Here is a 46,164-nt window from a genome sequence, read left to right as displayed (position 1 = left end):
CCCATGAAACACCTCCTCCCGAAAGTGAATCATAGAATACCGCTTTTGGGAATCCCGAAACCGATTCAGATCAAAAGAAAAACGCTTTAGTATTCCTCCCTGAGTGCATTTTTCATCTTCTCGGGGTAAAGGCGCTGAAGCACAGGTCCCCTCCTTGAAAAATCATGTTTAAGGTTCGCCCGAAGAGGGGAAGAACTGCCGGATGAAGCGGGTGGATCTCTGGATCGGGTCAAGCCCCTTCAAAATTCTGACGGGGTGCCGGAATCGCCTTTGCCACTGTGGAGACGTGTTGAGGTTGGCTTTCTCTCGGGGGAATAGATCTCAACACCCTGTTTTTTATAATTTATTTCTGCGGATATCGATGTTGATTTTTGCGGTGCAACTATAAATGGGTTTTGTCATCCTGCCGGAAAGCCACAAAATTGTGTAAAACTTTACCGGGCAACAGTTTTTTTCTTGAGAACATGGGATGTTTGGCGTACCTTCAGCGGCGAACAAATGTGTTTTTCGTGTTACAGCTGTGATGCTCGTGTCTTCTCAACTTGAGGCGTGTCGTGTTGTATCGGGGGAAATGCGACTGTGATTTTTTTGCAACAGATGTGCCTTAATTGGTTGTGGTCCTATCGGATTGTTGACAGTTTGAGGTGCAAGACGTAGAAATATTGCAGTATTCTATTAGGTGGTTGTGAATAGTCATTTATTTGGACGTAGACACAGACGCTGTCACGAACAAGCATTCGGGGGAAAAGTACCAATGCGCCAACTTGGTAAAACCTTGGTTTCGAACTTTAAAACAGCGCTGCTCGCCAGTGCTATTGTTCTGCCATCCGTATCAGCCGCACAGGCTGTAACACTTCAAGAAGCAATTACGCAGGCTCTCGCGACAAACCCGGATATCGGTGTTGTTGCCCACAACCGTGAAGCGGTTGATGAGGAGCTTCGTCAGGCTCGTGGTCTCTACCTTCCACAGATTGATCTTTCTGCTGGTGCCGGTATTGAAAGCAATGACGATTCCACTTCCCGAGCCGGCGGCGGTACTGGTAAGCATGATGTGATTAACCCCACAGACGCTTCCATTACGCTCCAGCAGCGCATTTTTGACGGTTTTGAAGCCGGCAGCACCGTTGATCGTGAAAAGGCGCGTGTCGAATCCGCTGCCAATCGCGTAAACGAAAACGCCGAGTTCCTGACACTTGATGCGATCGGTGCATATCTTGAAGTTCTGCGCCAGCGTGAACTTGTTGCTTTGGCAACAGAGAACCTGCAGATCCACCTCGACATTGTTGCGAACCTGCAAGAGCGTCTTTCCGGTGGTGGCGGCAGCCGCGCTGATGTGTCCCAGGCTGAAGCCCGTTCTGCCCGGTCACGTAACACGCTGACGACATCCTACAATGATTTGCGTGATGCGGAAGCCAACTATACCCGTATCGTTGGTCACTTCCCGGAAGAGCTCGAGACACCAGAAGGTTTCTCTGCGCCACTTCCTGCCGGTCTTGATGAAGCTGTGGATCTCGCTGTAAGCGATAACCCCACAATCCGTATTTTTGAAGCCGATGTGCGTACAGCAGAAGCTGAAGTGGGACTTTCCGAAGTGCCTTTCTATCCTTCTGTTAATCTGGAAGCATCCACCGAGCACCGTGACGAGTTCGATGCGACACCAGGCAGCTATGAGCAGAACAACTCTGTAATGCTCCGCCTGCGCTGGAACCTGTTCCGCGGCGGTATCGACCGTGCAGCCCGTCAGGAAGCTCTGGCCCGTCTCTCTGAAAGCAAAAACCAGCGCTATAGCTCTGTTGTTGATGCCCAGCGCGAAATGCGCCAGTCCTGGTTTGCGCTGGATGCGTCCCGCCAGTCCGTGACTGATCTTGCTTCTTCCGTTCAGTACAACACCGAAACCCGCGATGCTTATCGTGAGCAGTTCGATGTTGCGCAGCGGACACTGCTGGACGTTCTTGATGCTGAAAACGAACTCTTCACTTCTCGTGGACAGCTGATTTCTGCAATGACAAACGAGCAGCTCGCTTCTTATCGTATCCTTGCTCTGAGTGGCCAGCTGATGGCAACACTTGGTGTTGAGGCTCCTGAGCAGGCGCTTGTTGATCATAAATCTTGGGCAGAAGGTCTGATCGACTGATCAAGCTTCTGTAATAGACGTAAAAAAGGGCGCCTCGGCGCCCTTTTTTGTTAGGTGGTCTGTTGTGTGTTTTATAAAAACTACTTCACGTTTAAATTGAAATGCGGTTATTTTGCACTTCCTTTATTAGTCGTTGAACGATTATTAGGCAGACAAAATTATTTTATGCTACGATTACATGGTGTAATCTTGTGTTCACAAGGAACTGGCCATTATCTTTTGTTGTCAGTTTGGAAAATGCGCTTGTTATTTGATCGGGATGTTGTATTTCTTAGTCCAAGATGTACTGCGGCCTCGCTGCATGAAGAGATGAAGTATGAAAACTGGTCTGGATTCTGAAATGGTAAAAGAGGGAGTTGTTAAAGATCCTCGGCAACAAGATGCTGATGATTTCTTTTTCACGCCTTTTGAAGCTGTTTTTGATGATGAAGACGAAGTTGTGGCGCTTCACCTTGATGACCTTCTGCCGGATGATTCCGGCGCGGTCGTGCTCTTCGCCGGTGAAGGGCAGCCTGTGTATCTCGAAACCCTGGATATGATTGTGCATAGCGGAATTTCCCATGAGCATATCACCGCCTCTGGTGTAGATGTGACGGGGCTTCATGTTTACAATTTTGCTAGTGGTCTTACGCTTTATAGCGAGAGCGAAGTTATCATACAGACGGAACGCTAGGCGGGTTCTGTCTCATAATTCCCGGTTCATTCTGTTTTCCTGGCCGTAATCTTCGGCAACCGGGGTGTTGTCTGCGCTGTTGCGGCAGTTTCCAGAAATACAGACCCGAAGATCAGCTGGCTGCTGTACTTTCCTCTGGGAGAGAGACTTCTTCCTCTGGCCTTTTTGCGATGGGCTTTCTGCTGATTGCCATACGCGGTGTGCTCGCGACCCAGATCACCATATACTGTTTCTTGTGATTGAGAATGCTTGCCTTGACCAGTCGGGCCTGCGCCGTGATCACCTTGCCGGGGATCATCCTGATGATGCGGGCATCAAGGTTGCGAAGCCGGGATTCCTGCAGGTCCTTGACATTTTCGAGAAAGGGACCTTTGCTGCGCAACTGGAAAAGGCGGGTGATGTTCGCACCTTCGATACCGATATTGGTTTCCCCGAGCCAGTTGTAAAAGGCATTGTTGCAGGAAATGATTGTCAGGTCTTCTGAAAGCAGGGCCGCCGGACTGGGACTGGCGTCAAGAAGGGACAGGATGATGCTCTTGTTGGGGGCTATATCGGCACCGGCCAGCCGCCGTTCGCTTGAGATCATGCAGAAAACACGCAGAAACGACGAAAAATTTGGTCCTTGATAAACCAGTTCGAGCTTTCCGATGAATTTCCCGAGTTTAAGCCCGTGTTCCATCGCTGCATGTTCCAGCGCGCGCCAGAAAACCGGCTCGAGACGGATCGAGTAACGCTTCTTGTTGTATTGCACAACGCGGGCTTTGGGGGCCTGGTCGGCAAAGTTTACGGGAAGTATTGATCTGGGCATAGCTTGTTCGGTCTTTGCGGAAGCTCCGGGGGTGCTGGGTGTTGCTTTTTAGTATTATGATATATCAAAAGTAAGAACTCGATTTCTTTTTTTGCCCGGGGGGGAATGTCATCCAGGGGCCCGTCTCTAACTTCTGCTTGTACTTCTCTGCTGCTTTTTTGACAGATCACGCTGTGACAAAGGGGCTTATGGCAAGAGAATTTCGTCATTATCACCGACGATGTTCCCGAGATCGGTAAGCTTGCTTCTGAGGGAGTAGCGGGTGGCCAGTTTGCGCTGGGCAGCTTTGGGCAGGTCGGTCATCATTATCACGCGTTTGTCGATCAATGTGGCAATCAGATCCTCAAGAACACGGATCATTTCCATGTCACTTTGAGCAAGCTCCTGCTGGATAACCTCGCTGTGCTCTTCTATTTGCTCTCCGACATTCTGGATGAACTCGACCACTTCGGGGGCATCGGCATCGATAAATTCACGGGCACCTTCTTTTGTGTCTTCAAACAGGCCGGTGATCTTTCCGTCAGCAGATCGTGATACATATGGCATGATATCTCCTTCGAGGCTGGCTTGCACAAGTCAGTTAGTGAGCCTGTTTACAATAAACTGGAACAGCAACGTTGCTCACTGGCTGATGGCTACAGCCCGTGGACACTTTAAAATCTACGGACAATTGGTTAATGAGAAGTAAGTTATACTTTTAAAGGTTGAATTTATAGCGATTTTTCTGACCGGATCTATTGTAGTCTTGAAGTTGGAGTAAGTGAAGGCGCAGAAACTCCGAAAGACAGCAGAAGATATCGGATTATCTCTTTTGAGCTGTCATGTTCGGGTCATATTTAACAGGCAGAGTGGCTGCCGGAGTTATCAACAGACTTGCCCGGAGGGCAATGCGGGTTGTTGCAGCAGTATCGTTGAATAATCCGATAACCAGAAGGGTAACAGGGGAGGAATTAATGAAGAAAAAATATTACTGGCGGGCGGCTATCGGACTGGGCCTGGCCCTGATTACGGGAGGTATATCAGCGGCATCTGCGGGGGCTCTGACGAATGTCCGGGATGTAAAACTCAATGTATCTGGATTGAATTATTACAGCGAGCAGTGTGGACTGAGTCGTGAGGTCTTTGAGCGCGCCCTGTTTGGAGCCTTTAACGAGGGTGAGCTTCGCCTGACCCGTTCATCGGCCTACTGGTTGCATACCAAGGTAACGACAATAATTTTCGACAAGGTCAACTGTGTCAGTAATGTCGAAGTCGTGCTCTATGCGAACACCCGTTATTTCAATCCGGCGACAGCGAGTGAAATGATTGGCCGGGTTGAGGTCTGGAACAACGGTGGCCTGTACAGTTCGGAAGCTGAAACGCATCAGGTCCAGGTCAATAATGCATTGCATAAGATGGGTACATCGCTACGCGATGCCTGGGCAAAAGATCAGCAATAATAAAAACTCCGGATCTCCTGCCAGCAATGCCGGATGTTCTGCCTGTCGAGGAGGTCTAGGTTTAGAGGTAAAATTTACATTTTTTCAGGTGTAAAAACCTGCTGTTAATATCTGAGATAGGAATTTTGGTCTAATATATCAGGTGTGTAACCTGCTGTGGTCCCGCACTGACCTGTTTGTTCTGATCGTATTTTTGGATCTTGGGGCAGTTGGGTGGGCCCAGGTTGCAGGACAAGTCAATTTGAAAGGCAGTATATGGTAATCAGTTCAAGCGACATTCCCAAGTTTTATCACGATCCAGACTTTATGAACTCGCCTGATGCCAGGGCGCTCAGGATTCTATCCGAGTATTTCGGGCCGCAGACGCGTTTTGAAGAGTTTAACGTGGATGACACCATTGTGTTTTTTGGGTCTGCCCGCATTCAGTCGGAAGAGACGGCTCAAAAGGCAGTAGCGGAAGCCAAGAGGACTGGTGAAGGGCTTGAGAAGGCCGAAAAGATGATGAAGATGTCGCGCTATTACGAGGAAACTCGTGAACTGGCGCGCCGTTTCACACGCTGGTCCAAGGAACTTGGAGATGAAGAGCGTCGTTTTGTGGTCTGTACCGGAGGTGGTCCCGGTATTATGGAGGCGGCAAACCGGGGTGCCTCGGAAGAGAAGGGGGTTAACGTTGGCCTCAATATCTCTCTTCCATTCGAGCAAAATGAAAATCCCTATATCACAAGGGAACTGGCGCTTGAGTTTCATTATTTCTTCATGCGTAAATTCTGGTTTATCTATCTGGCCAAAGCAGTCTTGGTCATGCCCGGAGGCTTTGGAACTCTCGACGAATTCTGTGAGTTGCTGACGTTGATCCAGACACAGAAAATCAGAAAGAAGATGCCGATTGTTCTCTATGGTTCGGATTACTGGAACAAGGTAATCAATTTTGAAGCTCTTTGTGAATTTGGCACCATCAGTGAAGAGGATCTTGATCTGTATCTTGTGACCGATTCTATGGACGAGGCATTTGACTATGTGACCAAGGGGTTGTTGAAGCACGCTCTGAAGGCCCCCGGGCCAAGTCTGTAGCTTTTGCAGCAAGGCGGACCTTTGAACGGGCCTTGTGGTTTACAAGGCCCGTCATGATGTGAAGTATCGATTGAGGTGGAGAGGTTCCTGCGGAGCTGTCATGCTGGTGCACCACGATTTCAATCTGTCTGGATGACCGCCTGTGGCGAGGGCTTTCAAGGATATAAATAGATAATATCTATGTATATCATGTGAATTATCGATTTGAAGTATATTATTTCTCGGTTCACAATGTAAATATAAAGAAATATGTGAAGAGGAATTTCGCTGAAATACTAATTTCTCAGAGAAAATGTTTGTAAAATATGTGATAATATCAAAAATGTGTTGATTTGTTGCGTTTAATGTCACAAATTCTTCGTGACATAAATGTTTTATAAATATGACAGTTTTATGAACCGTTTCTTGTGTCGGTATGATGAATCGGGTAACAAATTCTGGTGTCTTGTTTATCTCGTGGATTTTGTCATCAGGATAAGTAAGGCAGACAAAGTGGCATAAAAAAGAATAGCAGGGCGAGGTTAGTAAACAATCGTGTCGGGTTTCGAGCTTTTATTGAAAATTGCGGGTGGTGTGGCGCTGTTACTGTGGGCGACACGTATGGTGCGTACAGGAGTAATGCGCGCTTATGGTAGCCATCTTCGCCGTTTTCTTGGCTCGGCAACACGAAATACCGTGACGGCATTTGGCATGGGGATCGGTATGGCCGGTATCCTGCAGAGCTCAACTGCAACGGCGTTGTTGACAGTGGCGTTTGCCGGTAAGGGCCTGATTGCCATTGCTCCGGCTCTGGCGGTTATGCTCGGGGCCGATGTCGGGTCTACGCTCGTTGTGCAGGTTCTTTCCCTTGATATTTCCTGGCTCTCACCGGTCTTGATCTTGCTCGGGTTTGTCCTGTTTACTACCCGTCCCAGTATGACCTTGCGCCACATGGGGCGTGTGTTAATTGGCTTGGGGTTGATGTTGCTGTCGTTGAAGCTGGTTGTTGCAGCTTCTGAACCCATGCGGGATAGTGTCACCCTGCAGAATATCCTGATCCCGCTCTCTGAAGAGCCTGTTATCGCGGTGATCCTAGCAGCTCTGATTACCTGGGTAACCCATTCTTCCGTTGCGATGGTCCTTTTGATCATGTCTCTGACCCTTGCGGGTGTTGTGCCTCCAGCACTGGGGCTGACCCTTGTTCTTGGGGCAAACGTCGGGGCAGGGATTGTACCAATGGCTCTGACCATGGCCGAAGTGCCCGCAGCCCGTCGCATTCCTGTGGGGAACTTTCTGTTCCGCTTGCTCGGTGTGTTGATGATCCTGCCGTTTATGAAACTGATCGGCCCTTATGTTGCTGAAATCAGTGGCCCGGATCTTGGTCGCCAGATTGCCAATTTCCATACGGCCTTTAATCTTGCTTTGGCTCTTGTCTTCCTGCCTTTTATTGGTCTTATGACCCACTTTATGGCCCGGGTGTTGCCGGACAAACCTGGGTCTGCGGATGACCTGCGGCCCAAATATCTGGATGTGACAGTGATAAAATCCCCAACCGTGGCTGTTGCCTGTGCCACGCGTGAGGTTCTGCGACTGGCAGATGTTGTCGAGAATATGCTTCGCCGGGTTATTGAGGTTTTTTCCGGGAACGACCCTGTTCTGCTGGAGGAAGTGAGCAAGTCGGATGACCTGGTTGATGATCTGCATGAGGCCATCAAGCTTTACCTGACCCAGGTGAGCAAGAACGAGCTGGATGAAGAAACCAGCTCGCGTTGTGTCGAGTTGATTGCTTTCACCACAAACCTTGAACACATCGGCGATATCATTGACAAAAACCTGTTGGAAATCGCCAATCAGAAGATCAAGAAACGGCTGGAATTCTCTGAACAGGGCTGGAAGGAACTGGTAGAGCTTCACCGCCGTACACTGGATCAGATGCAGCTGGCCATGACCGCTTTTGTCTCGGGTGATGTTGATATCGCGCGCCAGTTGATCGCGGGGAAGGAACAGTTTCGTACGATGGAACAAGCCGCAGGAGAAAAGCATCTTCAGCGGTTGCGGGATGGCCGGATTGAATCGATCGAGTCCTCGGCCCTGCACATTGATATGATCCGTGATCTGAAAAGAATTAACTCTCACCTGACTTCCGTCGCCTATCCCATTCTGGATGCGAGTGGGGAGTTGCGTGAAAGCCGTTTGCGTGTGCGTCCAAAAAGTGAAGGAACCACTGTCGCGGAAGCGAATGGCTAGGAGATGAAATTCCGGCTTGCCGGATATGTCAGGGGCTGTCGGCAGGACAGCCTCGGCAGGGAAAGGGTTCCTTTCCTGTCCGTTGGAGGCAGCGGAGGAAGGGAATGATTTCGGAACCGGGCGCAAGCTCGGGAAGGTTTTTGGATGCGAAGTAATTGCGTAACAAAGACTTAGCAAGTTTGTAACAAAGTGCCGCTATAGACGGCACGGGTAATAAACCGAATAGGGATGCTCGGGGGGAAATCCTCCGCGGGCGATCATCATGAGGAGCGTGAAAGAATGACCAAATCCTACAACAGAAAACTGCTCGGCGGTGTTGCTGCAACAATTGCAGCTCTTGGCTTTATGGCGGGGAGTGCTGCTGCAGAAGAACTGACCGTTTATACAGCAGTTGAAGCCGAAGATCTCAAGCGTTATGCCGCGGCCTTCAATGAAGTACACCCCGATATCACCATCAACTGGGTGCGTGATTCCACGGGTGTTGTTACAGCGAAACTTCTGGCTGAAAAAGACAATCCACAGGCTGACGTGGTCTGGGGTCTTGCTGGCTCCAGTCTTCTGCTGATGAAAAAGGAAAACATGTTCGAAACCTATGCCCCAGTCGGCGTAGAAAAGCTGGACAGCCGTTTCCGTGATAACTCTGACAATCCGGTATGGGCCGGGATGGACGCCTGGGTTGCTGCTGTTTGCGTAAATACGATTGAAGCTGAGGCCAATAACCTGCCAATGCCGACATCCTGGGCTGATCTGACCAAACCTGTCTACAAAGGTCACATCGCTATGCCAAACCCCGGATCTTCCGGCACTGGCTTCCTGGATGTTGCCAGCTGGCTGCAGATGTTCGGTGAAGAAGACGGTTGGGCCTATATGGACGACTTGCATGAAAACATCGGTGCCTACACGCACTCCGGTTCCAAGCCTTGTAAACAGGCTGCTGCCGGTGAAGTCGCGATTGGGATCTCCTTTGCTTTCCGTGCTGCAAAATCCAAGGCACAGGGGGCTCCTCTGGAGATCGTGATTCCAACTGAAGGTGTTGGTTGGGAAATGGAAGCAGCTGCTATCGTCAAGGGAACTGACAGCCTTGATGCTGCGAAAAAGCTGATGGACTTCATCGTATCCAAACCTGCTATGGAACATTACAACCAGGGTTATGCTGTCGTGGCGATGCCTGGTGTTTCCAAGCCGATCGAATTCTATCCTGAGAACATCACGGATAGCATGATTGCGATGGATTTTGAGTGGTCAGCCAACAACCGTGATGCCATTCTGGCAGAATGGACAAACCGGTATGATTCAAAATCAGAGCCAAAAGAATAAGTTTCTGATTTCGGGTCTATAAGACCATGGACCTGCTCTCTGGCTACGGCCAGAGAGCAGTGTTCAAATCCGGAGCTGTTCTGTTGATACAGGATGTATCGTCTTTTACAGCCTGATTTTTCCGGGAATATCCTTGGAAAACCAGAGTTCCGGAACAGTAATTTTCAGCGATTGTTTATGTGGTAGACTTCTGTCCGGCTTAAGCTTTGGATAATCGGTTTTTGGTGTCTGGTTATCCGGCTCTTTCACAAGAGATCGCTGAGACGAAAAACAGAGAGACTGTTAAAGAATCGCTGCCTGAAGGTTGAGCACAGAAAAACTGTGCCACTGGGCCGCTTGAGAGGAATGGCAATGAGCGCAAATACTGTCGGTAGTGATACCGGGCGAAAACCTTATCTGACAACGACTGACCTGACCAAAAACTTTGGTTCCTTTACGGCCTTGTCAGATATCACTCTGGAAATTTATGAAGGCGAGTTTGTGTGTTTCCTCGGCCCATCCGGCTGCGGCAAAACCACCTTGTTGCGTGCGATTGCAGGTCTTGATATCCAGACCTTTGGCAAGGTAACCCAGGCCGGGAAAGACGTTTCCAATCTGCCACCAAGCGAGCGGGATTTTGGTATTGTCTTCCAGTCCTATGCCCTGTTCCCGAACCTGACCATCCGCAGAAATATTGCCTATGGCCTGGAAAATCGTGGACATAGCAAAGCAGAGATCAACAAGCGGGTTGATGAACTGCTGGCACTGGTTGGCCTGGCCTCGCAGGCTGATAAGTATCCGGCTCAGCTTTCTGGCGGGCAACAGCAACGAATTGCCTTGGCGCGCGCCATCGCGACAAATCCCGGCCTTTTGCTGCTTGATGAGCCTCTTTCTGCGTTAGATGCCAAGGTGCGGGCACATCTGCGCCATGAAATCAAGGAACTGCAACGGACACTTGGCGTGACGACCGTTATGGTGACCCATGATCAGGAAGAAGCCCTGACGATGGCGGACCGTATTGTTGTTATGAACAATGGAGTGATTGAACAAGTTGGAACACCGATAGAGATTTACCGTGATCCGGCCACTGCTTTTGTCGCTGACTTTATCGGTACCATGAACTTCATTCCTGGCGAATTCAATGGTGGCACCAAGCTTAAAATGGGCGAAGTCGAGCTGCAGTGTGAAGTGCAAGGGACCGGGCCCAAAGGGAATATTCTTGTCGCTTTCCGCCCGGAAAACATGCTGGTTCAGGAAGATGCCACCGAGCTGCCGAACTCCTTTGAGGCGGAAATCAAGTATATGGAATTTATGGGGTCGTTTTTCCGTGTTGACCTCATGAGCAAATCGGCAAGCGCTGATGCACATATCAAAGGGGATTTTTCCATCAACATGGTTCGCCGTACTGGTGTGAAAGAAGGCGATACAATTCGTGTTTCTATCCCCAAGGACCGTTTGACGATCTATCCGGGGGCAAGCAACAATGGCTAATGTCACTCTTCCCAACACCCGGCGGGAGGTGAAGGCCAAGGCCAGTCGCGATGACTGGACCATGCGCGCCTTCATGCTGATGATCGGAACCTATCTGGTTGTTGCTCTGGCATTTCCGCTCTACGCCATGCTGTCCAAATCCTTCGAAGACAAGGACGGTGCCTTTATCGGCCTGGACAACTATATCAATTACTTCTCGACCCCTGCGCTGTTCAACTCTATCGAGAACTCGGTCTTTATCTCGATCGTGACAATGGTGATAACGGTCACCCTGGCCTTCTTTTATGCCTATGCATTGACGCGCAGCTGTATGCGTTTCAAGGGGTTCTTCAAGATTATGGCCATGGTGCCCATTCTGGTGCCTTCCCTGCTGCCGGGGATCGGTCTGATCTATATGTTCGGCAAACAGGGATATCTCAAGTGGATGCTGTTTGGCCACGAGATCTATGGTCCCCTGGGGATTATTATTGCCGAGGTTTTCTTTACCTTTCCCCATGCGCTGCTGATCATTATGACTGCGCTGGCGATTTCTGACGGACGCCTTTATGAAGCTGCAACGGTCTTGCGGGCCTCGAAATGGAAAATTTTCTGGACGGTGACATTGCCGGGGGCACGATATGGCCTGATCTCTGCTGCCTTTGTGGTTTTCACGCTTGTGATCACAGACTTCGGGGTGCCGAAGGTGATCGGTGGACAGTACAACGTGCTGGCCGTGGATATCTACAAGCAGGTGATCGGGCAGCAGAACTTCTCAATGGGGGCGGTTGTCTCTGTGGTCCTGCTGATCCCGGCGATCTTCGCGTTTTATGTGGACAGACAGGTCCAGAAAAAACAGGTGGCCCAGCTTTCTGCACGGGCTGTTCCCTACGAACCCAAACCTGACATTCGCTTTGATGCCCTGATGATGAGTTACAGCAGTATAATTGTCCTGATCATCGTGACCATTCTGGCGACCTGTCAGTTTGCAGCGCTTGTAAAATTCTGGCCTTATAATCTGGACATCGGTTTGCAACATTATAACTTTGACCTGATGGATGGGGGCGGCTGGGATGCCTATTATAACTCGATCAAGATGGCGCTATGGACTGCTGCTGTAGGGACGATTGTTGTCTTTACCGGGGCTTACATGGTTGAAAAAGGCCGTGGTGTTGAAAAAGGGCGGACCCTGTTCCAGTTCCTGGCAATGATGCCGATGGCTGTTCCGGGGATGGTGTTGGGACTTTCCTATATCTTCTTCTTTAACAACCCGGATAATCCTTTCAACTTCATCTATGGCACCATGGCCATTCTGGTTGTCTCGACGGTGACCCACTTCTATACGGTGGCACACTTGACGGCGATGACGGCCTTGAAGCAGATGGACAAGGAATTTGAATCGGTTTCTCAATCCCTGCAGCAACCTTTTTACAAGATGTTCCTGCGGGTGACGGTCCCGGTTTGTACGCCTGCTGTACTGGAAATCGCGATTTATCTTTTCGTTAATGCGATGACAACAGTATCTGCAGTGGTATTTATCTATTCAACCCATACCCAACTGGCTTCGGTTGCGGTTCTTAACATGGATGATGCTGGGGATATCGCCCCGGCGGCTGCCATGGGGATGATGATTTTCTATACCAACGCCATTGCGCGAGTGCTGCATATGTTTGTGGCGAAAGCACTGGAAAAAAGAACCCAAGCCTGGCGTCAACGTTAAAGAAGACGTTGTGCAACAGGAACTGCAGTAAAACAACAGGGTGGGATTTTTCCCGCCCTGTTGTCGTTTCTGTCGGTATATCATTGGTTGTTGTCGCCGCCGATTTGTCATGCCAAGATCCCGTATCAAGAATAGCCGTCAGGCGACTTTTGGCGGTCAGTTTTGGAAATTTCTTCTTTTCTCTGGAACAGGGATGTGATGATGACGCCAGTCGAAGTCGTTAAAAAACAGCTTGCTGCGTACAATGCGCGGGATCTTGATGCTTTCTGCGCCTGCTATAGCCCCAAAATTGTTGTTGAACTTCTGGTTGGAAACAAGCTCCTCTTTCGCGGGATGGAAGCCTTTCGGAAAAATTACGCCGATCGTTTCAGCAATCCGGAATTACACGCGAAGCTGATTAATCGTATTGCTCTTGGGCAGGTTGTGATTGACCAGGAAGAAATCGTCGGCTTTCCCGGACATAATGTTTTACACGCTGTTGCGATTTACGAAATCGAAAACGGGCTTATCCGCAAGGTGCGGTTTGAACGCAGTGCGCATCACGAAAATGTGCCTGATTTGATGGCAGAAAATCAATAAGGTTCTTGTCCCGCTTGGGAGCCTTTGTACGTCTGTGGGGCAGAATCAGGAAAGATTGGCTTTTGTCTCTTAAGGGGCAAGCGTGAGGTATTTTTTTGATTTTTGTGCCGGGATAGTCCGGAAGATAAAAGAACTGGGACCTGTCATGGCAGAAAGGCCCCGTTTTAACAAAAGATCTTCACTTTGACGTAAAGGGCAGGATTGATCCAAAGGGTTCGCTTTGAGCGGGGACAGAGAGAGACGGGGTAGAGCCCTTTGAGGTTAATAAAACAGTTTCTGGCCTGCTGTAGGGCTCAGGCAAGCCAGAAACTGCTGTTTGTTATCTCTATCCGTTTTGCAGGCTGCGATAGAGCTCCGTGCCTTCCTTGGCATAGGCATTTGCGTCTTTCACTGCACGGGAAATTGAATCCAGACTGCTGTTGACTTCACTGACAGCCGAGGCCGCGGATTGCATATTTACGGTGATTTCCCGGGTCGTTGCGGTTTGTTCCTCGACAGCTCCAGCAACAGCAGTAACACTTGATTCGACCGATCCGACAGCATTGCGGATACTTTTCAGACCGCCAACAACCTCTTCACAGACGTTTTGCATGTTGGAGATTTCCGAGGAAATCTGCTCTGTTGCCTGGGCAACCTGATTGGCCAGTGTTTTTACCTCTGATGCGACAACGGCGAAGCCTTTCCCTGCTTCCCCCGCCCGGGCAGATTCAATTGTCGCATTCAGGGCCAGCAGATTAATCTGTCCGGCAATTTCCTGAATAACAACGACAACATTGTTCATCGCCTGGGCAGCCGTGGTCAGCTGCTGTGTCGCCTGATCTGCACTGGTCGTTTCCTGCATGGCCTTATCGACATCCTGTTTGGATGTTCCCATGCTTCTTGCGATTTCATGGGCTGAAGATTCAAATTGTTCAGCCGCCGCAGCGACGGACTGCACTGTTTGCAGGGTTCGGTCGGAGGCAGAAACCGCGGTTGACGATTGTGAATTGGCGTCCGTGACCGACTGCAGAATTCGGTCAAGGTTTTCATCTACCAGCTTGCCGACCCGTTGTGCTTCCTGGCGGAGACGAATTTGTTCTGTGATATCTGTGGCGTATTTAACCACCTTCAAGGGTTTGCCCGTTGGGTCAAAAATCGGGTTATAGGAGGCCTGGATCCAGACTTCCTTGCCGCCTTTGCCGATACGTTTGTATTCAGCCGCCTGGTATTTCCCCTGACGCAGGTCTTCCCAGAATGCCTTGTATTCAGGGCTTTGAGCTTCTTCTGTCTCGACAAACATGCTGTGATGTTTGCCCTGGATTTCCGGCAGGCTATAGCCAATTGCGCCAAGGAAATTGTCATTGGCATCAATAATTGTACCATCAAGGTTAAAAGAGATTACCGCCTGGGATTTGTTGACTGCAGAGATTTGGCCTTTGAAGTCTGCGTTTTGTAACACCTGGGCTGTAATATCTGTGGCGTATTTGACAACAGAGGTTACTTTCCCTGTTCTTCCCATAATGGGGTTATATGAGGCCTGGATCCAGACTTCCTTGCCACCTTTTCCAATGCGTCGATACTCGGCAGCCTGATATTTACCCTGGCGAAGACTATCCCAGAATGCCCGGTACTCAGGGCTGTTGGCGTCTTCCGGGGTGACAAACATGCTGTGATGTTTGCCTTGAATTTCTTCAAGACTGTACCCGATCGCCGCGAGAAAATTTTCATTCGCACTGATAATAGTGCCATCAGGTTTGAACTGGATTACGGCCTGCGACTTATCAAGGGCAGCAAGCATGGACTGCATTTCATTTTTGCTGAGCTTGTTCTGTCGGTGGGCAGTTGGTTTTGTGTCGTTACGAGCTGCATTTGATCTGGAGAAAATAGTGTTTAACATACAGAGCGCCCTTGTTGCTTGCTGTTCTTTAAAGGGGGGAAGAATCTTCATTTCGTACATTGTTACGCTTAAAGTTATTCCGTTACAGTTTATCGCGAGACTACCGCTTTCCCAGTGGTTTATTCTGAGTGATTTACTCGGGTATTGTGCCGTAAAAACAGCCGTGAATCGTTGATTTGTATTCAACAAATTACATACGATTGTGTGCAATTTGTCCTAATCAAAGTTTAACAAGAAGCGTTTTACTAAATGTTGTGTTCCTGGGACAAGGAACGGAAATAGAGGGTAAGTGATTTAATGCAATAATTTTTATGTTCTAAGACTTTGCTTTGTAAATGGTTTTTAAAAATAACTGAAGTGGTTTTTTTTAAGAAGTCTGGGTGTTTTTCTCCTGGATTGGTGTCCCTCTATTCTCGCTTCGGGAGAGGAGAAAATCGATAAAGGCCCTGACCCGTCTGGGAATTTGCGAACGCGAAGGCAGAACGATATAAACTGGCAGTTCTGGTGTTGCCCCAATTTCAGGGATCAGGTTGCGATGATCCAGTTTCATGAGTTTGCCTGAAGCAACATCTTCTGAACAAAGTGAGTCTGGTAAAAATGCCGCCAGCTTGCAATTGTTATCATCTGCTTCAAGAACCAGGGTTTTTGTTAATTCGAAACTGTCGGTTACAATATGATGGCTTTTTGTGACCGCCTGCAGGTGTGGAGGCAGAATTTTTGCCGGGTCTAAAATTGTGAAGTCTTCGAGCTTGGCTGTTTGTGACGGAACGGCCAAAGAGGGCAGGCCATAGAGAGATAGCATCCCCACGCCTAACCGGCGGGCTGTCAATCCTGGCGATCCTGGATGCCGTCCACGGAGGGCAAGGTCAAAGTTATCCGAGATAAAATCAACAGTTTGATCGCTGACCTCGATAAAGATCTGCACGCCGGGATGTTGTGTTGTGAAGGCATGGAGAAATCGTGCCAGTTCCGGTTTTGGATAGTCGATCGGTACAGAGAGACGGATGGGGCCTGTCAGCTTTTCCTTTTGTGACATTTCTTCTTCTGCCTGCACCAATGCTTCGAGGGCATCCTCACAGGAGCTGAAATAACTTTGTCCCTCGTTGGTCAGGGAAACCTGTCTTGTGGTCCGGTGAAACAGCCGTACAGCAAGCCTCTCTTCAAGGGCTTTAATTCTTGCGGTTACAGTGGATCGGGGCAGCGACAACCGCCGCGCGGCCTGCGCAAAGCTGTTGCAGCGGGCGACTTCGATGAAGGTCTGGATTTGTGTCAGATTTGCCATTGGCTGAATTTATCAGTTAATAAGTTTAATATTATATGTCTATTTACTACAATTCTCATCTTTATAGTGCTCCTGTACCCACGGCAACAGGAGGTTTTATGCAACGTCGGGAATTTTTGAAAGCGTCGCTCGGGGGCACTGCCGCTTCTGTGCTTTTCTCATTACCCAGCAACTCTGCAAGGGCGGCCAAGCCAGCCTCACCTGGTCTGGAGATATGCTGGCTGGGTGGTGCAACGATGCTGATCTGCTTTGACGGTTTGACTCTTTTGAGTGATCCGGCATTCGGTGAAGGACACAATGCCTTTCGAATGGGAGATCCTAACGAAATGTTTGATCTTGCCAGAGGGCCAAATATCAAAGATCACCTGCGAAAAACGCAATTTCCAGGAATAGATCTGGCTTGGATAGATCACCTGCTGATCAGTCACCTGCACGAAGATCATTTTGACCAGAAAGCCGAAGCCGTTCTTGATCGTGGTCTTCCGGTGATTGCTCCGGTTGCAGATACCCCCGCACTTAAAGAAAAGGGGTTTTCTTCTGTGCGCTCATTGGCTTGGGGAGAAAGCGTGGTTCTGCCGAGTGAAAATGGTGAAATTGTGGTCACAGGCATTCCCGCGGAACATTCAGAGAATCAGGAAATCGCCGCAATCCTGGGGCAGGGGAATGGTTACTGGTTCGAATTCAGATCGGGGGAATGGCGCAAGAGCTTGTATTGGACCGGAGACAGCTTTGCCACAGAAACGGTGAAGACAGCGCTGAACCCGCTGGGTTCTCCTGATATTCTTGTGCCCCATCTCGGGGCGGTTGGCACGACAGGTCCACTGGGACAGATAAGTATGGGGGCAGAAAATTTACGAAAGATGATTGATCTGCTCAAACCCGGAAAAATCCTGCCGATCCATCATTCTTCTTATGAACTCTATCTGGAGCCGATCTGGAAAGTGGCCGAAGCCTGCAACGATCTGCAGGGACTTGATCTTGTCTCGGAAGGAACCTGGGTAAAATATCTGTAAATTCGTCTCTGCCGGATATTGTTGTATTGTAACGTAAAACGGGGCCTGTCATGGCAGACAGGCCCCGTTTTAACAAAAGATCTTCACCTTGTCGTAAAGCTCAGGATTACTCTTCGAGCCAGACAACTTCGGCAGCACGGTCACCGCTGAGGTAACCGGTCTTGCGAGGCTCATAGCCTTTGACGCTGCTCAGGCCGGCATCGATAAAGTCAACAAACATCGGGATCATTGCCCCGCCATCATCGCTGACCAACATCTGCAGGTCGTGATACATGCCCCGACGCTTGGTGTCGTCCAGCTCGCTACGTGCGGCAACCAGCAACTGGTCAAACTGTTCGTTCTTCCAGTAAGTGTCGTTCCATTCGGCTTTTGAATGGTAAGCAACAGAAAGCATCAGATCAGCCGTAGGGCGACCGGACCAATAGGAAACCGCGAAAGGCTTTTTCATCCAGACGTTGGACCAGTAACCATCAGCTGGCTCGCGCGCAACATCAACCGTGATACCCGCTTTTGCCGCAGATTCCTTGAGAAGTACTGCAGAATCAACCGCGCCAGAGAACGCAGCTTCAGAGGTGTGCAGGGTCAGGGCCTGACCGTCCATACCGGCTTTCTTGAAGTGGAAAGCCGCCTTGTCCGGATCATAGGCACGCTGTGGCAGGTCAGCAGCGTGGAAGAAATCACTCTGCGGGATCGGGTGGTCGTTACCAACAGTTCCATACCCACGCAGAACGGTTTTGACCATCTGTTCACGATCAACCGCATACTTGACGGCCAGACGCAGATCAAGATTGCTGTAAGGCTCTGCACTGGTGTTCATCAGGAATGGATAGTGCTGACCACCTTTGGTGAGGAGCAGCTGCAGTTCCTTGTTGCGTTTCAGCAGGCCAACAGTTTTTGGATCAATTTTGTTGATCAGGTGAACCTGTTTGGTCAGCAGCGCGGAAATACGGGCCTGAACGTCGTTGATGACAAGCATTTCAACAGCGTCAACGTGGGCGCGGCCTTCTTTCCAGTAATTCGGGTTTTTGCGTACCCGGGAACTGGTGCCAGGAACAAACTCTTCCAGAATAAACGGACCTGTTCCGATGCCTTCGTCCCAGTTTGTTGTCCCGGCAGGCGCAATCATAAAGTGGTAATCAGACAGCAGGAATGGCAGGTCGGCGTTGCCGTCGTGCAGTTTGATCAGGATTTCATGGGAGCCGGTTTTGACAATGTCAGCCATCTGGTCACCATAGGTTTTGGCGCCGGATTCCGATTTCTCACCACGGTGATGGTTGAGAGAGAAGATCACATCGTCTGCATCGAGGGTTTTGCCGTTGTGGAATTCAACTCCCTGACGGATCTTGAAAGTCCATTCCTTGGCATCAGCACTGGCTTCCCAGCTTTCTGCCAGCTCAGGGATGGCTGCGCCGTGTGTGTCGACTTCGACCAGCAGGTTACGCAGCTGATAGCCAAGCGTTACCGGAAAATGGTCGGTAAACTTTGCTGGATCAAGCGTATCAGAAGACGCACCACCGGCAAGACCCATACGCAGGGTGCCACCTTTTTTGGGTGTTTCAGCTTTGGCAGCAGTTGGCAGCAGCAGTCCGGCCGCGCCAAGGGCAGCTGCGCCCTTCAGGGCTGAGCGACGGCTCAGCTGAAAATCGTTGATCTGTTTCATTGGGTATCTCCAGTTAAAGCACGTAGGCGCCCATTATTGGGGTAATCCAGTGGAAAAGTTGTCTTCAATTACCGAGTTTATGCACTTGATTGCCATTCGGGCTGACCATGGCGGAAATACTGGCCTGCTGACGTTAAAAATATCCGGGTGAAATAAAAAAATAACAATTTATTTCAAGCAGATGATCGGTAAAACTAGAGAGAGAAAAGCCGCTAGGGCAGACTTTATTCAGGGGATTCAGATATGAAACTGGTGAGCTACAATATTCAGTATGGGACCGGGCAGGATGGGGTTTATGATCTGGAGCGGATTATTGCCAGTCTGGCTGGTGCCGATATTATTATGTTGCAGGAGGTTGAACGCCATTGGGAACGAACGAACCACGATGATCAGGTCAGTCGTATCGCAGCGGCTTTTCCGGATCATTATTCTGCGTTTGGCGGGCATTGCGATCTTGATGGCAGTTACCGGGATGAAACCGGCAAGCTGATTCAAAGGCGCCGTCAGCACGGCACCATGATTTTGTCGCGCGTGCCGCTGCTTTCTCTGCGAACATTTCTGTTGCCGGGCACAGCAGTTGTCTCTCCACAGTTCAGCCTGCAACGCGGGTTACAGGAAGCCCTGATTGAATGGGAAGGACGCCGGATACGACTGTATAACACCCATCTAAATCATATCTGCCCCGAATTGCAGGCACCACAGATCGAAAAGGTCATGGAGATTATCAATGATGCACCCGCCACCGGACTGGCTTGGAGTGGTGGTGACCCCAAAAACGGGAACTGGGGCGTGGGGGGAGAACCGGCAGTACCCGAAGATGTCATCCTGACCGGGGATATGAATCTTTGTCACTATGATCCCGGATATAGCGATTTTGTCGGCCCGAAAAGTCGCTGGTACGGCCGGGTTGCTACCCGACGTCACCTGATGGATAGCTGGACTCTTGCAGGACATGCAGAAGAAGAGGGGGATAGCTGCCCGCCCTATGGCCGACTGGATTATTGCTTTGTTTCGCCAAGCCTGGGCAAGGCCGTGGCAGCCAGCAAGATTGATACAGATAACAAGTCATCGGATCATTACCCCTATTGGGTAGATTTTGATTTCTCGAAACTCTAGACCCCGTCACATCTTTTGATTCCAGATGGATTTGAAAACCGGAGCAGCGTAGAAACTGCTCCGGTTATTTTTGGGGGGAGGATTAAGGAGAGCAGACAGGGGAAAGTGGTTGTCAGTCCTTTAGGATAAATCCTTCTTTTTCTAAAGTGGCTTTATCAATTTACTCAAACTGGAGCTATCGTTTTTTTCATCGACTGTGTGACACTTGTCGATAATAAGAGACCCGTCTGAGATTAGCCAGTTTGGTCTTCTTCTTGTTGTTGACGTCGTTTGTCTGACACCTCAAAACCGCGACAGCGGAATCTCTGGAACAAAGGTTACTGTTCTACCGTTCCGGGATGCGGTGTCAGGGACAAACCTGCAGTAGTGGATTGAAATATGACTTTATCTGAACAGACGAACGATTTTAGCGAAGTTATCGAAAACGATCGTGCCCACGTATGGCACCACCTAAGCCAGCATAAAAAATACGAAACTGTTGACCCGATGATCATGATCGAGGGCAAGGGCATTCATGTCTGGGATGCCAAGGGTAACAAATACCTCGACGCGGTTTCTGGCGGTGTATGGACGGTCAATGTGGGCTATGGCCGTGAGACCATTGCCAATGCCGTGCGTGATCAGCTGGTCAAGATGAACTACTTTGCCCAGTCCGCCGGATCAATACCGGGTTCCCAGTTTTCGAAAAAACTGATCGAGAAAATGCCCGGCATGAGCCGGGTCTATTTCTCGAACTCGGGTTCTGAGGCCAACGAGAAGGCCTACAAGATTGTTCGCCAGATCGCGCATAACAAATATGGCGGCAAGAAGCACAAGATCCTCTATCGCGACCGCGATTACCACGGAACGACCATTACCGCGCTGAGCTCTTCCGGCCAGGCGCAACGCAAGGACCAGTACGGTCCTTTCACGCCCGGTTTTGTCGAGGTTCCGCACTGTTGTGAATACCGTTCCCAGTATGGCGAGTGCGATGACTATGGTATCAAGGCGGCGCTGGCAATCGAAGAAGTGATCCTGCGTGAAGGTCCCGATACTGTGGGGGCCATCGTGCTGGAGCCGGTAACGGCTGGCGGTGGTGTGATCACCCCACCGGAAGGCTATTGGCAGAAGGTACAGGAGATCTGCAAAAAGTACGACATCCTGCTGCACATTGACGAGGTCGTTTGTGGTCTGGGTCGCACCGGTAAATGGTTCGGTTATCAGCACTATGATATCAAGCCTGATATCGTGACCATGGCCAAGGGCGTTGCCTCGGGCTATGCAGCGATTTCCTGTACCGTAACCACCGAAGCGGTGTTCAACGAGTTCAAGAACAACCCCAGTGATCCGATGAGCTATTTCCGCGATATCTCGACCTTTGGCGGCTGTGCTGCAGGTCCTGCTGCAGCGCTGGAAAATATGCGGATCATCGAAGAGGAAAACCTGCTTGATAACGTCACCAGAATGGGAGCGTATCTGATGGACCGCCTGCACGGTCTGAAGGACAAACACCAGATTGTTGGCGATGTGCGTGGCAAGGGTCTTTTCTGTGGGCTTGAGCTTGTGGTCGACCGGAAAACCAAACAGCCTGTGGATGAAAGCGTGGCCCAGGCCGTTGTCGCAGACTGCTTTGCCCAGGGTGTGATTATCGGAGCAACCAACCGCAGCTTGCACGGGCATAACAATACCCTGTGCCTCAGCCCAGCCCTGATCTGTACCAAGGCCAATCTGGATGAAATTGTTGGCGCGATTGACAAGGCGCTGACCAAGGTTACGGCGGGATAACTTTTCGCCATAGATCTTAAAAATAAAAAGCAGGCTGTCTCGAGGCAGCCTGCTTTTTATTTGGCAGGAAACACAACCTTTGCGGGTTTGCAGATTGACAGAGCCAGATCAAAGGGGATGATGCTCTTCCTGTTCCTTTATTTTCACGAGTCTGGACCATGCATATTCTTCTTGCTATTCTGGGTGCCCTTGGCGGGTTGGCTTATTTTATCTGGCGGGTGCGGGCAACGACCACAGCGGCACGCGATGTGATCGAGGCGGCGGATGATATCCGCTCGGCAGCGCGTCGGGTTGGCTATAGCCGGAAGTTAAAAGCCAACCCGTTGGATCAGGTAGACGACAACAGACTGGCCGCTGCCGGAATTATGGCGGCTTTTGCCCGGATGGACGGTGACTATACCAGGGATCAACTGGACGCGATCCGCGCGGAGTGTGAAAGAACCTTTGCAGCAAACGCAAAAGAGGCAGCAGAGATCGCCGGGCATGCCCGCTGGTTGATGGAGCAGTCAAGCAATCGGGATGAAGCAATCCGTCGTTTGAGTAAAAACCTGCGCAGCAGTCTGACTGTGACTGAAAAGCGGGATCTTCTCTCCATGGTCGAACGGATTGCCCGGATAGAAGGGAATACACTCAGTGATTTGCAAACTGAAGCTTTGGCCCGGCTGAAAAAATCACTTTTCTGATCTGTCCCTACTTTAATCTGAAGGCAATCATGGGAGGTCTTGATGAGCGCTGATATCACCCCCTGCCCCTGTGGGGGTGACGCTTCCTATGAAAGCTGCTGCGCCCGTTTTATTTCCGGCACAGTTCTGCCGGAAACGGCTGAGCAGCTGATGCGCTCGCGGTATTCCGCTTATGTGAAGGAAGAGGTCACCTACCTTAAGGAGACGCTCTGGCCTGCCTATCAGAAACAGTTCGATCCCATCGGTACGTTGCTGCGTGCGCGGGACAGCCGTTGGCTTGGTCTGGAGATCCTGGCGACAGGCGCGGGGCAAAAGAAAGACAAGGAAGGCTTTGTACTTTTTGTCGCCCGCTCGGTGGTCAATGGTCTGGTCAATGAGCAGCGCGAAAAAAGCCTGTTCCGGCAAAAGGGCGGACGCTGGTATTACCTGCGGGCGTTGCCTGAACGTTAGTCGTTAATTGACTGCGACAATTTGCCAATAAGAATTATTCGCAATGCATCTTTAACTTTGCTAGCGTAGTTTCATCGCTTCATCAGAGGCGTGATCAACTTGATATCAGAGGTAAAGATGATGAACGGCCTTTCCATGGGTGCGGCAGCTTTTGTCGTGGCAACTTTTCTGGCAACTCCTTTTGCGCAAGCCAAAGAATACCCGATAGGTATGCCGCAAGAAGCCGGAGGACTGGAAGTCGCGGCAGTTTATCTGCAGCCGATCACGATGGAACCTGCAGGTATGATGCGCCCCGCGGTGGACTCGGATATCCATCTTGAAGCAGATATCCATGCCCTGGCAAACAATCCCAACGGTATGGCGGAAGGGGAGTGGGTTCCCTATCTGAGTGTGTATTACACCCTGACCAAACTGGATAGCGGCGAGACACAATCAGGCCCCTTGATGCCGATGGTGGCTGATGATGGCCCGCATTATGGCGACAATGTCAAACTGATGGGGCCGGGTAAATATCGACTGGATTTCAAGGTTTCGCCTCCAGGCAGCGGTGCATCTGCTCCCTTCGGCCGTCACGTTGACAAGGAAACCGGTGTTGACCCCTGGTTTGAACCGCTGGTGACCAGCTATGAGTTTGTTTTTGCCGGCGTTGGCAAGGTCGGCAGCTATTAAGCCTGCAGACATCCCGGAGCTGCGCTGCACCGTTGCGGGAAAGCTGCAGCTCCCTCTCAATATCCTAACTAGATATTACCTTGTAACTCTTGCTGAAGTCAGGAGCAGGAACATGAAAAGCAGCTCTGGTCATAACAGATGCATATTCGGCTGGGTAAGGAGCGGAATTATTGCTGCTCTGGGGTTATTTGTCTTGAGCACTATGTCTGCGGCCTCGGACCTGCCGAGCTTTGATCTCGAAATGCGGGATGGGCAGCTGATACCACAGCGGATTGAGGTCGAGGCGGGAACCACCTTCAAGATTATTGTGCGGAATACCGGGACAATGCCTGCTGAATTTGAAAGCCTGCGCCTGCGCAAGGAAAAGGTTCTTTCTCCGGGGGCGACGTCCTTTGTGGTGATCCGGAAACTCTCGCCTGGCAGCTATGAATTTTTCGATGAATTCCATCTGGATAAGGAAAGCGCCCACGGGTTGATTGTTGCGCGCTAGACGGTTTGTTCCAGAACAGTTTTACCCCGTGAATATTCCCGTTGAAAGGGTCGCGGAGTAACCCTGGTTCCTTGACGAGAGGATGATATCCCATGTCGATGCAGGTTTTTTTTATTGTCTGGCGCGAAAGTATCGAGGCGCTGCTTGTCGTCGGTATTCTCAATGTCTGGATCACGCATAATGCTGCTGCTTCTCCAGGAAGACGTTATCTGTGGGGCGGTGTGCTTGCGGGGCTTGTTGCAGCTGTGCTTCTGGCCGTAACGCTGGTCGGGTTTGCCGAGAGTTTTACAGGCGAAGCACAGGAGTTCTTGCAGACAGGGCTGGTCTTGGTTGCGACAGTCCTGATTGTCCAGATGGTATTCTGGATGCGGCTAAAAGGGCGGAATCTCAAAAAGGATCTGGAACAAGGCCTGGCAAAATCTGCAGAAAGCGGCCAGTGGTGGGGCGTGTTTGTCCTGGCGTTGATCGCGATTGCCAGAGAAGGCAGCGAAACAGTTGTCTTTCTTTACGGCATGCTTGCGGCGGGACCCATCGCGGACAAGCTTCAACTGGTTATGGCAGCTGGTGCGGGACTGACGCTGGCGCTCCTGACTTACAAGCTGCTGCAGCTGGGGGGAAGGTTTCTTTCCTGGTCGCTGTTTTTCCGGCTGTCGGAGGGGCTGTTGCTGCTTCTGGCCTGTGCCCTTTTTGTTACGGGGATCGGACAGTTGATCTCTCTTGGTTTCCTGCCCTACGGGGATCCGTTGTGGGATCTCGGCTGGTTGTTGGACGACACGGGACGACTGGGCGGGATGATCGCTTCCCTGACGGGGTATCGGGCCGCTCCTGATCTGGTTACTGTCGCGAGCTGGGTGATTTTCTGGGGTGGAATTATGCTTCTGGGGCGCTGGTTTGGGAAACCTTGTTCGCGTGGAGTTGTGTCAGAGAGGAAGCTGGTGTGACTGTCTGTTCTTCATCCCGCGATTCAACCCGAAACAGGAAAGCCCGGTGGCTGGCGGGTGCCGGGATCTGGTTGCAGGAACACCAGATTCTGATCCGCCGGGTCCAGTGGGGCGTAGTGATTTTTTATGCTCTGCTATTGATTGTGCCGGCTTTTTTACCGCTGCCTGGCATTGCCGCCCATATCTGGAATGATCTGACGACCTTTGCCCAGTTTGTCTTCTGGGGGATCTGGTGGCCAGGCGTGCTGATCTCGATGCTTCTGTTCGGACGTTTGTGGTGCGGGGTCTTTTGTCCCGAAGGCGCCTTGTCCGAATTTGCCAGTGAACGGGGGCGGGGGCTGGCTATTCCCCGTTGGGTCAAGTGGCCGGGCTGGCCTTTTACGGCCTTTGTCCTGACGACAGTCTATGGTCAGATGATTTCGGTGTATCAATATCCCAAAGCGGCTTTGCTGATCCTGGGGGGATCGACTGTTGGCGCCATACTGATCGGCTATCTCTATGGCCGGAACAAAAGGGTCTGGTGCCGTTACCTTTGCCCGGTCAGTGGGGTCTTTGGCCTTCTGTCCAAACTTGCTCCCATGCACTACGGCGTTGACCGCGCAGCCTGGGATGCCAGTCCTCCAGGTCAGAAACGCCAGATGGTCAACTGTGCGCCTCTGGTGCCGATCCGGACAATGGAGTCAGCTTCTCCTTGCCATATGTGCGGGCGCTGTAGCGGTTTTCGCAATGCCATTGCGTTACAGGCACGTCGTCCCAATGAAGAGATTGTCGAAGTCTCTGCCCACAGTGCCCATCGCTGGGATAGCCTGTTGATTATTGTCGGACTGATTGGCGTTGCGCTTGGCGCATTCCAGTGGTCGTCCAGCCCCTGGTTTATCGATCTGAAACAGGGGGCTGCTTTCTGGCTGGTGGAACAGGGGATGATCTGGCCGCTGGAAACAACATTTCCCTGGTGGATACTGACGGATTACGCGGAAAAGAATGACGTTCTGACCTTGCTGGATGGCACAATCCTTCTGGTGTACATCGCGGCGACAACATTGTTTTTGTCTTTGGCTGTTTCTTTGTCACTGGCACTGGCGGTGCGTGTGACCGGGGCGTGGCAATGGCAGCGTTTTCACCATCTGGCGCAAGGATTGATCCCCTTTGCCGGGGGCGGTGTGATCCTGGGTCTTTCAGCCCAGACCTTTACCCTGTTACGGGCCGACGGATTTGATCTGAACTGGGTTTCGCCTTTGAGGATGGTCTTTCTTCTGGGGGCCTTGTCCTGGTCTTTGTGGCTGGTGTGGTCAATATTACGCCAGCAGGCTGTGCCCGTTGGGCGCTCTTTGATCGGGGTGACCGCGATCTTTGCCGGTCTCCTTGTCCCGACCTATAGCTGGGTTCTGTTATTCTGGTTGTGGTAAAGCGGGGTGATAAAAAAAGCCCTGCGGAAATATAAAATCCTGCAGGACTTTTAAAGGGCAGAAGCCATTCCTCAGCTTTTGCGGATTTTCTTGTGATTGCGAATAACTTCTTCAATGACGAAGTTGATAAACTGCTCGGAAAAATCAGGATCGAGTTTGGCAGATTTGGCCAGTTCCCGAAGGCGGGTGATCTGGCGCTGTTCCCGATCCGGATCAGCTGGCGGCAGATCATATTTTTTTTTGAACAGGCCGACTTTTTCAGTGACCTTGAAACGTTCCGAGAGCAGATAAATCAAGGCCGCATCAATATTATCAATGCTGTCGCGATATTCCGAGAGTTTGGCTTTTACATCTTCGGTCATTTTATCTTTTTCCCCTCACCATCGTGCAGCGTTCCCTGCGTCATCCCGTGCATTTTCCAGCATTTTATTGCGCCTGTTTGCTTTTTGGTGCCGTTCTGTCCTGAAATCAGGACACCGCTATCAAATATCTCAAATGTTATATGGCTGTTATAAATAGGCAAGGGGGCAGAGTAAAACAGAATACGCACCCGATGACAGGAAATGCTAACCCAGACCTGCCAGAAAGAAGATTACCGCGCGGGGTATTTTCCCCGATCAGTTTCGATGGCCCGTTTCATCTATCTAGATGTTCAGAGATCGCTCTTATTAATCATGGCGTACCAAGAAGAGTGCCAGAGTTTTCTTGAAAATGCGGAAATTATGATCGGCGCTATCAATTTATCCGGGGATAAAAGGTTTCAGGCCAGCATGTAAGCCCCGGTAATCATGGCGGCAATCAGAAAGATGGCAAAGATAAAACCTCTGCGCCATCCAGCTGAAGAAGAGCGCAGTTCCAGGAAATCCAGCAGGAGAAGGCGGCATTTGAACAGGGTTGCGCCCATCAGGACAATCACGGACACAAGTCCAAGTGGAACTGTGTCCCCCTGTGTTTCAAGGGCATCGCCAGAAATGATACTGATCACGGTGAGGCCCGACATCAAAGCCCAGGTCAGCAACAGTCTGGTTCCCGGGGCGGATAGATTGAGTGAAAAGGGCATGATTTACCTGACAAGATAGAGAACGGGATAGAGAATAAGCCAGATCAGATCGACCATATGCCAGAAGGCACAGGCGGTCTGGATATTTTCACGGCTGCTGTATCGGCTGACCAGCCCAAGGATCGCCAGACCGAAAATAACGTGGGCAGCATGAAAGCCTGTCATAAGATAAAACAGGGTATAAAAACTGTTGGTTTCGATCGAGATACCCAGCGCGGCCTTGTCGGTGTATTCATAAAATTTCAGCAGGAGAAACAGAATTCCAAAACAGGCTGTGACCAGAAGATAGCGCTGCATAAGAGTATGTCTGTTTTCTTTGCTGGCCTCGTTCGCCAGAGCCGCAAAGAGACCGCTGGTGATCAGGATGAGCGTGTTCAAGCCACCAATCAGGCGACTGAGCTGGGCTTGAGATTCTCGGAACAGGTCCGGTTCATTGATAAAAGTGATCGAATATCCCGCGAGCAGCAAACCGAAGACCATCAACTCGCTGATAATCAGGATCCACATCATGGGGTTACCGGGCAGGCTGTCTAATGGCCCCCAGGCACTTTCGGGTGCCAGGCTTTGTGCCTGCTGTACGGCTGTACTCTGATGAGACTGCGCTGCCTTTTGCTCTGCGGTTTGCTCGGCCATATAGATCTCATAGAGATCACTGTCTTTGTCTGGAGGATTCTGCATATCTTGCCGGGCTGTCCTGTACTTTCTGATCACAACAGTCTTGAGGGTCAAAAAGACAAAGGCAAAGTGACATAATGCCGCTCAGGCAGGGGGCGAACAGCCAGGATTCATGACGCAATAAATACAGGAACAGGGTTCTTTATTCTGCCCTGCTGGTAATAAGCCCCATATGTCTGGTGATAATCTGTTCAATTACCCCTTCCTTTTGCATGGCTCGCAGGGCTTCATTGAGATCCCTGAGGCGTTTGGCACAGTTTGCTTCGCGGTTTATCAGGGCATACATGGCATTGGAGAGGATCGGTTCAGGCAGAACGCTAACCTGACCTTTGAGGCCGAGATCGCGGATATGTTGCAGGCCTTCGACATACCCCAAAACAGCATAGTCAGCCCGGTCGTTGACCAGCATGGTGATCATATTGTCGCTTTGGGGGACCTGAACAAAGTTGAGATGCTCTTTGGCAAAATGGTCAAAATCATCCCCGAGGGAGCCGCCAAGGAGTCTCAGGCCCGTACGCCCGATCAGGTCTTCAGGGGTAGAGAGCGGGAATTCATTTCCGGCTTTGACAAATACATTAAGGTCATCGGTGCCGATCTTTTCAGAGTAGTGGTATTTTAAAGCCCGTTCCGAGTTCCAGTAGGCCCCGAGCACGATATCCAGGTTGCCTGTTTCCAGATCATAGAGAATGCGTTTCCACGGGCGGTCGTCCTGGACTTCCATGGTCAGGCCAATCCGCGCCAGAGCTTCGCGCATGCCGTCAATGACAATTCCTGTCAGTTCGCCTTTATCGGTGCGATAGGAAAAGGGGTACCAGTTGTTGATCCCGTTCGCGGAAAAGGAAGTGCAGTTTTCGGTTGCATGAACGAGAGGAGATAGGGGCAGGTTTATTCCAAAGAAGAACAAAACCAGAGTGAGGGGTCTAAGGGGGGACAGCATTGATCGGGCAGTCATCATTGCAAGAAAACCCGCTAAAAAGTGGTGATATCAAGAGAAGTACATTCCCGAAAACACGATCACGATATCACAGACGGTTGTGAATACAAAACTGTAGCTGCAGAAGGCGGTTGTTGCTGTGATTAAGGCAGGTGTTGTCTGTGACATTTTGCCACTGAAAGGATTTTGTGGTCGTATTAGTATGTTATCTATCTGATATTATTATTTATTATGATTTTTTTGATGTGATTTTACTCTTCCGTACACCCTTGATTTTGACAGATTTCTCTTCGTAGTATCATGGGCCGGGTAATGCTTTATCCGGCTCCATTTTTTTCAGGTGTCTTGTTCCCTGGCTTGCTGATGACTGGTCTGAACGGTTCAGAAGTGAGGCGGATACGAGAATAATCGGGAAGGCGGTGAAAATCCGCCACGTGCCCAGCGCTGTGAAGGGGATTGGCAGGCAAATGCCCACTGGAGAGTTTTCCGGGAAGGGGCCTGACCAAGAGGAACCTGAGTCAGAAGACCGGCCTGAAAAGATACAAAAGCATGTCTGGAAAGCAGGCTTTCCCATAAAAGGGGACTGATATGGAAATTCTGAACAATAATACCGTAATAGCAGATATAAATTCCTCCGCTGCTGACAGGCAGGGCGCCGTCAGCGAGGCCTTCCGTTTTTCTGATGGAGACCGACGGGCGCTCTATCAGACAATCTTTTCACGGCGGGATGTGCGGGGCCAGTTCTTGCAGGACAGTATTCCTGAATCTGTCCTGAGCCGTGTGTTGATGGCGGCTCATTATGCGCCTTCGGTCGGTTTTATGCAGCCCTGGAATTTTGTTGTTATCAAGTCGGGTGAGACCAAACAACAGGTCCGTCGTTTGTTTGACAAAGCGCATAATGAAGCTGCCGAAATGTTCCCTGCGGACAAGCGCGAAGTTTATCGAAACCTCAAGCTGGAAGGCATTCTTGAAGCCCCGATCAATATTTGTATTACCTGTGACAAACAGCGGGCCGGACCGGTGGTTGTGGGGCGGACACACATTCCGGAAATGGATGTCTACAGTTCAGTCTGTGCTGTACAGAACCTGTGGCTTGCTGCCAGAGCAGAAGGGCTTGGACTGGGGTGGGTCAGTATTCTGGACCCGCTATCTTTAAAGGAGCTATTGGAAATTCCAGAGGGGGTGGTGCCGGTGGCCTATATCTGTCTGGGATATGTTTCCCGCTTTTTTGATAAACCGGAACTGCAATCAGCGGGCTGGAGGCCGCGTTTGCCACTGGCCGAGCTGGTCAATTTTGAGCGTTACGGCAGACCAGCCGGCGATGACTCTGGTGAAAAGCTGCTTGCCCGGATTTCATCAGATCAGCAAGAGCTTGAGACGAAGGGATATCAGCCGGGTTTTGTATCGGCGGAATAGTTGCCTGAAAAGGATTGGGGAGGCACTTTGGCCTCCCCAAGCGAAACCGGGTCAAGGTATCGGAAAATACCCAGGTTATTCAGCGCCAATACTGTCGAGGCCAGCCTTTGCACAGACCTGGTCTTTGTCACCACCTGGGGCACCGCCCACACCGATACCGCCGACCAGAACGCCATTGATCTTGATCGGCAAGCCACCTCCGAGGATCACCATCCGGGGATCCATGTCCCGAAGACCATCCAGCTCGCGGTGTTCTTTAAGGAAGTTGGCCAGATCGAGGGTGTTGCGTCCCATGCTGGCGGCGGTGAAAGCTTTACCTGTACTGCTGCCGACGGTGTGCGGGCCGGAATTATCCCCCTTGATCAGGACTTTGGTTGCGCCAGAACGCTCCACTACGGCGACCGAAACATTGAAACCATCAGCGATACACTGGGCCATGGCTGCATCCGCGGCCTTTTGGGCCAGTTCCAGAGGCAGGTAGGGAGAACTGGGCAGTTCTGCAGCCTGTACCGAAGACAAACCTGACAGAAAAATCATGGAAGCCAACGCGGTTGCACCAAAATTACGGGAGAATTTAAGGATAGACGTGTTGCTCATAGGACATACTCCAATAGGGAACGCGGGGTTTATATTGGAGTTGTTGTAGCATCCCGGGAGCAGCAGCCATATTCGTAGCGTCCGGGGGCATACTCCGTAGCACTACGGAGAGAAAGGAGCGTTTTGAAGTTCTATGAGGTTGCCGGGGCACTTTCGAGGACAATGCGGGTCATTTCAGCCACCGATGTGGTTTTAAGCTTTGTGGCGATGTTTTTACGATGGCTTTCAACCGTGCGCGGCGATAGGGCCAGAGACAAGGCAATCTCCTTGGTTGTCCAGCCCTGGGTTATCATGTTGAGAATTTCCCGTTCCCGGCTGGATAGCTGATCAAGAAGATCCCGGTTTTCGGTGATTTCGGCCAACTGGTTTTCATGCCTGTCCAGCTGCGCATGCGCCTTCTGGATTGCATCGATCAGGTCCTGCTCGTCAATCGGCTTACTCAGAAAATCAACAGCGCCATTACGAAAAGCCTGCCGACAGGCATTGATATCCCCATGACCACTGATAACGATAATGGGCCAGTCACTGTTGGCTGCAACCAGCCTTTCCTGAAGCTTGAGGCCGGAGAGCCCGGGCATCCGAATATCGAGAATGATACAGCCGGGAGCCAGAGCGGCGAGTTTGTCGAGAAAGGAAAACGGATCGGGAAACCCCTGTACCTTCATGCCAATGGTTTCGAGCAGCAGTGTCAGTCCTTCGCGTACTGCTGCGTCATCATCAACGAGATAAATCATCTTTTCAGACATTCTGTCGGGTCCGTTATTTTTTGCCAGCTGCTGGCGATGCCGAAGGTAGCGAGACTGTTGCGCAGGCACCGCCGCCGGATTGATTGATCAGTGTCAGGGTGCCGTCGAAACGTTGAAGGATACTTTCAGAAAGTGAAAGGCCAAGACCCATGCCGTTTTCCTTGGTTGAATGAAAGGGCTCAAACAGCCGCGGAAGTGTTTCGCTTGGGATGCCACAGCCACTGTCGCTGATCTGAATAATATTCTGGTTGCCTTGTGCTCTACTTTCCACGGCAATACGCCTAATATCATCCTTCTGGTCTTCGATAGCTTCAGCGCTGTTACGTACCAGATTAAAGATAACCTGTTCGATCTGGACGGGGTCGCATTTACTGAGCAATGGTTGATTGTCGAGTTTCAGCTGTAAAACAATATTGCGTTCTTTCAGATCTGTGTTCATTAAATCAACAACCCCGCGGATGATCTGGTTCAGATCAATAAGCTGCACGACGGTAGCATCACGTTTTGTCCAGTTGCGCAGTCGGGTCAAAATCTCACCGGCCCGTTTGGATTGCAGCACGTTTGCTTCCAATGCACTGATCAATGCATCCCGTTTGAGGGGGGTGCTTTTGAGCAGGTGCAGACTCGCCTGGCTCTGGCTTAGAATTGCTGTCAGCGGCTGATTCAGTTCATGGGCAATGCCTGATGCCATTTCCCCCAGAGAATTGATCCGTGAGGCCTGTGCAATCCGGGCTTCCTGTCGTCCCAAGAGGGCCTTTGCCTGAGCGTCTCTGGTTGCAGATCTCTGTTTTAACAGAGTGTTCCCTCCCAACAGGGCAAGGGCTAGCAGGGCCGAGAACCCAAGAATAACCGTTAAAGGCAGCAGGCTGTTCAACGGCGGGGATTGTTTGACCCGCAAGGTGAGGGGCTGGCTCTGGCTTCCAAGCTGCTGTTCAAAGGTCAGGGCATCTGGTGAGATCAGTCGGGTCATCCAGCTTTCCGTCAAAGAGCTGTTCGATACAGATGAGGCGTTCCCGGCCGGGGAGAGAATATTCTCTCCCGAGGGGAGATCCAGCCACAGGTCAACATCGTTTGAGAAAGAAGTTTCTGCCGTTACCAGTTGTGCACTGTCGATGGTGAGGGCCAGGCCATAGCGTGCAGCGGGGCTGTTCGGGGACCGTTTGACCAGCAGGTATTGCCCGCGGGTTTCGGAAAGAGGCAGACCGGTCAAATCTCCAAGGGGCAAAAGAGCCAGTGCTCCAGTGGATGTCACGGCTGCTTCTTTAATGGTCAAGGCCAACAGTTCGGTGGTCTGATCCCGGGGGCGGGTGGTCATGATCCAGAGCGGTGAATCCGGATTGAGTGAGATAACATCAATGGCCAGAATGCGGGGATAGAATTTTTGAACTGTCTGGGCAACTTCAACCATCTGTGCCAGTGGCGGGATTTCTCCGGTGTTGACCAGGGCAGAGAGATTGGTCAGGTGAGCATCGTGCTGGTCTGCACGTTGGGACAGGCCTTGTGACAGACTTTGTGCTTGCTGTTCCAGCTGTTCAGACAAGAGGTCATGACGCTGGTCGATCGTAAACAGGCCGAACAGAAATGTGAGGATTCCCCATAGCAGGAATAGTCTGAAAGTTCGGGGGAGCGATTGGATCATTTCATGTCTGCTTTTGATGCGATGCGCCGAATACTGTTATAAAGGTCGAATTGAAAAATTTTGAGCCAGTAGATCACGAGAGTATATCGAGACTTTAGACCAATAACGATTGAATAGACGATATTTCCTTGAACTACGGGGACTGAAATCTTGCGGACCGTTCGTGTTATTTGACGAAACCTGATGCTGTCGAGCTCTGGATCTGGTCAAAAAAAGCACGGATAACCGGGCTGTCTTTTTGCTCTTTCAGACAGGCGACATATTCCAGCCCCTCAAGCTGGACATCCCTGACGGTCAGGCCGTGCAGGCGGGTGTCGTTGCCGAACTCGCTTTCGAACACCACCCCGATACCCAGACCGGAAGCCACAGCTTCGCGCACGGCTTCACGGCTGCCGATTTCAAGAGTTTCAAGCAGTTTGACGCCCGCGCTTTCCAGCGCGCTTTCAAAAATCTTGCGGGTGACGGAACCTTTTTCACGCAGGATAATGCGATGATGTACCAGTTCGGTAATGCTGATGCTGCGCCGGGCAGCCCAGGGATGGTTGCGATCGACAAAGACGATCAGGGGTTCCCGTTTGAGCGGGGCGGCATGCAGGCGGCGATCTTCTTGAATGTTGGGCATGATAACCACATCGGATTTACGCTCGAACAGACCCTGTAACACCTGTTGCGAGTTACCGAAGCTCATGGAGAAATTGATCCCCGGATAAAGTCTGCTGAAGGTCGCGAGCAGTGGTACCACATGATAGGGGGCATCGGCGGCGACGCGGAGCTGGCCCGACATCAGGCCCCGGGCGGAAAGCAGCACCTGTTCGGCTTCGAGTTCTACTGCAAACTGGCGCAGGGTGACGGCATGCAGGCGGCGCCCGATCTCGGTGATCTCGATTCCACGTCCCCGGCGTTCGAAGAGTTTTACCCCATAGGTTTCTTCCAGGGCAGCGACCTGACCAGACAGGGTCGGCTGGGTTACATTGAGGACGTCGGCAGCCTTGGTAAAGCTGCCTTCACTGGCCACGGCGTGGAACGCTCTGATCTGCGCATGATTCATAGGTCAAACCAATTTGTAATATAAAAAGTATCGATTTGATTTATGATACAGAGTCGCGGCATATAGAGCAAGACGTTCGGAGGGCTCGCAGAGAAATCGCACAGGCGGGTTCCGGACCAAAGAATTTCTAACCCGGGATTGTTCAGGGTTCAGCCCTGTCGGTCCTTACGCTTTCGGATCAAACGAGGAGATCCTTATGTCTGACAAGACATCTGCCGTTGCTGTTTCCCCATCTGGTGATCCCTGGTTGCTGACACCAGGCCCGCTGACAACTTCTGTGACAACCAAACAGGCCATGCTGCATGACTATGGGTCACGGGACAAAAAGTTCATCGAGATCAACCGCCGTGTGCGCAGCAGCCTGCTCAACATTATCAATGGCAAGGATGATTTCGTCTGTGTGCCACTTCAGGGCAGCGGAACCTTTTCTGTAGAAGCGATGCTGGGGACACTGTTGCCGCGGGACGGCAAGCTTTTGATACTGGTCAATGGTGCCTATGGTCGCCGCATGGCCAAGATCTGTGATTATTACAAACGGGCCTACGAAATTCTTGAGTACCCGGAAGATCAGCCGGTCAGTGTTGCCGATCTCGATGCCCGTCTGGGCGCTGACAAGGCGATTACCCACGTTGCGGTAATCCATTGCGAGACAACATCGGGTGTATTGAACCCGATTGCCGAAGTGGCCCATATGGTCGAAAAGCACGGCCGTTCGCTGCTGATTGATTCCATGTCCGCCTTTGCCGCGCTGCCGGTTGATGCCAGCAAGATCCGCTTTGATGCTGTGGCGGCATCTTCGAACAAGTGCCTCGAAGGTGTGCCGGGGATGGGGTTTGTTCTGGTCCGTCGTTCGGTGCTGGAAAAGACCGAAGGCAATGCGCCCTCGCTGGTGCTGGATCTTTATGACCAGTGGGTGCAGATGGAAAAGACCGATCAGTGGCGCTTTACCCCGCCGACACACTGTATCGTTGCTTTTGAACAGGCGATCCGCGAGTTCGAGGAAGAAGGTGGTGTCGAAGGCCGCGGTGGTCGTTATGCGTCCAACTGCAAAACCCTGGTGGATGGCATGCGGGCCATGGGTTTTGAAACCCTGCTGCCCGATCATCTGCAGGCCCCGATTATCGTGACGTTCCACAAGCCGACCGATCCGAAGTTTGATTTCCAGAACTTCTATGACCGTCTGGCCGAGCGCGGGTATCTGATCTATCCGGGCAAGCTGACAGTGGCAGATTCATTCCGGGTTGGCTGTATCGGTCGCATGGGCAATGATGACATCCGCGCAGCCTTGGCTGTGATCAAGGAAACCATCGTGGAAATGGGCGTGAAAAACTGCGCACCTGCCGCTGCTGCCTAAAAATTACATTCCTACCGCAGGCCTGTTTTTGAAAAGAAACAGGCCTGCGGTAAAGACACTAAAATCGGGAGATATCCTATGAGTGCTGGTAAACTCGTTCAGGCCAATGGCCGCCTTTACAAACGTTCCGAACGCCCCATCGTGGTTGTCTGTGTCGATGGCAGCGAACCGGATTATATGGAAGTGGCCATGAAAGCCGGGCGGATGCCCTGGCTGAAAAAGCTGATCGACAGCGGCGTGAACACCAACCGGATTGCTGAATCCGTGGTGCCAAGTTTCACCAACCCGAACAACCTCTCTATCGTCAGCGGTTGCCCGCCACGTTATCACGGGATCTGCGGCAACTACTTCTATAATCAGGAGACTGGTGAAGAAGAACTGATGAACGCGCCGACCTATTATCGCGCCAAAACCATTTTCTCTTCCTATCAGGATGCGGGGGCCAAAGTTGCCGTAGTGACTGCCAAGGACAAACTTCGCCTGCTGCTGGGCCATGGTCTGGATTACAGCAAGGGCAATGCGATTTGTTTCTCTGCTGAAAAATCTGATGCAGCCACAATCGCGGACAATGGTATTGAAAACGTCAACGAATTTGTCGGCAAGCCCGTTCCGTCCGTATACAGTTCTGATCTGTCCGAATTTGTCTTTGCCGCTGGTGTGAAGCTGCTGGAAACAGTCCGTCCGGAAATCATGTATCTCTCCACCACCGACTTCATCCAGCACAAGTATGCCCCTGATGAAGAAGGCGCGCTGGCTTTCTATGAAATGATGGATGGCTACTGGGCCCAGCTGGATGCCCTTGGGGCGGTTCTGACCCTGACAGCGGATCACGGGATGAACCCGAAACACGCCGCTGATGGCAAGCCGAATGTGCTTTATCTGCAGGATCTGCTGGATGAGTGGTACGGCAAGGACCAGGCACGGGTTATCCTGCCGATCACAGATCCCTATGTGGTGCACCATGGTGCGCTGGGGTCTTTTGCTACGGCCTATCTGCCCAAGGGCGTTTCAACTGACGAAGCAGTAAAGCGTCTTTCCGCGGTTGATGGTGTTGAGCTGGCGATTTCTGGACCTGCCGGTTGTGCCATGCTGGAGCTACCGGAAGACCGTATGGGTGACATCATTGTCATCTCTGAACGTCATCTGGCGATCGGAACATCGGAATCCCGGCACGATCTTTCGGCGCTGGACCGTCCCTTGCGCACCCACGGCGGGCTGACAGAACAGAAAGTACCGTTCATCAGCAACCGTCCGATGCCGGGGATCCCGTCTGACATGCGCCTGCGGAACTTTGATGCCTTCTATTGCTCCGTAAACTACGCCGAATAACCGGTAGAATTGAGGATATAGCTATGTCTGTAAAGATTATTGGCCACGAGCCGATGCGCATTGCCGGTAAACTGGTGGATACCGAAGGCCGCATTGATGTGCATTACCCCTATACCAATGAAGTTGTTGGTTCAGTGCCTCGTGGTACGGCGGCGCATGCCCGCGAAGCTTTCGAGATTGCGGCAAATTATAACTCGTCCCTGACCCGTTATGACCGTCAGCAGATCCTGTTCCGTATTGCCGAGACCCTGGTCCGTCGCAAGGAAGAAATTTCTGACGTGATTACAGCTGAATCAGGTCTGTGCAAAAAAGACTCTCTCTATGAAGTCGGCCGGGCCTATGACGTCTATACCCTTGCCGGGCAGATGTGCATTCTGGACGATGGCGAGATCTATTCCTGTGATATCACGCCGCACGGCAAACAGCGCAAGATCTATACCGAACGTGAGCCGCTGAAAGCTATTTCAGCAATCACCCCCTTCAACCACCCGCTAAACATGATCTCGCACAAGATCGCCCCGGCAATTGCGACCAACAACTGTATCGTCTGCAAGCCAACGGAAAAAACCCCGCTGACTGCCCTGTTGCTGGCTGATATCATCTATGAAGCAGGTCTGCCGAAAGAAATGCTGTCGATCATCACCGGCCTGCCGGAAGATCTCGGCAACGAGTTCATCACCAACAAGAATATTGAACTGGTGACCTTTACCGGTGGTGTGCCGGTTGGCAAGTATATCGCTGAAAATGCCGGTTATCGCCGCACAGTGCTCGAGCTTGGCGGCAATGCACCGCTGATCGTTATGGAAGATGCCGACCTCGACAAAGCGGCTGAGCTGGCGGTTTCGGGCGCGACCAAAAACTCTGGTCAGCGTTGTACAGCGGTCAAACGCATTCTGGTGGTCGAGGAAGTTGCTGATGAACTTTCCCGACTGATCCTGGAAAAAGCCAAGAAGCTGAAATACGGTGATCCGATGGACCCGGAAACGGATCTGGGCACCGTGATTGACGAGCAATCAGCTATGCTGTTTGAACGTCGGGTCAATGATGCGGTTTCGGTGGGTGCCAAGCTGCTTTATGGCAACAACCGTGAAGGCGCACTCTATCCCCCGACGGTGGTCGATCATGTGCCGTTTGATTGTGAACTGGTACGCGAGGAGACCTTTGGTCCGGCCATTCCGATTATCCGGGTCAAGGATATCGACGATGCGATCCGCGTGTCCAACTCCACAGCTTTTGGTCTGTCTTCCGGTGTTTGTACCGATAACTTCAATTACATCAAACGCTTCATCAAGGAATTGAAAACCGGCACTGTGAACGTCTGGGAAGTACCGGGCTACCGGATCGAGATGTCTCCTTTTGGCGGCATCAAGGATTCCGGCCTGGGTTACAAGGAAGGCGTGATCGAAGCGATGAAGAGCTACACCAACGTCAAAACCTATTCTCTGCCCTGGTTCTAACAGCGGGAGAAAAAGGATTTGGTCACTTAAAGTCCTTGCTGCAAGGCTTTGCCCGCGATTTTGATTGGTTTGATCGCGCTCCATACTCCGCTTCTGACCTGCGGAGGGAGAGAACCCGGTGTCTGCTGCCGATGTTCTGGTGAATAAACTTCAGGGGAAGCTTTCGCTTCCCCTTTTTTTTGCGCTTTGTGATTAAAAAACACAGCCGCGGGCGGCAACGTGTAACGTCTGAGAGAGCTGGTTGTTGATTACCCTTTAAGGATTGATCAAACCTAGGTACAACGATTACTGACGTCTGACCGGGATCTTATGCAAAAGGCTGTTTGGACCTGCCGGGTCCTCTGTCTAACTCTCTGGCAAGGAAGTCGATCATCGTCCGGACCCTTTTGGGCAGTGTTTTCCCCCCGGGGTAAATGATCTGCAGTGTGTTTTCCGGGGCAGAAAAATTCTCGAGCAACGGGATAAGTTCACCTTTGTTCAGATGAAGCTCGACATCCCACTGCGACTTCAGAGCCAATCCGTGCCCCAGTAAACACCAGTGTTTTACCAGTGCTCCATCATTGGCAATCCGGTTGCCACGAACACTGTAGTTTTTCACTTTACCATCGATGACAAAGGGCCATTCCCGGTCTGTGGTCATGCCAAAGCGCATGAGCAGGCAGTTGTGTTCGCTGAGATCATCAGGATGCACAGGCGCCGGGTGTCTGGCAAGATAAGCCGGGGATGCGCAAAGAATACGCCGGTTTGTTCCGATCTTTTTACTGTGCAGGCTGCTGTCCTTGAGCGAGCCAAATCGCAGGGCCAGATCTATCCCCTGAGCCACAAGGTCGATGTAGCCATCCGACAGGCACAGCTCGACGGAAATCTCGGGGTGGTGTTCGATAAATTGATCCACCAGCGGCGCAACACGGTTGCGACCAAGATCAATCGGGGCACTGAGTCGTATGGGACCAGAGAGCTGGGCCACGCCATGCCTGATGCGGCTTTCCAGATCTGTTGCTTCGCTGAGCAGGTTGCGCGCGCCTTCGAACAGGACACGTCCTTCATCTGTGAGACTGATCGCACGGGTCGTCCGGTTGAGCAGTCTGGCATTGTAATGCTTTTCCAGCGAGGCGAGGCGTTCGGTCACGGCGGCAGGAGAAAGGCCAAAATCCCGCCCTGCACTGGCGAGACCTCCTTTTTCCACGATCCGTATAAAAAGGCTGAGCGATGCCAGATGATCCATTATTCAGATTTTCCGAAGTATGTTTTGGATAAAATCCCAATTATTTTATCATGTGGCAAGAATTATCTCATAGGGGAAGAGGAGGTCGGTCTGATGATCCCTCCAGGAGTTATCCTTTTGACCCTAGTTAGAGAGAGCCCCCTGTCATGCGTCACAGCTTGTTTGATCCTTTACGTCTTGGTGCCAATGATCTGCCGAACAGAATTGCAATGGCCCCCATGACCCGTTGCCGGACAACCCAGCCGGGCGACGTCCCGAATGCCTTGATGGCCAGGTACTATGGGCAACGCGCCTCTGCCGGATTGATCATTACGGAAGCCACACAGATTTCGCCGCAAGGGCAGGGCTATTCCTTTACCCCTGGAATCTATTCGCCCGAGCAGGTTGCGGGATGGCGAGGCGTTACTGATGCGGTTCATGCTGAAGGCGGCAAGATTTTTCTGCAGCTGTGGCATGTGGGACGTATGAGCCATGAAACCTTCCACCACGATGGCAAGCCTGTGGCACCTTCGGCCCTTTCCCCGGATGCCCAGGTCTGGGTTGTGGATCCCGTGAGCGGAGAAGGGGGAATGGTGGATTGTCCTTTGCCGCGTGCCTTGGCGCTGGCAGAAATTCCCGGGGTGGTCGAGGATTTTCGCAAAGCGGCGGCCAATGCTGTGGCCGCGGGGTTTGATGGTGTCGAGATCCATGGGGCCAATGGCTATCTGATCGACCAGTTCCTGCGTCGTTCCTCCAACCACCGCGAGGATGCTTATGGTGGAACGCAGGAAAACCGGATCCGCTTTCTGGTGGAAGTTGCTGAAGCTGTTGCCGGAGAAATCGGTGCAGAGAAGACCGGTATCCGTCTGTCGCCCTATATCACTCAGCGCAATATGGCGGATGAGGAAATCATTGAGACCATCCTCTTGGCAGCAGCAGAGCTGGATCGTATCGGGTTGGCTTACATTCACCTGTCTGAAGCGGATTGGGAAGATGCACCGGTTATCCCCGAGGCATTCCGTCACCAGCTCAGGGCTGTGTATCAGGGCGTCATAATTGTTGCCGGGAAATATACCCGTGAACGTGGGGCCAAAATTCTGGAACAAGGTTTGGCCGATATGGTGGCCTATGGGCGTCCTTTTATTGCCAATCCCGATCTGCCGCGGCGTTTCAGGGAAGAACTTGCCCTGACAGACTTTGATCCGGCGACGCTGTTTGGTGGTACGGCAAAGGGTTACGCGGATTATCAACCGGCCGGGCAGAAGGCAGGAGACCAGTGAGCAGCTCCAGAAATGACGAGTTTCTGGCCGCTGCAACAAATGACCGGATCGGCACTGAGCTGGTGTTGGAAACAGCGGAGATGAAGGTGTGGCATCTACGGCTTGAGCCGGGAGAGCGCTTGCCCGCCCACCGCCATGACCGTCCTTACTTCTGGAGCGTTCTGACCGATGGTATGGGGCGATCCTGTTTTGGTGACGGGCGGGAGGTCGACATCATCTATCAGGCCGGGGAAACCCGGCATTTTGCCGACCTTACTTCCGAGAACGGCTTTGTTCACGATCTGACGAATACAGGCAAGAGTACGCTGGTGTTCGTCACGGTTGAGTTCTCCCGTTGACATCAACGATACCAAACGATTTTTAAAGGAAAAATGAAATGAAAGCTGTTGGCCTGACGCGTTATCTCCCTGTGGATCATCCAGAGGTTTTTCTTGATCTTGATTTGCCCAAACCCCTGCCGCAAGGCCAGGATCTGCTGGTTGCCATCAAAGCAGTGGCGGTTAATCCGGTCGATGTCAAAGTCCGGGCTCCCAAGGATAAGGTAGAGGAGGTGCCACGTATTCTGGGGTGGGATGCCAGTGGGATTGTCGAGGCCGTCGGCCCGGATGTGACCCTGTTTCAGCCGGGAGATGAGGTGTACTACGCCGGTGATATAACCCGTTCGGGCAGCAATGCCGAATATCAGTTGATCGATCAGCGTATTGTCGGCCACAAGCCGAAAAGCCTTTCGTTTGCGGAAGCCGCAGCCCTGCCGCTGACCAGTATCACCGCCTATGAGGCTTTTTTCGATCGCTTGGCGATAGATCCGGCGGGTAAAGATGAAGGGCAGACTATTCTGATTATCGGTGCCGCCGGGGGTGTCGGATCTATTGGCATTCAATTGGCCAAACAGGCCGGACTGACCGTGATTGCCACAGCCTCTCGTCCGGAAACGATCAACTGGGTAAAGGAACTGGGGGCTGACCATGTGATCAATCACCATCACTCGCTGGTCGATCAGGTCCGGGCGCTGGGGATGACTTTTGTCGATCATATCGCCATTTTCAATGACATGCGTCATTGGGATGCCGCGGTTGAGTTGATCCGCCCCCAGGGAGGAATTGTCTCAATTGATGACACGGATCTGCCGATGCCAATGGGCGGAATGAAAATGAAGGCCGCCAGCCTGCATTGGGAATTCATGTTTGCCAGATCCATGCATCAGACGCCGGATATGATCGAACAGCACAGACTTCTGAATCACATCGCAACCGAAATTGACAAGGGGCACTTGCGCAGCACTCTCAATGAGGTCATACGGCCGATTAACGCTGAAAACCTTGGCAAAGCCCACGCAAAAATCGAAACCGGGGCGGCAAAAGGCAAACTGGTTCTCGAAGGGTTCTGATCCTGACGAAAAGGGCAATTTGTTGGGGATGATCAAGTAAAGCATCATCCCGATCCCGACAGCGCTTTTGTCTTTTGATGCTGTTGCTGGGAAATTGAGCAATTGTGACGAGAATAAAAGTACTTATCCGTTGCCTTGACCCGGTAAATTGAGGTATTAGAGGAACTGGAAGGCGGCTTGACATTTTAGGTGTTTGTGTCAGGTTAGCTTAACTTGGGCTGCGGCAGATGCTGCAGCCCTTTTTCTTTTTTCTGTTTATACCGATGGTTTTTCCCTGTTGTTTTTCGCGGGCAAGAGCGAATGCTCCGCAAAGGAATAAAGCCTCCGGCTGGTAGGCGTAATTGTTTTTCCTGCTTCGGTTGCTGGTTAACGAAAAGATCGTAATCCATTGTTTATTCGTGTACTATTGATCTTGTACAGTACGGATAAATGAAGGGCTGTAATCGTTGAAGAGATTGTATCTCCAGCTGTCTGGTATTCTGTTTGTTGGGACTTTGTTCTCTGGTTTAGCGCAGGCCGAAGGAGATGGTGTCTGCCCCCAAGTTCTGTCCTCTGTCAGCAACAGCTATCTTAACGAGATAAGCAAGAAGGTTCTTAAATCCGTCTATGCTGAGCTGGGGTGCCCGGTAACAGTGTTGGATGTCCCCGGGCGTCGAGGAATTCTGTTATTTAACAATATGGATGTCGACGGTGAAGTCCTGCGTTTTGATATTGTTGAGCCTCAGTACAGCCGCAAATTTGTACGTTCAAGACGCCCTATGTTTTATGAAGACGGGTCACTGTGGGTCCATCCGGATCCCTTGGTCCGGGATAAGATTCCGACTGGATACGTTCTCGGCATTCTTTGGCATGAAACCTATATGAAGAACCGTAGAGGGAAATCCTACAGCAACTCTAATGACCTGTTGAGGGCATATACTGATGGAGAGATCGGGTCTTTCCTCTATACAGATTCTGCGATGGAGGTTAAGGTTTCCTCTCACAAAATTTCTCCCATTCCCCTAAAAGGCGAGAGGGTTGTTCGTGCACCGATCTATCATTATCTTGGCGCTGAATTCACTCCCTTTATGAGGCGTTTTGCCAAATATCTCGACCAGCATGAACCTTTTTCATTTATCGAAAAAAGAGATGAAAATATCGAAAAAGCTGTTGTGGGAACCCAATGAAGGCCATGTTCAGCTCTCAGATGGAGAGCAAGATAATTCCTGGTCGTCGGCAAGAGTCCGACTGTTCTTTCTTTGGGGGGCGTGCAGGTGAAAAGATCATATCTCCAGCTGCTTGGTGCTTTCTTTTTTCTCTTTTTGTTCCCCGGGCGGGTTCTGGCTGAAGGTGAAGGAGGCTGTCCACAGGTTGTATCGTCTGTCAGCAACAGCTTTCTGGATCAGACCAGCCAAAAAATCCTCAAATCTGTCTATGATGCGCTTGGCTGCTCTGTGACTGTCCTGGCGGTACCGGGACGGCGGGGAATATCATTGTTTAACAGTATGGAGGTTGATGGTGAGCTTCACCGGTTTGATATTGTTGAACCTCACTACAGTCGTGAATTTGTCCGCTCCAGTCGTCCGATGTTTTACCAAGATGGATCTCTTTGGCTGCACCCTGATCTGCAAGTACGCGAGACGCGCCCGACCGGATATCTTTTTGGGGTTATCTGGCAGGAAAATTACATGAAAAACCATCGTGGAAAGGTCTTTAACAGCTCGGAAGAGTTGGTAAAAGCCTATCAAACAGGGGAAATCGGGTCGTTCCTCTATACCGATTTTATAATGATGACAAAAATTACCGAGGGAGAAGTTTTACCTGTGCCGCAGAAGGGGGGGAGAATTATCCACGCACCACTTTATCATTACCTGGGGGTGGAGTTTACGCCCTTTATGGCCCGCTTTTCCCAATATCTCGATCAGCACGAGCCTTTCGCTGTTCTGGAAGATATGAAGGTTGATCATAAAGGCAAAGCAGCTGTGGTAACCCAGTAAAAATATTCCCTGTTGTCGAACAGAAGAAAAGTGAGGCTTAATCTGGTGGGGAAGGCATCTTGTTGCTCACCCTTTTTTATTTCCTGAAATTACGGTGCTGTGTTGAATGACGGTGGCTCGACAAAACAAAGACAGCTGGGGCTTGCTTGCGATTGAAACTCTGCGTGCTTCGATGGAAGAATACTGTTCCCTGTCTGATCAGACCTGGAATGAATTTTCGCGCATTCTCTCGCCCCGGGTATTAAAGCGCCATGCTGTATGGTTTCTCGCGGGCGAGATTCCTTCGTCATTCGGTTTTGTTTTCAGCGGGTTGTTGCGTTTCTATGTCACAGATACAAAAGGAAACGAATACAACAAGGTCTTCTTTCCCGAGGGGACATATCCGGGGTCAATGGTTTCCCTGTTAGAGCAAAAACCGTCGGATTTCTCAATCCAGGCGCTGGAAGAAACCCGGTTGATCACGGTGAACTTTCACAAGTACCGTGAGCTGTTGCAACAATATGAAGACCTGAAGTGGTTTCATATTCTCTATCTGGAAAAGAACTGGGTCCTGGCCAAGGAAAGCCGTGAAGTCGCCCTGGTGCAGGAGAATGCGACCCAGCGTTATCTGAGTTTTCGCGAACGCTATCCCGAACTAGAAGCCCGTTTGTCCCAGTATCACATTGCTTCACATATCGGAATTACCCCGACACAGCTAAGCCGGATCCGTACAGCACTGTCGTAATGCATCACCGGGTTTCAAGCGCTTTCTGAAGATTGTCATATTCTCCTGTCGCTGTATTCTCAGGTATTTCCTTTGTCGTGTACACAACTTTTGAGTGTTGAAAGCTGTCAGTCGCAAGTTGGTGTCAAGAGGCTCGGGGAGTCTGTCATGCCTTGGAATATTTGCCGAATTGGAGCTATTGTCTTTTTGGGAGAGGTCAGGGTCTGTTTTGCCCGGTATAATAGTGTTATTCTGCAGGCAGGAGTTCCTTGTTAAGGGATAAAGTATGAAGCTGGTTCTTCTTGCTGCATTGTTTTTTGTTCTCAGCTGGGGAGCTATTGGGGAGGTTCATTCTCAAGGCATCTATACCTGTCCACAAAAAATCGGAGTGATTAGTGGTAATGATCTGACGACGGCTGCTATCGAGCCGTTTAAAGAGGTTTATCAAGCTTTGGGGTGCCCGGTCGAAATTCTGCAACTCCCCGGGCGTCGGGGTATCGCCCATTTTAAAGCGTTTTTCTTTTGATCTGAATCGGTTTCGGGATTCCCAAAAGCGGTATTCTATGATTCACTTTCGGGAGGAGGTGTTTCATGGG

44 protein-coding genes and 1 riboswitch are annotated in these 46,164 nt (G+C 51.2%); of the genes, 29 read left to right on the top strand and 15 right to left on the bottom strand.

Annotation, left to right across the window (positions count from 1 at the left end):
- The first annotated feature begins 754 nt into the window (after window positions 1-754).
- Both O4H49_RS19435 and O4H49_RS19430 read left to right on the top strand, forming a co-directional pair.
- On the top strand, window positions 755-2,134 hold the full coding sequence (locus O4H49_RS19435) for a TolC family outer membrane protein (RefSeq protein WP_269425111.1): 1,380 nt from the start codon (window positions 755-757) through the stop codon (window positions 2,132-2,134).
- Between the two features lie 316 nt (window positions 2,135-2,450).
- Window positions 2,451-2,807 carry a hypothetical protein gene (locus O4H49_RS19430; protein WP_269425110.1) on the top strand — a complete coding sequence of 119 codons (357 nt, stop codon included), beginning with the start codon at window positions 2,451-2,453 and terminating at the stop codon, window positions 2,805-2,807.
- Window positions 2,808-2,919: 112 nt separating this feature from the next.
- Here the strand turns inward: O4H49_RS19430 and O4H49_RS19425 are convergent, their stop codons facing one another.
- Together O4H49_RS19425 and O4H49_RS19420 are read right to left on the bottom strand one after the other, a co-directional pair.
- Window positions 2,920-3,615: a ribbon-helix-helix domain-containing protein gene (locus tag O4H49_RS19425; protein ID WP_269425109.1), complete on the bottom strand. Its 696-nt coding sequence runs from the start codon at window positions 3,613-3,615 to the stop codon at window positions 2,920-2,922.
- 186 nt (window positions 3,616-3,801) lie between these two features.
- Window positions 3,802-4,161, bottom strand: coding sequence for a hypothetical protein (locus O4H49_RS19420; RefSeq protein WP_269425108.1), 360 nt, complete (start codon window positions 4,159-4,161; stop codon window positions 3,802-3,804).
- Window positions 4,162-4,568: 407 nt separating this feature from the next.
- Here O4H49_RS19420 and O4H49_RS19415 point away from each other — a divergent pair, with 407 nt between their 5' ends.
- The 7 genes from O4H49_RS19415 to O4H49_RS19385 all read left to right on the top strand — a co-directional run bounded on the left by O4H49_RS19415 (window position 4,569) and on the right by O4H49_RS19385 (window position 13,413).
- Window positions 4,569-5,054, top strand: a complete 486-nt coding sequence (locus tag O4H49_RS19415; RefSeq protein ID WP_269425107.1) for a hypothetical protein — start codon at window positions 4,569-4,571, stop codon at window positions 5,052-5,054.
- 255 nt (window positions 5,055-5,309) lie between these two features.
- Window positions 5,310-6,125 carry an LOG family protein gene (locus O4H49_RS19410; RefSeq protein ID WP_269425106.1) on the top strand — a complete coding sequence of 272 codons (816 nt, stop codon included), beginning with the start codon at window positions 5,310-5,312 and terminating at the stop codon, window positions 6,123-6,125.
- 534 nt (window positions 6,126-6,659) lie between these two features.
- Window positions 6,660-8,351 carry a Na/Pi cotransporter family protein gene (locus O4H49_RS19405; protein ID WP_269425105.1) on the top strand — a complete coding sequence of 564 codons (1,692 nt, stop codon included), beginning with the start codon at window positions 6,660-6,662 and terminating at the stop codon, window positions 8,349-8,351.
- Between the two features lie 279 nt (window positions 8,352-8,630).
- On the top strand, window positions 8,631-9,668 hold the full coding sequence (locus O4H49_RS19400; RefSeq protein ID WP_269425104.1) for a putative 2-aminoethylphosphonate ABC transporter substrate-binding protein: 1,038 nt from the start codon (window positions 8,631-8,633) through the stop codon (window positions 9,666-9,668).
- Window positions 9,669-10,019: 351 nt separating this feature from the next.
- Window positions 10,020-11,138 (top strand): putative 2-aminoethylphosphonate ABC transporter ATP-binding protein, encoded by a 1,119-nt coding sequence (locus O4H49_RS19395; RefSeq protein WP_269425103.1) that lies wholly within the window; start codon window positions 10,020-10,022, stop codon window positions 11,136-11,138.
- On the top strand, window positions 11,131-12,834 hold the full coding sequence (locus tag O4H49_RS19390) for a putative 2-aminoethylphosphonate ABC transporter permease subunit (protein ID WP_269425102.1): 1,704 nt from the start codon (window positions 11,131-11,133) through the stop codon (window positions 12,832-12,834). The genes O4H49_RS19395 and O4H49_RS19390 overlap by 8 nt, the downstream gene beginning before the upstream one ends.
- Before the next feature lie 198 nt (window positions 12,835-13,032).
- A complete protein-coding gene (locus O4H49_RS19385) occupies window positions 13,033-13,413 on the top strand; it encodes a nuclear transport factor 2 family protein (RefSeq protein ID WP_269425101.1) in 381 nt (126 codons plus the stop codon).
- A gap of 325 nt (window positions 13,414-13,738) precedes the next feature.
- Here the strand turns inward: O4H49_RS19385 and O4H49_RS19380 are convergent, their stop codons facing one another.
- Window positions 13,739-15,289 (bottom strand): methyl-accepting chemotaxis protein, encoded by a 1,551-nt coding sequence (locus O4H49_RS19380; RefSeq protein WP_269425100.1) that lies wholly within the window; start codon window positions 15,287-15,289, stop codon window positions 13,739-13,741.
- Between the two features lie 367 nt (window positions 15,290-15,656).
- Window positions 15,657-16,571: a LysR family transcriptional regulator gene (locus O4H49_RS19375; protein WP_269425099.1), complete on the bottom strand. Its 915-nt coding sequence runs from the start codon at window positions 16,569-16,571 to the stop codon at window positions 15,657-15,659.
- A 98-nt stretch (window positions 16,572-16,669) separates the two neighbouring features.
- On the opposite strand from O4H49_RS19375, the gene O4H49_RS19370 reads away from it, so the two are divergent.
- Window positions 16,670-17,584: an MBL fold metallo-hydrolase gene (locus O4H49_RS19370; RefSeq protein WP_269425098.1), complete on the top strand. Its 915-nt coding sequence runs from the start codon at window positions 16,670-16,672 to the stop codon at window positions 17,582-17,584.
- Window positions 17,585-17,690: 106 nt separating this feature from the next.
- Here the strand turns inward: O4H49_RS19370 and O4H49_RS19365 are convergent, their stop codons facing one another.
- Window positions 17,691-19,244 carry an ABC transporter substrate-binding protein gene (locus tag O4H49_RS19365; protein WP_269425097.1) on the bottom strand — a complete coding sequence of 518 codons (1,554 nt, stop codon included), beginning with the start codon at window positions 19,242-19,244 and terminating at the stop codon, window positions 17,691-17,693.
- 243 nt (window positions 19,245-19,487) lie between these two features.
- On the opposite strand from O4H49_RS19365, the gene O4H49_RS19360 reads away from it, so the two are divergent.
- The 8 genes from O4H49_RS19360 to O4H49_RS19325 all read left to right on the top strand — a co-directional run bounded on the left by O4H49_RS19360 (window position 19,488) and on the right by O4H49_RS19325 (window position 26,763).
- A complete protein-coding gene (locus O4H49_RS19360; protein WP_269425096.1) occupies window positions 19,488-20,360 on the top strand; it encodes an endonuclease/exonuclease/phosphatase family protein in 873 nt (290 codons plus the stop codon).
- Window positions 20,361-20,738: 378 nt separating this feature from the next.
- Window positions 20,739-22,124, top strand: a complete 1,386-nt coding sequence (locus O4H49_RS19355) for an aspartate aminotransferase family protein (protein WP_269425095.1) — start codon at window positions 20,739-20,741, stop codon at window positions 22,122-22,124.
- Window positions 22,125-22,282: 158 nt separating this feature from the next.
- Window positions 22,283-22,807, top strand: coding sequence for a TerB family tellurite resistance protein (locus O4H49_RS19350; RefSeq protein WP_269425094.1), 525 nt, complete (start codon window positions 22,283-22,285; stop codon window positions 22,805-22,807).
- Window positions 22,808-22,849: 42 nt separating this feature from the next.
- Complete coding sequence (locus O4H49_RS19345; protein WP_269425093.1) at window positions 22,850-23,257, top strand: YchJ family protein; 408 nt, start codon at window positions 22,850-22,852, stop codon at window positions 23,255-23,257.
- Between the two features lie 117 nt (window positions 23,258-23,374).
- Complete coding sequence (locus O4H49_RS19340) at window positions 23,375-23,926, top strand: iron transporter (protein WP_269425092.1); 552 nt, start codon at window positions 23,375-23,377, stop codon at window positions 23,924-23,926.
- On the top strand, window positions 23,883-24,416 hold the full coding sequence (locus tag O4H49_RS19335) for a cupredoxin domain-containing protein (RefSeq protein ID WP_331283776.1): 534 nt from the start codon (window positions 23,883-23,885) through the stop codon (window positions 24,414-24,416). The genes O4H49_RS19340 and O4H49_RS19335 overlap by 44 nt, the downstream gene beginning before the upstream one ends.
- Before the next feature lie 92 nt (window positions 24,417-24,508).
- On the top strand, window positions 24,509-25,357 hold the full coding sequence (locus O4H49_RS19330) for an FTR1 family iron permease (protein WP_269425090.1): 849 nt from the start codon (window positions 24,509-24,511) through the stop codon (window positions 25,355-25,357).
- On the top strand, window positions 25,354-26,763 hold the full coding sequence (locus O4H49_RS19325) for a 4Fe-4S binding protein (RefSeq protein WP_269425089.1): 1,410 nt from the start codon (window positions 25,354-25,356) through the stop codon (window positions 26,761-26,763). The genes O4H49_RS19330 and O4H49_RS19325 overlap by 4 nt, the downstream gene beginning before the upstream one ends.
- Before the next feature lie 71 nt (window positions 26,764-26,834).
- Here O4H49_RS19325 and O4H49_RS19320 read toward each other — a convergent pair whose 3' ends face one another.
- From O4H49_RS19320 to O4H49_RS19305, 4 genes are all read right to left on the bottom strand, one after another.
- Window positions 26,835-27,125, bottom strand: coding sequence for a chorismate mutase (locus tag O4H49_RS19320; protein ID WP_269425088.1), 291 nt, complete (start codon window positions 27,123-27,125; stop codon window positions 26,835-26,837).
- A gap of 398 nt (window positions 27,126-27,523) precedes the next feature.
- Entirely contained in the window at window positions 27,524-27,823 is a 300-nt protein-coding gene (locus O4H49_RS19315) for a cytochrome C oxidase subunit IV family protein (protein WP_269425087.1), read from the bottom strand.
- A 3-nt stretch (window positions 27,824-27,826) separates the two neighbouring features.
- Complete coding sequence (locus O4H49_RS19310) at window positions 27,827-28,501, bottom strand: cytochrome c oxidase subunit 3 family protein (protein ID WP_269425086.1); 675 nt, start codon at window positions 28,499-28,501, stop codon at window positions 27,827-27,829.
- Between the two features lie 139 nt (window positions 28,502-28,640).
- Window positions 28,641-29,453: a substrate-binding periplasmic protein gene (locus tag O4H49_RS19305; RefSeq protein ID WP_269425085.1), complete on the bottom strand. Its 813-nt coding sequence runs from the start codon at window positions 29,451-29,453 to the stop codon at window positions 28,641-28,643.
- A 352-nt stretch (window positions 29,454-29,805) separates the two neighbouring features.
- Window positions 29,806-29,982: riboswitch (cobalamin riboswitch) on the top strand.
- Window positions 29,983-30,020: 38 nt separating this feature from the next.
- Between O4H49_RS19305 and bluB the strand changes: the two genes are divergently transcribed.
- Window positions 30,021-30,848: a 5,6-dimethylbenzimidazole synthase gene (gene bluB / locus O4H49_RS19300; RefSeq protein WP_269425084.1), complete on the top strand. Its 828-nt coding sequence runs from the start codon at window positions 30,021-30,023 to the stop codon at window positions 30,846-30,848.
- A gap of 75 nt (window positions 30,849-30,923) precedes the next feature.
- Here the strand turns inward: bluB and O4H49_RS19295 are convergent, their stop codons facing one another.
- From O4H49_RS19295 to O4H49_RS19280, 4 genes are all read right to left on the bottom strand, one after another.
- Window positions 30,924-31,445 carry a GlcG/HbpS family heme-binding protein gene (locus O4H49_RS19295; RefSeq protein ID WP_269425083.1) on the bottom strand — a complete coding sequence of 174 codons (522 nt, stop codon included), beginning with the start codon at window positions 31,443-31,445 and terminating at the stop codon, window positions 30,924-30,926.
- Between the two features lie 131 nt (window positions 31,446-31,576).
- Window positions 31,577-32,191: a response regulator transcription factor gene (locus O4H49_RS19290; RefSeq protein ID WP_269425082.1), complete on the bottom strand. Its 615-nt coding sequence runs from the start codon at window positions 32,189-32,191 to the stop codon at window positions 31,577-31,579.
- 13 nt (window positions 32,192-32,204) lie between these two features.
- Window positions 32,205-33,830, bottom strand: a complete 1,626-nt coding sequence (locus tag O4H49_RS19285; RefSeq protein WP_269425081.1) for a sensor histidine kinase — start codon at window positions 33,828-33,830, stop codon at window positions 32,205-32,207.
- Window positions 33,831-33,996: 166 nt separating this feature from the next.
- On the bottom strand, window positions 33,997-34,878 hold the full coding sequence (locus O4H49_RS19280; protein WP_269425080.1) for a LysR substrate-binding domain-containing protein: 882 nt from the start codon (window positions 34,876-34,878) through the stop codon (window positions 33,997-33,999).
- 196 nt (window positions 34,879-35,074) lie between these two features.
- On the opposite strand from O4H49_RS19280, the gene O4H49_RS19275 reads away from it, so the two are divergent.
- From O4H49_RS19275 to phnY, 3 genes are all read left to right on the top strand, one after another.
- Window positions 35,075-36,232 (top strand): 2-aminoethylphosphonate--pyruvate transaminase, encoded by a 1,158-nt coding sequence (locus O4H49_RS19275; protein WP_269425079.1) that lies wholly within the window; start codon window positions 35,075-35,077, stop codon window positions 36,230-36,232.
- 78 nt (window positions 36,233-36,310) lie between these two features.
- Complete coding sequence (gene phnA / locus O4H49_RS19270; RefSeq protein WP_269425078.1) at window positions 36,311-37,561, top strand: phosphonoacetate hydrolase; 1,251 nt, start codon at window positions 36,311-36,313, stop codon at window positions 37,559-37,561.
- A gap of 23 nt (window positions 37,562-37,584) precedes the next feature.
- Complete coding sequence (gene phnY / locus O4H49_RS19265) at window positions 37,585-39,018, top strand: phosphonoacetaldehyde dehydrogenase (RefSeq protein WP_269425077.1); 1,434 nt, start codon at window positions 37,585-37,587, stop codon at window positions 39,016-39,018.
- 307 nt (window positions 39,019-39,325) lie between these two features.
- Here phnY and O4H49_RS19260 read toward each other — a convergent pair whose 3' ends face one another.
- Window positions 39,326-40,243, bottom strand: a complete 918-nt coding sequence (locus tag O4H49_RS19260) for a LysR family transcriptional regulator (RefSeq protein WP_269425076.1) — start codon at window positions 40,241-40,243, stop codon at window positions 39,326-39,328.
- 146 nt (window positions 40,244-40,389) lie between these two features.
- On the opposite strand from O4H49_RS19260, the gene O4H49_RS19255 reads away from it, so the two are divergent.
- Genes O4H49_RS19255 through O4H49_RS19245 form a run of 3 tightly spaced genes read left to right on the top strand, consistent with a single transcriptional unit; the run spans window position 40,390 to window position 42,889 of the window.
- Window positions 40,390-41,502, top strand: coding sequence for an alkene reductase (locus tag O4H49_RS19255; RefSeq protein WP_269425075.1), 1,113 nt, complete (start codon window positions 40,390-40,392; stop codon window positions 41,500-41,502).
- The gene (locus O4H49_RS19250) at window positions 41,499-41,840 is read left to right on the top strand and encodes a cupin domain-containing protein (protein ID WP_269425074.1); all 342 of its coding nucleotides are present in this window, start codon (window positions 41,499-41,501) and stop codon (window positions 41,838-41,840) included. The genes O4H49_RS19255 and O4H49_RS19250 overlap by 4 nt, the downstream gene beginning before the upstream one ends.
- 38 nt (window positions 41,841-41,878) lie before the next feature.
- On the top strand, window positions 41,879-42,889 hold the full coding sequence (locus O4H49_RS19245; protein WP_269425073.1) for a zinc-binding alcohol dehydrogenase family protein: 1,011 nt from the start codon (window positions 41,879-41,881) through the stop codon (window positions 42,887-42,889).
- Between the two features lie 203 nt (window positions 42,890-43,092).
- Here the strand turns inward: O4H49_RS19245 and O4H49_RS19240 are convergent, their stop codons facing one another.
- Window positions 43,093-43,278, bottom strand: a complete 186-nt coding sequence (locus tag O4H49_RS19240) for a hypothetical protein (RefSeq protein WP_269425072.1) — start codon at window positions 43,276-43,278, stop codon at window positions 43,093-43,095.
- Between the two features lie 57 nt (window positions 43,279-43,335).
- Here O4H49_RS19240 and O4H49_RS19235 point away from each other — a divergent pair, with 57 nt between their 5' ends.
- The 4 genes from O4H49_RS19235 to O4H49_RS19220 all read left to right on the top strand — a co-directional run bounded on the left by O4H49_RS19235 (window position 43,336) and on the right by O4H49_RS19220 (window position 46,094).
- Window positions 43,336-44,055: a hypothetical protein gene (locus tag O4H49_RS19235; RefSeq protein WP_269425071.1), complete on the top strand. Its 720-nt coding sequence runs from the start codon at window positions 43,336-43,338 to the stop codon at window positions 44,053-44,055.
- A gap of 87 nt (window positions 44,056-44,142) precedes the next feature.
- On the top strand, window positions 44,143-44,865 hold the full coding sequence (locus O4H49_RS19230; RefSeq protein ID WP_269425070.1) for a hypothetical protein: 723 nt from the start codon (window positions 44,143-44,145) through the stop codon (window positions 44,863-44,865).
- A gap of 106 nt (window positions 44,866-44,971) precedes the next feature.
- Window positions 44,972-45,589, top strand: coding sequence for a Crp/Fnr family transcriptional regulator (locus O4H49_RS19225; protein ID WP_269425069.1), 618 nt, complete (start codon window positions 44,972-44,974; stop codon window positions 45,587-45,589).
- 265 nt (window positions 45,590-45,854) lie between these two features.
- On the top strand, window positions 45,855-46,094 hold the full coding sequence (locus O4H49_RS19220) for a hypothetical protein (RefSeq protein WP_269425068.1): 240 nt from the start codon (window positions 45,855-45,857) through the stop codon (window positions 46,092-46,094).
- Window positions 46,095-46,164 lie beyond the last annotated feature (70 nt).

This window comes from Kiloniella laminariae (genome assembly GCF_027214005.1).
In the GTDB taxonomy this organism is placed as follows: domain Bacteria; phylum Pseudomonadota; class Alphaproteobacteria; order Kiloniellales; family Kiloniellaceae; genus Kiloniella; species Kiloniella laminariae_A.
This window is presented reverse-complemented; position numbering and strand designations above follow the sequence as displayed.

Excerpts from the sequence above, each read along its gene's own strand:
- O4H49_RS19375 (WP_269425099.1), bottom strand. The coding sequence starts at position 16,571 with ATGGCAAATCTGACACAAATCCAGACCTTCATCGAAGTCGCCCGCTGC.
- phnA (WP_269425078.1), top strand. The coding sequence starts at position 36,311 with ATGAGTGCTGGTAAACTCGTTCAGGCCAATGGCCGCCTTTACAAACGT.
- O4H49_RS19255 (WP_269425075.1), top strand. The coding sequence starts at position 40,390 with ATGCGTCACAGCTTGTTTGATCCTTTACGTCTTGGTGCCAATGATCTG.
- O4H49_RS19315 (WP_269425087.1), bottom strand. The coding sequence starts at position 27,823 with ATGCCCTTTTCACTCAATCTATCCGCCCCGGGAACCAGACTGTTGCTG.
- O4H49_RS19380 (WP_269425100.1), bottom strand. The coding sequence starts at position 15,289 with ATGTTAAACACTATTTTCTCCAGATCAAATGCAGCTCGTAACGACACA.
- O4H49_RS19285 (WP_269425081.1), bottom strand. The coding sequence starts at position 33,830 with ATGATCCAATCGCTCCCCCGAACTTTCAGACTATTCCTGCTATGGGGA.
- O4H49_RS19295 (WP_269425083.1), bottom strand. The coding sequence starts at position 31,445 with ATGAGCAACACGTCTATCCTTAAATTCTCCCGTAATTTTGGTGCAACC.
- O4H49_RS19275 (WP_269425079.1), top strand. The coding sequence starts at position 35,075 with ATGTCTGACAAGACATCTGCCGTTGCTGTTTCCCCATCTGGTGATCCC.
- O4H49_RS19410 (WP_269425106.1), top strand. The coding sequence starts at position 5,310 with ATGGTAATCAGTTCAAGCGACATTCCCAAGTTTTATCACGATCCAGAC.
- O4H49_RS19330 (WP_269425090.1), top strand. The coding sequence starts at position 24,509 with ATGTCGATGCAGGTTTTTTTTATTGTCTGGCGCGAAAGTATCGAGGCG.
- O4H49_RS19335 (WP_331283776.1), top strand. The coding sequence starts at position 23,883 with ATGAGTTTGTTTTTGCCGGCGTTGGCAAGGTCGGCAGCTATTAAGCCT.
- O4H49_RS19245 (WP_269425073.1), top strand. The coding sequence starts at position 41,879 with ATGAAAGCTGTTGGCCTGACGCGTTATCTCCCTGTGGATCATCCAGAG.
- O4H49_RS19260 (WP_269425076.1), bottom strand. The coding sequence starts at position 40,243 with ATGGATCATCTGGCATCGCTCAGCCTTTTTATACGGATCGTGGAAAAA.
- O4H49_RS19305 (WP_269425085.1), bottom strand. The coding sequence starts at position 29,453 with ATGATGACTGCCCGATCAATGCTGTCCCCCCTTAGACCCCTCACTCTG.
- O4H49_RS19290 (WP_269425082.1), bottom strand. The coding sequence starts at position 32,191 with ATGTCTGAAAAGATGATTTATCTCGTTGATGATGACGCAGCAGTACGC.
- phnY (WP_269425077.1), top strand. The coding sequence starts at position 37,585 with ATGTCTGTAAAGATTATTGGCCACGAGCCGATGCGCATTGCCGGTAAA.
- O4H49_RS19435 (WP_269425111.1), top strand. The coding sequence starts at position 755 with ATGCGCCAACTTGGTAAAACCTTGGTTTCGAACTTTAAAACAGCGCTG.
- O4H49_RS19395 (WP_269425103.1), top strand. The coding sequence starts at position 10,020 with ATGAGCGCAAATACTGTCGGTAGTGATACCGGGCGAAAACCTTATCTG.
- O4H49_RS19400 (WP_269425104.1), top strand. The coding sequence starts at position 8,631 with ATGACCAAATCCTACAACAGAAAACTGCTCGGCGGTGTTGCTGCAACA.
- O4H49_RS19220 (WP_269425068.1), top strand. The coding sequence starts at position 45,855 with ATGAAGCTGGTTCTTCTTGCTGCATTGTTTTTTGTTCTCAGCTGGGGA.
- O4H49_RS19385 (WP_269425101.1), top strand. The coding sequence starts at position 13,033 with ATGATGACGCCAGTCGAAGTCGTTAAAAAACAGCTTGCTGCGTACAAT.
- O4H49_RS19345 (WP_269425093.1), top strand. The coding sequence starts at position 22,850 with ATGAGCGCTGATATCACCCCCTGCCCCTGTGGGGGTGACGCTTCCTAT.
- O4H49_RS19355 (WP_269425095.1), top strand. The coding sequence starts at position 20,739 with ATGACTTTATCTGAACAGACGAACGATTTTAGCGAAGTTATCGAAAAC.
- O4H49_RS19425 (WP_269425109.1), bottom strand. The coding sequence starts at position 3,615 with ATGCCCAGATCAATACTTCCCGTAAACTTTGCCGACCAGGCCCCCAAA.
- O4H49_RS19430 (WP_269425110.1), top strand. The coding sequence starts at position 2,451 with ATGAAAACTGGTCTGGATTCTGAAATGGTAAAAGAGGGAGTTGTTAAA.
- O4H49_RS19280 (WP_269425080.1), bottom strand. The coding sequence starts at position 34,878 with ATGAATCATGCGCAGATCAGAGCGTTCCACGCCGTGGCCAGTGAAGGC.
- O4H49_RS19390 (WP_269425102.1), top strand. The coding sequence starts at position 11,131 with ATGGCTAATGTCACTCTTCCCAACACCCGGCGGGAGGTGAAGGCCAAG.
- O4H49_RS19310 (WP_269425086.1), bottom strand. The coding sequence starts at position 28,501 with ATGCAGAATCCTCCAGACAAAGACAGTGATCTCTATGAGATCTATATG.
- O4H49_RS19340 (WP_269425092.1), top strand. The coding sequence starts at position 23,375 with ATGATGAACGGCCTTTCCATGGGTGCGGCAGCTTTTGTCGTGGCAACT.
- O4H49_RS19360 (WP_269425096.1), top strand. The coding sequence starts at position 19,488 with ATGAAACTGGTGAGCTACAATATTCAGTATGGGACCGGGCAGGATGGG.
- O4H49_RS19225 (WP_269425069.1), top strand. The coding sequence starts at position 44,972 with ATGACGGTGGCTCGACAAAACAAAGACAGCTGGGGCTTGCTTGCGATT.
- O4H49_RS19415 (WP_269425107.1), top strand. The coding sequence starts at position 4,569 with ATGAAGAAAAAATATTACTGGCGGGCGGCTATCGGACTGGGCCTGGCC.
- O4H49_RS19240 (WP_269425072.1), bottom strand. The coding sequence starts at position 43,278 with ATGGATTACGATCTTTTCGTTAACCAGCAACCGAAGCAGGAAAAACAA.
- O4H49_RS19320 (WP_269425088.1), bottom strand. The coding sequence starts at position 27,125 with ATGACCGAAGATGTAAAAGCCAAACTCTCGGAATATCGCGACAGCATT.
- O4H49_RS19420 (WP_269425108.1), bottom strand. The coding sequence starts at position 4,161 with ATGCCATATGTATCACGATCTGCTGACGGAAAGATCACCGGCCTGTTT.
- O4H49_RS19370 (WP_269425098.1), top strand. The coding sequence starts at position 16,670 with ATGCAACGTCGGGAATTTTTGAAAGCGTCGCTCGGGGGCACTGCCGCT.
- O4H49_RS19365 (WP_269425097.1), bottom strand. The coding sequence starts at position 19,244 with ATGAAACAGATCAACGATTTTCAGCTGAGCCGTCGCTCAGCCCTGAAG.
- bluB (WP_269425084.1), top strand. The coding sequence starts at position 30,021 with ATGGAAATTCTGAACAATAATACCGTAATAGCAGATATAAATTCCTCC.
- O4H49_RS19350 (WP_269425094.1), top strand. The coding sequence starts at position 22,283 with ATGCATATTCTTCTTGCTATTCTGGGTGCCCTTGGCGGGTTGGCTTAT.